General features: G+C 49.8%; 52 protein-coding genes and 5 pseudogenes (1 of these 57 cut by a window edge). 25 read left to right on the top strand and 32 right to left on the bottom strand.

Annotated elements, in window-relative coordinates; all coding sequences use genetic code 11:
* The first annotated feature begins 324 nt into the window (after positions 1-324).
* Complete coding sequence (locus tag P4D80_RS00830; RefSeq protein ID WP_421656966.1) at positions 325-546, top strand: hypothetical protein; 222 nt, start codon at positions 325-327, stop codon at positions 544-546.
* Between the two features lie 168 nt (positions 547-714).
* Positions 715-798 (top strand): annotated as a pseudogene (locus P4D80_RS00825) (WD40 repeat domain-containing protein); the annotation flags it as partial.
* A 677-nt stretch (positions 799-1,475) separates the two neighbouring features.
* Here P4D80_RS00825 and dxr read toward each other — a convergent pair.
* The 7 genes and pseudogenes from dxr to P4D80_RS00790 form a co-directional block, all read right to left on the bottom strand.
* Positions 1,476-2,663, bottom strand: a complete 1,188-nt coding sequence (gene dxr, locus P4D80_RS00820; protein WP_421656965.1) for a 1-deoxy-D-xylulose-5-phosphate reductoisomerase — start codon at positions 2,661-2,663, stop codon at positions 1,476-1,478.
* Between the two features lie 116 nt (positions 2,664-2,779).
* Positions 2,780-2,938 carry a hypothetical protein gene (locus tag P4D80_RS00815; protein ID WP_421656964.1) on the bottom strand — a complete coding sequence of 53 codons (159 nt, stop codon included), beginning with the start codon at positions 2,936-2,938 and terminating at the stop codon, positions 2,780-2,782.
* 8 nt (positions 2,939-2,946) lie between these two features.
* Entirely contained in the window at positions 2,947-3,069 is a 123-nt protein-coding gene (locus P4D80_RS00810; RefSeq protein ID WP_421656963.1) for a hypothetical protein, read from the bottom strand.
* A 440-nt stretch (positions 3,070-3,509) separates the two neighbouring features.
* Positions 3,510-3,923 (bottom strand): ATP synthase F1 subunit epsilon, encoded by a 414-nt coding sequence (gene atpC, locus P4D80_RS00805; RefSeq protein ID WP_421656962.1) that lies wholly within the window; start codon positions 3,921-3,923, stop codon positions 3,510-3,512.
* A gap of 71 nt (positions 3,924-3,994) precedes the next feature.
* Positions 3,995-5,451: pseudogene (gene atpD / locus P4D80_RS00800) on the bottom strand (F0F1 ATP synthase subunit beta).
* Between the two features lie 302 nt (positions 5,452-5,753).
* A complete protein-coding gene (locus P4D80_RS00795) occupies positions 5,754-8,825 on the bottom strand; it encodes a DUF4347 domain-containing protein (protein ID WP_421656961.1) in 3,072 nt (1,023 codons plus the stop codon).
* Between the two features lie 895 nt (positions 8,826-9,720).
* A complete protein-coding gene (locus P4D80_RS00790; RefSeq protein ID WP_421656960.1) occupies positions 9,721-10,011 on the bottom strand; it encodes a hypothetical protein in 291 nt (96 codons plus the stop codon).
* A 434-nt stretch (positions 10,012-10,445) separates the two neighbouring features.
* Between P4D80_RS00790 and P4D80_RS00785 the strand changes: the two genes are divergently transcribed.
* Complete coding sequence (locus P4D80_RS00785) at positions 10,446-10,628, top strand: hypothetical protein (RefSeq protein ID WP_421656959.1); 183 nt, start codon at positions 10,446-10,448, stop codon at positions 10,626-10,628.
* Here the strand turns inward: P4D80_RS00785 and P4D80_RS00780 are convergent.
* Positions 10,625-11,680, bottom strand: coding sequence for an adenylate/guanylate cyclase domain-containing protein (locus P4D80_RS00780; RefSeq protein WP_421656958.1), 1,056 nt, complete (start codon positions 11,678-11,680; stop codon positions 10,625-10,627). The genes P4D80_RS00785 and P4D80_RS00780 overlap by 4 nt on opposite strands.
* Positions 11,681-12,163: 483 nt before the next feature.
* Between P4D80_RS00780 and P4D80_RS00775 the strand changes: the two genes are divergently transcribed.
* The 4 genes and pseudogenes from P4D80_RS00775 (at position 12,164) to P4D80_RS00760 (ending at position 13,348) form a co-directional block, all read left to right on the top strand.
* Positions 12,164-12,436, top strand: coding sequence for a site-specific integrase (locus P4D80_RS00775; protein WP_421659605.1), 273 nt, complete (start codon positions 12,164-12,166; stop codon positions 12,434-12,436).
* A 127-nt stretch (positions 12,437-12,563) separates the two neighbouring features.
* Positions 12,564-12,775, top strand: a pseudogene (locus tag P4D80_RS00770) (tyrosine-type recombinase/integrase); the annotation flags it as partial.
* 33 nt (positions 12,776-12,808) lie between these two features.
* Entirely contained in the window at positions 12,809-12,955 is a 147-nt protein-coding gene (locus P4D80_RS00765; protein WP_421656957.1) for a hypothetical protein, read from the top strand.
* A gap of 15 nt (positions 12,956-12,970) precedes the next feature.
* Positions 12,971-13,348 (top strand): transposase, encoded by a 378-nt coding sequence (locus P4D80_RS00760; protein ID WP_421656956.1) that lies wholly within the window; start codon positions 12,971-12,973, stop codon positions 13,346-13,348.
* A gap of 452 nt (positions 13,349-13,800) precedes the next feature.
* On the opposite strand, the gene P4D80_RS00755 is transcribed toward P4D80_RS00760, so the two are convergent.
* The 5 genes and pseudogenes from P4D80_RS00755 to P4D80_RS00735 all read right to left on the bottom strand — a co-directional run bounded on the left by P4D80_RS00755 (position 13,801) and on the right by P4D80_RS00735 (position 20,903).
* Positions 13,801-15,900, bottom strand: a complete 2,100-nt coding sequence (locus P4D80_RS00755; protein WP_421656955.1) for a PEP-CTERM sorting domain-containing protein — start codon at positions 15,898-15,900, stop codon at positions 13,801-13,803.
* A 663-nt stretch (positions 15,901-16,563) separates the two neighbouring features.
* Positions 16,564-16,752, bottom strand: a pseudogene (locus tag P4D80_RS00750) (MFS transporter); the annotation flags it as partial.
* A gap of 107 nt (positions 16,753-16,859) precedes the next feature.
* Positions 16,860-17,543, bottom strand: a complete 684-nt coding sequence (gene rnhA / locus P4D80_RS00745) for a ribonuclease HI (RefSeq protein WP_421656954.1) — start codon at positions 17,541-17,543, stop codon at positions 16,860-16,862.
* 597 nt (positions 17,544-18,140) lie between these two features.
* Entirely contained in the window at positions 18,141-19,967 is a 1,827-nt protein-coding gene (proS, locus tag P4D80_RS00740; RefSeq protein WP_421656953.1) for a proline--tRNA ligase, read from the bottom strand.
* A gap of 81 nt (positions 19,968-20,048) precedes the next feature.
* Complete coding sequence (locus P4D80_RS00735) at positions 20,049-20,903, bottom strand: phosphate/phosphite/phosphonate ABC transporter substrate-binding protein (RefSeq protein ID WP_421656952.1); 855 nt, start codon at positions 20,901-20,903, stop codon at positions 20,049-20,051.
* An 84-nt stretch (positions 20,904-20,987) separates the two neighbouring features.
* On the opposite strand from P4D80_RS00735, the gene P4D80_RS00730 reads away from it, so the two are divergent.
* Entirely contained in the window at positions 20,988-21,887 is a 900-nt protein-coding gene (locus tag P4D80_RS00730; RefSeq protein WP_421656951.1) for a c-type heme family protein, read from the top strand.
* Here P4D80_RS00730 and P4D80_RS00725 read toward each other — a convergent pair.
* The 5 genes from P4D80_RS00725 to rpmI all read right to left on the bottom strand — a co-directional run bounded on the left by P4D80_RS00725 (position 21,870) and on the right by rpmI (position 25,277).
* Complete coding sequence (locus P4D80_RS00725; protein WP_421656950.1) at positions 21,870-23,006, bottom strand: adenylate/guanylate cyclase domain-containing protein; 1,137 nt, start codon at positions 23,004-23,006, stop codon at positions 21,870-21,872. The two genes, P4D80_RS00730 and P4D80_RS00725, sit on opposite strands and share 18 nt — an antisense overlap.
* 151 nt (positions 23,007-23,157) lie before the next feature.
* On the bottom strand, positions 23,158-23,685 hold the full coding sequence (locus tag P4D80_RS00720) for a tetratricopeptide repeat protein (RefSeq protein ID WP_421656949.1): 528 nt from the start codon (positions 23,683-23,685) through the stop codon (positions 23,158-23,160).
* A gap of 90 nt (positions 23,686-23,775) precedes the next feature.
* Positions 23,776-24,564: a transporter substrate-binding domain-containing protein gene (locus tag P4D80_RS00715; RefSeq protein WP_421656948.1), complete on the bottom strand. Its 789-nt coding sequence runs from the start codon at positions 24,562-24,564 to the stop codon at positions 23,776-23,778.
* Between the two features lie 22 nt (positions 24,565-24,586).
* Complete coding sequence (rplT, locus tag P4D80_RS00710; protein ID WP_421656947.1) at positions 24,587-24,952, bottom strand: 50S ribosomal protein L20; 366 nt, start codon at positions 24,950-24,952, stop codon at positions 24,587-24,589.
* A gap of 127 nt (positions 24,953-25,079) precedes the next feature.
* On the bottom strand, positions 25,080-25,277 hold the full coding sequence (rpmI, locus tag P4D80_RS00705; RefSeq protein ID WP_421656946.1) for a 50S ribosomal protein L35: 198 nt from the start codon (positions 25,275-25,277) through the stop codon (positions 25,080-25,082).
* Between the two features lie 267 nt (positions 25,278-25,544).
* On the opposite strand from rpmI, the gene rimP reads away from it, so the two are divergent.
* The 4 genes from rimP (at position 25,545) to infB (ending at position 31,643) form a co-directional block, all read left to right on the top strand.
* The gene (gene rimP / locus P4D80_RS00700) at positions 25,545-26,006 is read left to right on the top strand and encodes a ribosome maturation factor RimP (RefSeq protein ID WP_421656945.1); all 462 of its coding nucleotides are present in this window, start codon (positions 25,545-25,547) and stop codon (positions 26,004-26,006) included.
* A gap of 201 nt (positions 26,007-26,207) precedes the next feature.
* Entirely contained in the window at positions 26,208-27,563 is a 1,356-nt protein-coding gene (gene nusA / locus P4D80_RS00695; protein ID WP_421656944.1) for a transcription termination factor NusA, read from the top strand.
* A gap of 101 nt (positions 27,564-27,664) precedes the next feature.
* Entirely contained in the window at positions 27,665-28,006 is a 342-nt protein-coding gene (locus tag P4D80_RS00690) for a YlxR family protein (RefSeq protein ID WP_421656943.1), read from the top strand.
* 541 nt (positions 28,007-28,547) lie between these two features.
* Entirely contained in the window at positions 28,548-31,643 is a 3,096-nt protein-coding gene (gene infB / locus P4D80_RS00685; RefSeq protein WP_421656942.1) for a translation initiation factor IF-2, read from the top strand.
* A 238-nt stretch (positions 31,644-31,881) separates the two neighbouring features.
* On the opposite strand, the gene P4D80_RS00680 is transcribed toward infB, so the two are convergent.
* A complete protein-coding gene (locus tag P4D80_RS00680; protein WP_421656941.1) occupies positions 31,882-32,082 on the bottom strand; it encodes a hypothetical protein in 201 nt (66 codons plus the stop codon).
* A 203-nt stretch (positions 32,083-32,285) separates the two neighbouring features.
* On the opposite strand from P4D80_RS00680, the gene P4D80_RS00675 reads away from it, so the two are divergent.
* Complete coding sequence (locus tag P4D80_RS00675; RefSeq protein ID WP_421656940.1) at positions 32,286-33,137, top strand: alpha/beta fold hydrolase; 852 nt, start codon at positions 32,286-32,288, stop codon at positions 33,135-33,137.
* Positions 33,138-33,335: 198 nt separating this feature from the next.
* Positions 33,336-34,499, top strand: a complete 1,164-nt coding sequence (locus tag P4D80_RS00670) for a serine/threonine protein kinase (RefSeq protein WP_421656939.1) — start codon at positions 33,336-33,338, stop codon at positions 34,497-34,499.
* A gap of 94 nt (positions 34,500-34,593) precedes the next feature.
* On the opposite strand, the gene P4D80_RS00665 is transcribed toward P4D80_RS00670, so the two are convergent.
* Positions 34,594-34,944, bottom strand: coding sequence for a hypothetical protein (locus tag P4D80_RS00665; protein WP_421656938.1), 351 nt, complete (start codon positions 34,942-34,944; stop codon positions 34,594-34,596).
* Between the two features lie 19 nt (positions 34,945-34,963).
* The gene (locus tag P4D80_RS00660; RefSeq protein ID WP_421656937.1) at positions 34,964-35,161 is read right to left on the bottom strand and encodes a hypothetical protein; all 198 of its coding nucleotides are present in this window, start codon (positions 35,159-35,161) and stop codon (positions 34,964-34,966) included.
* Positions 35,162-35,280: 119 nt separating this feature from the next.
* On the opposite strand from P4D80_RS00660, the gene P4D80_RS00655 reads away from it, so the two are divergent.
* Both P4D80_RS00655 and P4D80_RS00650 read left to right on the top strand, forming a co-directional pair.
* Positions 35,281-36,486, top strand: coding sequence for a ferrochelatase (locus tag P4D80_RS00655; RefSeq protein ID WP_421656936.1), 1,206 nt, complete (start codon positions 35,281-35,283; stop codon positions 36,484-36,486).
* A gap of 67 nt (positions 36,487-36,553) precedes the next feature.
* Complete coding sequence (locus P4D80_RS00650) at positions 36,554-36,736, top strand: hypothetical protein (RefSeq protein ID WP_421656935.1); 183 nt, start codon at positions 36,554-36,556, stop codon at positions 36,734-36,736.
* Here the strand turns inward: P4D80_RS00650 and P4D80_RS00645 are convergent.
* Entirely contained in the window at positions 36,708-38,954 is a 2,247-nt protein-coding gene (locus P4D80_RS00645) for an AAA family ATPase (protein WP_421656934.1), read from the bottom strand. The genes P4D80_RS00650 and P4D80_RS00645 overlap by 29 nt on opposite strands.
* Positions 38,955-39,433: 479 nt before the next feature.
* Between P4D80_RS00645 and P4D80_RS00640 the strand changes: the two genes are divergently transcribed.
* Complete coding sequence (locus tag P4D80_RS00640; protein WP_421656933.1) at positions 39,434-40,726, top strand: BMP family lipoprotein; 1,293 nt, start codon at positions 39,434-39,436, stop codon at positions 40,724-40,726.
* Positions 40,727-41,074: 348 nt separating this feature from the next.
* Here P4D80_RS00640 and P4D80_RS00635 read toward each other — a convergent pair whose 3' ends face one another.
* On the bottom strand, positions 41,075-41,302 hold the full coding sequence (locus P4D80_RS00635) for a hypothetical protein (protein ID WP_421656932.1): 228 nt from the start codon (positions 41,300-41,302) through the stop codon (positions 41,075-41,077).
* Between the two features lie 216 nt (positions 41,303-41,518).
* The gene (locus P4D80_RS00630; protein ID WP_421656931.1) at positions 41,519-41,887 is read right to left on the bottom strand and encodes a hypothetical protein; all 369 of its coding nucleotides are present in this window, start codon (positions 41,885-41,887) and stop codon (positions 41,519-41,521) included.
* 462 nt (positions 41,888-42,349) lie between these two features.
* Between P4D80_RS00630 and crtA the strand changes: the two genes are divergently transcribed.
* The 4 genes from crtA to P4D80_RS00610 all read left to right on the top strand — a co-directional run bounded on the left by crtA (position 42,350) and on the right by P4D80_RS00610 (position 45,339).
* A complete protein-coding gene (crtA, locus tag P4D80_RS00625; protein ID WP_421656930.1) occupies positions 42,350-43,210 on the top strand; it encodes a cyanoexosortase A in 861 nt (286 codons plus the stop codon).
* Positions 43,203-43,886 carry a cyanoexosortase A system-associated protein gene (locus P4D80_RS00620; RefSeq protein ID WP_421656929.1) on the top strand — a complete coding sequence of 228 codons (684 nt, stop codon included), beginning with the start codon at positions 43,203-43,205 and terminating at the stop codon, positions 43,884-43,886. The genes crtA and P4D80_RS00620 overlap by 8 nt, the downstream gene beginning before the upstream one ends.
* Before the next feature lie 126 nt (positions 43,887-44,012).
* Positions 44,013-44,732, top strand: coding sequence for an HpsJ family protein (locus tag P4D80_RS00615; protein ID WP_421656928.1), 720 nt, complete (start codon positions 44,013-44,015; stop codon positions 44,730-44,732).
* Between the two features lie 187 nt (positions 44,733-44,919).
* The gene (locus P4D80_RS00610) at positions 44,920-45,339 is read left to right on the top strand and encodes an OmpP1/FadL family transporter (protein WP_421659604.1); all 420 of its coding nucleotides are present in this window, start codon (positions 44,920-44,922) and stop codon (positions 45,337-45,339) included.
* Positions 45,340-45,350: 11 nt separating this feature from the next.
* On the opposite strand, the gene P4D80_RS00605 is transcribed toward P4D80_RS00610, so the two are convergent.
* The 5 genes from P4D80_RS00605 to P4D80_RS00585 all read right to left on the bottom strand — a co-directional run bounded on the left by P4D80_RS00605 (position 45,351) and on the right by P4D80_RS00585 (position 48,134).
* A complete protein-coding gene (locus P4D80_RS00605) occupies positions 45,351-46,580 on the bottom strand; it encodes a beta-ketoacyl-ACP synthase (protein WP_421656927.1) in 1,230 nt (409 codons plus the stop codon).
* Between the two features lie 82 nt (positions 46,581-46,662).
* Positions 46,663-47,229: a peptidylprolyl isomerase gene (locus P4D80_RS00600; protein WP_421656926.1), complete on the bottom strand. Its 567-nt coding sequence runs from the start codon at positions 47,227-47,229 to the stop codon at positions 46,663-46,665.
* A 20-nt stretch (positions 47,230-47,249) separates the two neighbouring features.
* On the bottom strand, positions 47,250-47,435 hold the full coding sequence (locus P4D80_RS00595; RefSeq protein ID WP_421656925.1) for a hypothetical protein: 186 nt from the start codon (positions 47,433-47,435) through the stop codon (positions 47,250-47,252).
* Positions 47,436-47,566: 131 nt separating this feature from the next.
* Positions 47,567-47,770: a photosystem I assembly protein Ycf4 gene (locus P4D80_RS00590; protein WP_421656924.1), complete on the bottom strand. Its 204-nt coding sequence runs from the start codon at positions 47,768-47,770 to the stop codon at positions 47,567-47,569.
* 1 nt (position 47,771) lies between these two features.
* Positions 47,772-48,134, bottom strand: a complete 363-nt coding sequence (locus P4D80_RS00585; RefSeq protein WP_421656923.1) for a photosystem I assembly protein Ycf4 — start codon at positions 48,132-48,134, stop codon at positions 47,772-47,774.
* Between the two features lie 508 nt (positions 48,135-48,642).
* Here P4D80_RS00585 and psbD point away from each other — a divergent pair.
* The 3 genes and pseudogenes from psbD (at position 48,643) to P4D80_RS00570 (ending at position 52,682) form a co-directional block, all read left to right on the top strand.
* Complete coding sequence (gene psbD / locus P4D80_RS00580) at positions 48,643-49,701, top strand: photosystem II D2 protein (photosystem q(a) protein) (RefSeq protein ID WP_421655477.1); 1,059 nt, start codon at positions 48,643-48,645, stop codon at positions 49,699-49,701.
* Positions 49,685-51,073, top strand: a complete 1,389-nt coding sequence (gene psbC / locus P4D80_RS00575; protein WP_421656922.1) for a photosystem II reaction center protein CP43 — start codon at positions 49,685-49,687, stop codon at positions 51,071-51,073. Before psbD ends, psbC begins: the two co-directional genes overlap by 17 nt.
* Positions 51,074-51,974: 901 nt before the next feature.
* Positions 51,975-52,682: pseudogene (locus P4D80_RS00570) on the top strand (IS1 family transposase).
* 26 nt (positions 52,683-52,708) lie between these two features.
* On the opposite strand, the gene P4D80_RS00565 reads toward P4D80_RS00570, so the two are convergent.
* Positions 52,709-55,153 carry an FG-GAP-like repeat-containing protein gene (locus P4D80_RS00565; RefSeq protein ID WP_421656921.1) on the bottom strand — a complete coding sequence of 815 codons (2,445 nt, stop codon included), beginning with the start codon at positions 55,151-55,153 and terminating at the stop codon, positions 52,709-52,711.
* A 340-nt stretch (positions 55,154-55,493) separates the two neighbouring features.
* Here P4D80_RS00565 and P4D80_RS00560 point away from each other — a divergent pair, with 340 nt between their 5' ends.
* On the top strand, positions 55,494-56,096 hold the full coding sequence (locus P4D80_RS00560) for a TIGR02466 family protein (protein ID WP_421656920.1): 603 nt from the start codon (positions 55,494-55,496) through the stop codon (positions 56,094-56,096).
* Between the two features lie 407 nt (positions 56,097-56,503).
* Here P4D80_RS00560 and P4D80_RS00555 read toward each other — a convergent pair whose 3' ends face one another.
* On the bottom strand, positions 56,504-56,983 hold the full coding sequence (locus P4D80_RS00555; RefSeq protein ID WP_421656919.1) for a peroxiredoxin: 480 nt from the start codon (positions 56,981-56,983) through the stop codon (positions 56,504-56,506).
* A gap of 246 nt (positions 56,984-57,229) precedes the next feature.
* Positions 57,230-57,671 carry the 3' end of a DnaJ C-terminal domain-containing protein gene (locus tag P4D80_RS00550; protein ID WP_421656918.1) on the bottom strand. 557 nt of this gene lie beyond the right edge of the window, so only the last 442 of its 999 coding nucleotides appear in the window; the start codon falls outside the window, past its right edge; it ends in the stop codon at positions 57,230-57,232.

Raw genomic sequence — 57,671 nt, 5'->3', positions numbered from 1 at the left:
TCCTTTCTGAAGAAAAATCTCCTTTGTGAAGAACGCCTGAGCAAACTTCGGATTCCAATTTTCTGGGATATCTGGAACAAACTGTCCTATCAAGCGATCGCCCACAATTCAGTCTACGAACTGGGCTACATCAAGCAAATAGGCTCTCAGTTATGGCAACCTCCTTCGAACTGGCCTAGTCAGCTTTTACCGAAACTTTCAGCTAGATTTTGGATGTTTCCTTCAGCCCGGATAGTCAGATGCTGACAGCGAGCCATATCAGCTACAAAGTTCACATCTGGCGGGTGGTGGATGGTAAGAAATTGCTGGACTGCCAGTCTAGTGATGACTGAGTCTAGTTCTGCCTTTAGTCCTGATGGCAAGACCCTAATCAGTAGAGGACAGGATCGGTTGGTGCGTCTGTGGGATATCTCTGGAGTCGGAAGAGTGAGGAATCGGGGGGCACCTGGACAGGAAAGACCTGCGATCGCCAATGCTTCCTCTACTACTTTAAGCGGGAATGATAGCTGGATCTGGTCGGTTGCCTATAGTACCCAGGGGGAGTAGGGGGGGATGGAATGTCCTTAGGGATACTTGCCAGGGGCAGCGAAGACGGCACTATTCACCTGTGGAACATTCCCTCTGTTAACTCTCAGCCCGCATGACAGAAACAGTAGTGCCCCCCGCCCTTAATGCCATAGCTATGCTGTCTGGTCGGTTGCCTTTAGTCCAGACGGGCACATCCTGGCCAGCGGCAGTCTGGATGGCACACTGCGACTGTGGAATCCCCCCTCCAGCCTATCCGTCGCGGTTGCATAAACAAATCAAAAATGTCGGCTTCTCGGTCGCCCACATGCGCGATACACACGGACTGATCCACCCCACCTTCGGCTGCCACTAACATGTCGAGCCAACGTTGACTTTCTTTGTCACAGATGGCTTTTTTGCGGCGTTCTCCCCGCTTGCCCTGGCGCTCTGCTCGACTCCAGGTGTGCTGATGCAATAGACCCAACGGTTCGCCACCACCACTGACGGCAAAGCAGCTATGCACTTTGATGCCCTGCTGCTGGCTCTGGTTGATATAACCCAATCCGCTGATTTGCTTCAAACTGCTGAAGTCTAAATCTGTCGTGTCCTGAATGGCCAGCACACGGATTGCTCATTAACTCGCCTCACCACACTATCTCGATGACTCGCTATTATCTGCTCTAGCTTTACCTGAGTTCGACGAAGTTTGTCATTTTCAAAGAAACTTGAAAATTACATTGGTGCGATTTGGAACTTCATCCATCACTACAATCAGAAGATTCAGGAGAAATTGCAACGAGAGCAGAGGGCTGACTTTTCTCTATCCTTTACCTAATGGCACTAACCCCCTCTGCTTTTGGACTGAAAAGAGATCTGGATGGCTCTGGATAGCAACGCCAAAGATTTGGTTGAGCTGTTCCAGGGTAAAGTTGTTGTATGCCATGACTTAAACAGCAATCCACTTACTCCTATCCTACCGAGATGACTGAGGGATGTTCGTGACAGGTGGCCAGTACTTCCTTTCGGGCCCACTGATCGGCACTGACAATATCATCCAGAGTGGGATGGGAACAGTTGTGAATCTGGTAGCGATCGCACACCTGCTCAATCAACCGAGGAATATCCAAAAACCGAATCCGCTCCTCCAGAAAAAGGGCAACGGCCTGTTCGTTCGCGGCATTCAATACCGCTGGCATACACCCTCCTGCCCGACCTGCTGCATAGGCCAGCTTCATACAGGGATACTTTTGGTGATCGGGTTCGCGGAAGGTCAGGCTACCCACCTTCACTAGATCCAGCGGTTCCCAATTAGTATCAATTCGTTCCGGGTAGGAGAGGGCATAGAGCAGGGGAAGCCGCATATCGGCCCAGCCCAGTTGCGCCAGAACGGAAGTATCCTGCAACTCGATCATTGAGTGAATGATGCTTTGCGGATGGATAACGATCTCAATCTGGTCGTAGTCCATCCCAAACAGAAAGTGAGCTTCAATGACTTCCAGTCCTTTGTTCATCAATGTCGCGGAGTCGATGGTAATCTTGCGCCCCATTGACCAGTTAGGATGTTTCAAAGCATCGGCAACTGTCACCTGTTCTAACTTTTCAACGGGTAAGTCCCGGAATGCCCCTCCAGAAGCCGTCAGCAGGATGCGACGCAGCCCCCTCTCAGGCACTCCCTGCAGACACTGGAAGATGGCAGAATGCTCCGAATCGGCGGGCAGCAATTTGACTCCATGCTTCTGCACCAACGGCAGCACAACGGGACCCCCTGCAATCAACGTTTCTTTATTGGCCAGGGCAATGTCTTTTCCAGCTTCGATCGCCGCGATCGTGGGCAACAACCCGGCACAACCCACAATTCCAGTAACAACGACATCCGCTTCACTATAGCGAGCCACCTCAATCACTCCTTCCTCTCCTGCCAAAAGGAGGGGTTGGGGAGAAAGGTCAGCCAGGGTCGCTTTCAAGTCAGGTAGTTTTTTACCTTCGCAAATGGCTGCGATCGCAGGCTGAAACTGACGAATCTGCTGTGCCAGCATTTCCACATTGCTTCCAGCGGCCAGTCCCACAATCCGAAACTGATCGGGATGATGGGTCACAATGTCCAGAGTCTGGGTACCAATCGACCCGGTGGAGCCAAGGAGAGAGATTGCTTTCACGGTTCAGTGGTTAAGTTACACCTCCCCTATCTTACGCCTGTTGGCACCCAATCCTTAAGCAATTCTTGAGTTGAAGCTTGGGAGGCGATCGCTTAGCGGAAAGGAAACAATTACAGTTACTTTTGCTGCCCCTGATCACGCCGAACCAGGTAATCAAACAATTGATCCATCCGCTCAATCGCAGCACAAATATCGCGGATCGCTTCGTTGGTTCGAACTTGAGAATCCTGTAGAACAGAAAGTTCATCACTATGATGACGACTGATTTCTAGCATGTGGCGGCTCACCTCTTGTGGCGGCTCACCTCTATAAGTTGAGCAATGTTAGCTGAATTTTTGTCAGTCGCTTGTAAGAGGGCACTGGCCGCGAGGCGAAGATCAATGATGTTGTCTTCGGCACGGCTCATGCGGGAAGGGAGGTCATTGGACTGAGTTATGGGGCACTTGCACTTGAACACCCAAATTCTAAGCGATCTCGATCTTCCAAAAAGAATTATTATAGCTCTACGCGGGTGCGTTAGGACGTTGGAATTAGAGAGGGAGTGGGGGCTTCGCCCCCAGCCAGGGGTTACACCCCTGCACCCCATCCTAACCACAATGACTACCGCTATATGCCTTTGCAGTCGCCCTTTCCAAAGGAAAAAAGCGATCGCTTCCCTTTCGTGGAGCGATCGCAACGGTTCTCTCGATTTGCTGATGAAAGAGTAGTTTACGCTACTCTTTCATTTCAAACAAAATCTCCGGAACATTGATTTTATTTTCATGATAGACAATACCCATCACCAAACTTTCAGGAGAACCTCACAACGGTATTAATGAATAGATGACTTATGAGTGGTTTAACCAGTCAGGAAACCATCCCACCAGCTGCCTGAAAGCGGGCGCGAGCGCGTTTGTATGCCTGAGTCGCTTGAATTCGCTTCTGGCGATCGTCACCAGACTGCGCCTGATTTAACTTTGCTTCCGCCTCTGCAAAAGCAACACGGGCTTCCTCCTTATTGATTGTGTCACCCCGTTCAGCCGCATTCACCAGAATAGTGACCTCGTTATTCTCAACCTCAGCAAAACCACCCATCAGCGCAATAGGCACCCAGTTTTTATCCGCACGTACCCGCATCACCCCTGTATCTAAAGCAGTGAGCAAGGGAGCATGACCGGTTAAAATACCTAATTGCCCTGTGGTGCTGGGAAGAATCACCTCTTCTGCTTCTGAATCCCAGACAGTCTTGTCTGGAGCAATCACACGAACAGTCAGTGCCATAAATTTATCTCCTAAGTTTTGAGTTTTGAGCCAGAAAGAATACTCAAAACTCAAAACTGTGAACTCATAACTTACTTAGCTTCTGCCTTGAGTTTTTCGCCTTTGGCGATCGCTTCTTCAATGTCACCCACCATGTAAAAGGCTTGTTCGGGTAGTTCATCCAGTTCACCCGAAAGGATGCGCTTGAAGCCTTCAATGGTCTTCTCCAGGGGCACGTACTTGCCAGGAGAACCCGTAAACACCTCTGCCACAAAGAATGGTTGAGACAGAAAACGTTCAATCTTACGGGCACGAGCTACGGTCAAACGGTCATCTTCAGACAACTCATCCAGACCCAGGATGGCGATAATGTCTTGCAGTTCCTTATACCGTTGTAGAGTAGACTGCACAGCACGGGCAGTGTTGTAGTGATCATCGCCCACAATGTTGGGCTGAAGCATCGTGGAGGTAGAACCCAGGGGATCCACAGCAGGATAAATCCCTTTCGCAGCCAGACCACGGGACAACACAGTGGTTCCATCCAGGTGAGCAAAGGTGGTAGCAGGAGCAGGGTCGGTCAGGTCGTCCGCAGGCACATACACAGCCTGAATGGAAGTAATGGAACCTTCCAGGGTCGAAGTGATGCGCTCTTGCAGGTCGCCCACGTCTGTACCCAGGGTTGGCTGGTATCCCACCGCAGAAGGCATCCGGCCCAACAGGGCGGATACTTCAGAACCAGCCTGCACAAAGCGGAAGATGTTGTCGATGAACAGCAGTACGTCTTGCTTATTCACATCGCGGAAGTATTCAGCCATAGTGAGAGCAGACAACCCAACCCGCATTCGGGCACCGGGGGGGTTCATTCATCTGCCCATATACCAGTGCAATCTTGGAGTTACTGGGATTGTCTTTGTCAATCACTCCCGATTCAATCATTTCGTTGTAGAGGTCGTTCCCCTCGCGGGTGCGTTCGCCCACTCCACCAAACACCGACACTCCGCCGTGCTGGGTTGCAATGTTGTTGATCAACTCCATCATGATCACAGTTTTGCCAACCCCGGCTCCGCCGAACAGTCCAATTTTTCCACCCCGACGGTAGGGAGTCAGCAGGTCTACCACTTTAATACCAGTTTCAAATACGGAAGGTTTGGTTTCCAGTTCCGTTAGTTTGGGGGGCAGGACGGTGAATGGGCATGGTCTTAGACATGTCCACGGGTCCTTTGTTGTCTACAGGCTCACCCAGCACATTAAAGATGCGACCGAGGGTAGCAGTACCAACGGGAACGCTAATGGGTGCGCCAGTGCTAATCACTTCCATGCCCCGAATGAGTCCGTCGGTGGAACTCATAGCTACGGCTCGCACCTGGCGATCGCCGAGCAATTGCTGCACTTCGCAAGTTACACCAACCTGTTGTCCAGCTGGATTAGTGCCTTCAATTCGGAGTGCATCATAGATTTCAGGCAATTTACCCGTTGGAAACTTAATGTCAACGACGGGACCAATAATCTGCGTAATATAACCAGTACTTGTCTTCTCTGCGGTGACCATGCTCACGCCCTACTCTGTGTTTAGCTATGGTGATTTGCCACTGATTAGCTTATCACTGAATGGGTTACAAATGATTAAGATTGATCCCCAAGGATTTCCTTTTCCAAGCTTTTGAGCTGTTCTTGCTGCTTGGGAGCCAGAGTCATCAAGGAAACGAGAGTTAATGCTATAGCTCTACGCGGGTGCGTTAGGACATTGGAATTAGAGAGGGAGTGGGGGCGAAGCCCCCAGCTAGGGGTTCCATGCCTGCCTAAGGGCGGAGCCCCCGAACCCCCATGTTGCAAAATTTAGTATTTGCAACACTAATCATCTAGAAGTGGCTGCCATCCTGGCACAGCAGCCAGCAGTTCCTCAGCCCCTGCAATATTGGTATCATTCATCCGCCAGATGACATTTTGACCCGTGTTGTAGTTACGCCAGAAGAACTCTAATGCACCATCTCGCTCCAGATCGAGGATGCTGATACCCGTCCAGGTGAGGGCGGGAGCCAGGGTTACCGTCGATGCGATCGTGGTGCCCTGCATCACCCAAACCACAGTTTCACCCGTACTGGTGTCGTTCCAAAGGATATCCAGATCCCCATCGCCATCCAGATCTGCAGTGTCGATGACTTGGAAGGTTGGTTGGGCGATCGCCGAAATGTTGAAGGTGCCAAAGGACGCGTTATTTAATAACCAGAAAGACGTTTCTCCAGTGGTGTAGTTTCTCCACAACAGATCCAGGTCCCCATCGCCGTCAAAATCACCCACGTCTGCGATGGTATAAGTTGGCAGCGCAGGGGTCAAAACTGAAATTGCGCTAATCGAAGTACCATCCATCAACCAGATCGCGTTTTCTCCTGTGATAGTACTACGCCATAGAATATCGATCCTATTGTCTCCATCGAAATCACCAATGTCAGCGACTTCATAGTCTGCACTGATCGGCAGCAGGTTGGTGAACGTTCCAAAGGCAGGCCCGTTTATTACCCAGATCACCGTTTCCAGAGTATTCTTGTTGTGCCAGAGGATATCATCGACACCATCATCATTGAAGTCACCATAGCCTTCCAGACTCCACTCGGCAGCAGCCAGTGGCAAGACAGTAAAGTCAGCAAAGGTAGCGCCGTTCATGAGCCAGATCTGGTTTTCATTCGTCGCTTCCCTGCGCCAGAAGATGTCTACATTGCCATCCAGGTTAAAGTCAGGACCATTGCCATCGTCATCACCAATGATGCCTGTGCCAACTCCATTGGTGATGGTGGTACCCCCACCAATGGGATTGGACAGGGTTACAGTAAAGCGCTCGGTGCCTTCTAAAATCTGATCCCCAACCACAGTGACATTAATAGTCTGGCTGGTGACACCGGGGGTAAAGGTGAGGGTGCCACTCACTGGGATGTAATCGTTGTCTGCAACCGTAGCTGTGCCATCAACAGTTGTGTAGCTGACGCTGACCGTTTCACTTAAAGCTTGAGACAGCATCACAGTAAAGGGATAAACCTTATTGCCACGGGTTCCTTCACTACGGCTGGCGTTGTTGACAATGCTAAAGGAGGGAGTGATGGATCCACTACCGTCAACAATGGTGGCCGTAAAGACCGTATCCTCTGGATTTAGATCCGCGTTTGTGGGGGTTCCTAACGTAACAATGACGGTTTCATTCCCTTCAGGAATGAGGTCATTAATGGCTGTCAGAGTGATAGTCCCTGTGGTTTGTCCGGGGGCGATCGTAATGGAAGTGGGAATGGTATAGTCTGCTCCATTGGTCGCTGTTCCTGAGAGAGTCAGCGGAACAGTTACTGTGTTACTGGTTGGTAGATCGAGACTAACAGTCAGATCAAGGGTTCCACCCTCATTGACGGTTCCGCTGGTTGGGGCAAACCGCACCAGTGGAATGTAAGGAGCTCCACCAAAGGTTTCGGTTCTAAAGTTATTGATCTCATGGAAGTTAGTCGAACCGCCGGTTGATGCTGACCATCCAAACTTAAAGGTTTGCGGTAGTGGCGCACTATATCCAGTTTGGGAAGTGACATCAAAGCTTGAAACTAGTAGTTCACTTGTTTCAAAAATATTGTTATCGTTCAGGTCCAGCTGAACAGACACCAATCCCGCAGGTGTAATATCAATCTGGACGCGACGTCTGGAGTTTGCACGGGTTGCCGTTCCACCTGGGTTGTCAATACTGCTTGGGGCAGCGGCTACTACTCGCAAGAGACGGTAATCAGATGCTTCGTTACCCCTGATGGCAACAGAGTCTGGTGTAGGACTTCCATTACCATTACTGCCATGAAACGTGGTAGAGAAGTTACCAAATTCATCAAAGCCAATTCCTAAGTAGCCTCCAACAATACCCGGTCCAGCTTCACCAGGGCGGGTATTTGAGGAGTACCCTAAAGAACCGCCGGTACCCCCAGCCGTGGTAGGGTTGGCACTGCCATCAATCAAGAAAAAGCTGATGCCATCGGCTCCGGTTCCACCATAGGCATAAAGGTCGAAGGTAATCGTCAATCCGCTGGCCCGGTTGATGGGCCGGTCGTAAATGACAAAAGACCCCTGATTCGAGACATTATTGGTGAACCTCAAAGCTCCATTAGAGGGTGTATCCGTACCACCGCCAGGTAGCCCACCTGGTTGGGAAGGGGCAACAGTAGAACGGGCAGTAAGGAATGGATCAGCCGCTCCGGTACGGCTGACACCATAAATCCAGTTAAACTGGTTGACATCAGCACCTCTAAAGGTTTCTTCGACAATGATGTCTAGCGTGGAGGCGTAAGTTGCAAGGGTAGCGGAGCGAAATGCCAGGGACGACTCGATAGAACCCGTTGCATATTCCAGATTCCAGTTGCCGCCCAAAACTGCGCTCCCAGTCAAGTCAATGGAGGCAGCGATATCGGCTCCGGTCAGCTTTTCTAGCTGCTGTACAAACGTTTGCCCCTGGGTGCCTGCTGCCACATAACAGCCGTAAAGCAAAATATCAGCCGTGGGAGTCAGGGCAGTTGCCCAGGATTGCAGCGCAGTGCTGTAGGTAGCCAGGGTTCCCAGCCCTAACTGGGTAGAGCCAAAGTTCAAAACACCCGCTTCGCCGTGGGAAACGATATGGAGACTGGAAATGCCGGTACGCCCTGCCAGAACCTGGGTAATCTGGGCGATCGCATCCTGTGCAGAATTGAGGACATGTACTTCTGTTCCGGCTGAGGCTCCACTAACCAGGCTTTGATAGTCTTCAACCGTGGAGTCGATAAAAACAAGTGAGGAACTCAGAGGGCGAGGAATTGGGCGATCAATTAGGGAATTTCCTTCAATGAACGACCTGGAAGGACTGAAGGGAGAACCAGAGGAAGAAAGTTGAGAGACTGCTAAAGAATCAGCAAATAAAGAATCAGTAAAGCTCATAACAAATCACATCATCGAAGAACACGCCTGTAAAGACTGAGGGATTTCTGAATCCCATCGATTCATAAATCCCATCGATTCATAACCAGAGACAACTCAAACTGGACTGGTAGATGCCAAAGTTAAAACCCTGTAGATGCCAGTAACCCCATTAAAGAAATGCCTGATAACTGTCTAAGAAGCCCTTAAAATGCAGTTTTACCAGGGGCTGAACTACTGCCCTACACTAAAGCAAGAAAAACACTAAAACAAGAAAATAGGAAAGCAGTAAGAAAAGCTTTGAAGGCTAGCTTTTGTTTCTAAATCCTTCAATTAAACTGGCTTTCCGCTGATTAAGAAGTCATAGCATAGCAAAAAGCCTCTGTACGTAGGAGATTCAAATGCAGAAAGGTCATCAAACCAGGGGCAGTCTCAGGAAACCATCTCAGAGATTTCATAGATAAAGTTCGTGACAGTTAGGAAAACCTCTTGTTGAAGAGGGATTAATTCGAAACATTATTTTCCAGAGAATTTCTTCTTACGTCAATCGAAGATTAATCCTACCTCAGTTTTCTGACTTTACTGGTTTGAAAAGAATATTTTAGGAATTGTTCAAGTACTAGAGGCAGAGCTCTGTTTGCTTGATACATTCGTGGCAAACCCCTGAATTTTCGTACTCCTCACATCTCATGACTGCCTTAGATCCAGGCTTTCAAACTATTTAATCGAGTTTTGGCTCTGACCAAAGTTACTGGTTCTGACCGACAGGACAACGACAGAATGAAACTTTGAGGAACTTGTGTCATTTAGCTAGGGTAGAGCCTCCGGATTTGCCATTCCAAGACATAACTACCATTCCAGACATAACTATAGTCAACCAGGCTTAGGACGGGGTGCAGGTTGCCCTTATTTTGAATCACGTCGGTGTAATACTGGCAACACTGGAATGCTTGCCATCGTTGGTATTAGTACCGTTTCCTTGACTTTGCGGTGCAGAAATGGTCTCATTTCCAGGATTTATAGCGGTATCTGCCGCTCCAGTTTCGGTTCCAGTAATTGGGCTTTGGGAGTCACCAACTGTGGGACTGATAACGGGAAGTGAGGAATAGCAGGTGAGAAGTGAAGTGAAAGGTGAAGGATGAGGGCAGAGAGGGATCTTAGTAGAACGAGGTAAGAAACACAGGTTGGTAAAGTAAACAAATCCCATAGATAGGCAGCTCCAATGGAAGTCAATGGATAAAACAGTAATGATGGGCTATGGCAAACAAATCAGTTGTCGCTAAGCGTGCGGCTTAGAAGGTGAGAGGTAATCTCAATAACCCTTGCACCTGCTATGAATAAAATTTTCAACCTGCGACCTATGAACTCATTTCGATAGAATGCAACAGGTCTTTGTACCCACCATGTAATTACATAAATCAGTTTAGCTCAGTCATCTAAGTTTATGTAATAAAAGGTACATAAGTTTTAAGGGTATTCAAAATGATACGTAGATTTTAATGGGCAGATGAAGCCTGAAACAAACAATTTGTAGTAGCAAAAATCACTTTTCCGAGTTTATGACAGGGAAAGCTAATAGAATTAATTCCTACTCACGTATGTTGGCATACTGAGAGCTGTGATGATTCGATTATTTGAGCTATGAGCTACAGCCGCCAGACTAAGGATGGAGTACAGGCGTGGACCCCCTGGCTGGGAGCGCAGCCTCCCCACTCCCTTAAAACCAATGTCCTGAGCAACCTGGCGACAACTATGGATCCAACCTCTCCACTCTTCACCTCTTCACTCTTTTACCAGATGGCTGTTTCTGCTCGCCTGCTCTAGCTCTTTCCCTTCAGTAAAAAGGTGCGCATTTTGCCTTTGCCTTTAACTGGAATTGTACCGCGTTCTTCAAATAAGTACTTATCCTGGAGGCATTTGTAAGTGCTGTCCGTAACTTGAATCTCACCAGGAATGCCGTGGGACTCCATGCGGCTGGCGGTATTGACTGTGTCGCCCCAGAGGTCATAGATAAACTTCTTGGTACCAATGACCCCAGCCACAACTGGACCCGTACTGATGCCGATGCGAATGCTGAAAGATTCACCCGTTTCGCCGTTGAATTTCGCGATCGCTCCCTGCATGTCCATGGCCATTTCCGCGATCGCCTCTACATGATCAGCTCGGTGAGTCGGAATGCCTCCCACCACCATGTAGGCATCCCCAATCGTCTTGATCTTTTCTAGTTGATACTGCTCGGCGAGGTTGTCAAAGGCTGAAAAAATACGATTCAGCAAATTCACCATTTCAATCGGCGATCGATGGGTTGAAATGTCCGTAAAGTTTACAATATCAGCAAATAAAACGGTAGCTTCAGCAAAGCTTTCGGCGATCGTGCTCTGGGTTTGCTTAAGTTGCTCCGCAACGGGCCCAGGCAAAATACTTAACAACAATCGCTCTGACTTTTCCTGCTCTGCCTGGAGTTGCTTCAGGTAGGCTTGCTCCTGATCACGCAGACGTTTTTTCTCCAGGCATGCATTAATCCTAGCCTTCAACAGCGTGGGATTAAACGGCTTGAATAGATAATCTTCAGCCCCCATTTCAATGCAACGCACCACACTGTCAATATCATCCAGAGCCGAAATCATGATCACCGGAATATGGCGCAGAGCCGGATCCGCTTTAACATGCTCCAACACCTGATAGCCGTTAATCTCTGGCATCATAATGTCGCAAAGCACCAGGTCAAATGGTTGTTTTTTCAGCAGATCGATCGCCTGCCGTCCGTTTTCAGCTACAGCCACTGTATGCCCCTGACGTTGAAGTCGCCGTGAGAGTAAATCACGGTTTGCCTCAATATCATCCACTACCAGTATTGAGCCTTGTTCGGCGTTCATCAGTTACCTCATTGATCCAGACACCTGAAAAACTCCTGCCAGGGAATTTTAGCGGTTGGCTTAAAGGAATTCCTTCATCCTTATCATCCAGATGGTTACCAGGTCGCAAAGATGTTCATACTCCCCCCTTAAAGCCTACCTAAAACCTAAATCTGGTGAGAATTGTGGTGGGAATTGCTTACCAGAAGACAGATTAAAAAGGGGTAACAGGTGTTTTGTCCAATTTTTCCCTCTATTAATTAAAATATCTCATATCGACTTGCTATTGGTTGTGTCATTGAATGAGCATTTTTGAACGTTGGAGCCTCTTCCAAAGAATATCCCTTTCAGGATTTTGTACCTGGTACCAATTTGTAGCTATAGCCACCAGGCTTAGGATGGGGTGCAAGGGTGGAACCCTTGGCTGGGGGGCCTTAAAATCAATGTCCTGAGCAACCTGGCAACGGCTATAACTCTGGGCAGTATGGCGGCTGAAATAGCAAAATCACATTCTCTAGACAATCCGCCTACCGCACGGAAGAAACCTACATGCAGTGGATTCGTCGTTACATCCTGTTTCACAATAAGTGCCATTCGAAAACGATGGGCAACGCTGAAATCGAAGCATTTCTCACCCATCTAGCCGTCGAGGAGAAGGTTTCAGCTTCAACCCAGAATCAAGCTCTCAGTGTCTTGCTGTTTCTTTATCGGGAAGTACTCAAACTTGCTATGGCAGACTTTGATGCCGTTCGAGCAAAACGACCTCAGTATGTATAGCTCTACGCGGGAGCGTTAGGACACTGGAATTAGAGAGGGAGTGGAGGCTTTGCCCCCAGCCAGGGGTTCCACCCCTGCACCCCGTCCTAACCACAATGACTACCGCTATATTAAGCGGATTGGCTGTCACACTTTCCGGCACAGCTTTGCCACTCATTGGTTAGAGAGCGGTTATGACATCCGCACGATTCAAGAGTTACTTGAGCATAAGGACGTTAAGACAACAATGATTTGCATTCATGTTTTCAATCGAGGGGGCGTGGAGTACAAAGCCCACTCGATTCCTGCACCTCTTCACCTCGGTGTATTGTTACAACAATTCACTCGGGCTGCTTATAGAGAAGAAAGTAGAGAGGAAAGAGAAAGTGACGCATGTCTATCTCTCAAGAACGGCGGGATGAAGCAGAACGGCAAGCCTTCTTAGAGCCATTGCAGGCGTATCTGCCAGAGCAACTGGTCTACGTAGACGAAGCTGACATGGATGACACCGAAGCCTATGCCTACGGGTGGTGTGAGTAATCTAGCCGATTTGAGGTGTTGAAGTCAGGGCACCGAACGGAGTGCATCAGCATGATTGCAGGCTGGTGTGACTATCCAGTGATAGCTCCAATCACCTTCAAGGGGTACTGCGATAGTGCGTTGGTGGAAACGTGGGTGCAGCAGGTTTTTGTGAAGGAGTTGAAGCTAGGACAGGTCGTAGTGATAGACAATGCGAGGTTCCACAGATCAATGAGGATTCGAGAATTGATTGCTCAGGCCGGGTGTAGCGTTCTGTTTTTGCCGCCGTATTTTCCTGATTTAAATAAGATTGAGACGTTTTGGGCTCGTTTCAAGCAGTACATCCGAAAGAGCCTCAAGCAGTTCCCAAATCTTTGGGATGCAGTCGATAATGCCTTCCTAAAATTATCCTAACCTATCCCTCGACTGCTATATTAAACAGAATAGCTATATTAGACAGAATAAATGAGTGGTTAGTCGTTTCCGCCTGACTTTCAAAGCTATCCGTTGCCGGGTAAGTCGCCGGATCGATATGACTATAATCTAGCACATAGGATATATTACTCTTGAATTGAAGATAAATCCGGGGGGTGGAGGGGGTAGAACCATTTGCCAGAGGTTCTACCCCATTCCTTTTTTCTTCTTGTCAATTAGTTGGGCGGAGCTACTTAGTGGTCTGTCAAGACTGTTTCGATGGGTTGAAAACCCTCAAAACACTTGAGAATTGATTTTGTAAATTTGAGTTATCCCTCAAATCTACCCTGATGGACTACTAGTACAGTACGGCGGGAATACGGATACCATTCTGGCTCTCTCCTACTCCCCACTCCCCAACCTAATGGTTACTGGATTTATGCCGTCGTCTACTAGCTCCTTCTCTCCTTCCGCTTTGCCTGACGGCGCTTCATATACCCCAATCCCAAACCTGCCGTTAACACACCCAGCATAGTTGTAGGTTCAGGGATGGCTTCCGTATTGTCTCCGGGAGCAACGATAACCTGTCCTCCAGTCGCGGGTCCAACTAAGGAGGTCACATCCCGCACTCGAATTCCTTCCCCATTGGGAATGTCGGCGGCATCAATAGTGCCCTGGAGATCCTGACGGATGTATTGCTCTAGCGCAGCCTGGTAGGTCAAACCAGCGATGGTAAATTTACGAGTCTCAGGAATGTTTGCCAGGGTTGCGAAGTTGTCACCTCCACGAGCGGTGAAGTCAATCGTTGCCAGGTCAAACAATGGTTGGGTGGGATCGACCAGAAAACCGCCCTGGGCAACATCGAACAGAAATTGCCCAGTGCGATCGTTGTCCGGGTCAAGCAAAATGCTGAGGATACGGGAGCCCGCCGCTGTAATTTCACCGGCTGCGGTGACAAACTGTGCTGGTTGGGTTACGTCATAAACGACTTCCAGACCGGACAGTTGCAGGAATTGGCCACCCCCGCCCCTGTCAGGTGCGGTTTGGGAAGCTACAGAACGCTCCAGGATTTCCAATAGTTCGCCCGCAGTAATGTCGGTGACGACTGAGACAAAGTTAGAGAAGGGCAGAACGTCGAAGGTATCGAACTCGTTAATGGTATCACCGGGGTTAAAGCGGCGATCATTGCGGATGCCTCCGCCATTTTGAATCCCCACCAGAATGTTGGCAGGATCCAACCCCACACTGGGAGCTCCATCCTGTGCTGCATTTCGAATGGCGTCAGCAATCAAACTTCCAGCCAGGGTGCTTCTGGATCGGACATTGGTGCGAACGCTATCGAGCGGTACGTTGGTCACTCCGACAACTGTTTGTCTCAAGTTATCGACAAATGCACTCACTGGGTTCTGTACTTCACTCACCAGATCGGAACGGGGAACCAGTCCATCCAGGTCAGTGTTGCGCTTGGGACCGCTGCCTGGTTCCAGAATGCTGACAACTCTGCCGTTGTCAAACTCCACTTGCAAGTTACCGAGGTACTTGTACTCACCATCGGTAGAAACAATCAACACGGGATCAACCCCTGCGGGTAAGTCAGCCAGACTGTTGACCCGTTGACCCGTTTGCGGGTTGTAAATCTGAGGATAGGTAGGAACTGCCGTCTCGCCAGTCAGCGGTAATAAAGGATCTTCGGGATTTGCCAGACGGGTGTCGCTACCCGCTGCCACGATAATATCAACACCATGCAGTCTGCCTGCCAGAACTTGCTCTTCGCTGATACTTTGCAGGTGAGAAACCAGAACAACTTTATCAACCCCCTGGCTGGTCAGTTTATTCACCTCTGTTTGAACGACATTCACCAGGTCGTTGAAACCAGGGGTGTTTGATGCATCTCCAATGGTTCCAATATTTCCGGGGCTGGAGATGCTGCGCAGCAGCGGAGTTGTCACACCAACAACCCCAACTCGTTCTTCAACTCCGTTGACCGTTTTGGTAATGACGGTGCTGGGTTGAATCAGCCCTCTCAGGGGACTGCTGTCTGGAATAACCAGGTTAGAAGAAACAAAGGGACGGAAGCCAACACCGTTGCCATCTGGGTCAATGAAACGAGCCAGGACATCGGGACCAAAGTCAAATTCATGGTTGCCAATGCCACCCACGTCAATATTGAACAGTTCCAGTGCCCGTGCATCATAAAAGGGCTGACCAACGGGCAATTGCAGGCTGGCTTCAAACTGAGGTCCCGCAAGAAAGTTGTCGCCCGCTGTTACCAGTAGGTCAAAATCGGTGTTGCTGGCGTTGCGTTGGCGATCAATGAGGTCTGCGAACAAACCGACCCCACTGTACTGGAAGGCGGGAGTTGTTGGTGTTGCAGGGGCTGTGCGAGTGAGAAGGGAAGACTCACCATCGCTGAAGTGGATTAGGTTGAGGGTAAAGGCTTTAGCTGGATTGGGGACCAGCACTCCTGCCAGGGTGAGGCTTGAAGCCAACAGCAGGTGAGGAAAACGGAGTAAAGGTTTAATCCCAGAGAGCTTTTGAGACAACATTGGCATTGCTTAGGTATAAGTGAACGGATATATAGCTGTCGTCAGGTTGCTTAGGACATTGGTTTAAAAGTGGGGTGGGGGTTGTGCCCCCAGCCAGAGGTTTCACCTTTGCACCCCATTCCTAAGCTTAGTGGCTATAGCTATAGCTTGAATGGAACTTGAAGCGGAGCAGCAGAAGGAATCCAATTTGCACGATCGCACCCGTGAATCTACGGACATACTCCATAACCGTAGCGATCGCGGGTTAAGAGAAGGCCAATAAAAGTTAAGCAATGGTCAATGAGTCCGGAACTTCAAGTAATCTTCATATCTGGCCCAGAACTACTTCACTATTTATTTATGTACTCTGGGAAAAAATCGGTTCTCTGCCCCCTGCCTTCTGATGCTGGGGACTCAACCAGCACCGCCTCTACAAAGCGTCCAGGTTCAGACAGATCTTGAAACAGCCTCCACCAGATGGCACCATCTCGTCTGGGATTACGACTGAAGGCTTGCATACTTCGGTGAATGCCGCAACATCGGCGGGATTGGTGCAGTATTAGTGTGAAATAGTACGTTGGCAAAAAATGTAGCTAACCGTGCGGATGAAAACCGTTTGCAGGGGCGGAGCATAGCGGGCATTAGCGAAAACAGCGCGATCGCCAGCATCCATCCCTGCGTAATCAGCAACATCTTGCGGCGATCCACCACATCGCCGATCGCGCCTGCTGGTAAAGCTAACAGAAAAAATGGCAAACTCGCTGCCACACTCATCATGGCGACCAGCAAGGGAGAAGGGGAGAGTGATGTCATCAGCCATGCTGCCGCCACATCATGTATCCATGTGCCAACGGTTGAGATTGCCGAAGCAATCCACAAAGCCCGAAATACTGGTTGCCGGAGAGGACTCTAGGTAGAGGCGGAGGTAAAGGCCGATGAGGTCATAGGGTGGGAGAAATGAGTAAGGAGTTTAGCAAACCTTACTGTTACCTGAGGATGGGTGTTCTGCCGAGGGAAAAGGCGCGAGCAATTTCATCACAGCGATCGTTGCCCTCGTCACCAGAATGACCCCGGACATAGCACCATTTCACCGCTGGAGAATTGAGCAAATCCAGCACTTGCCAGAGGTCCTGATTTTCTACAGGCTTCCCTTTTGAGTTTTTCCACCCTTTCCGTTTCCAGCCTTTAATCCATTCCGTCATCCCTTTCAAGACGTATTCACTATCGGTGTAAAGCTCAACGGGTTGGGTTTGCCCGGTTTCATTGAAAAATCGCAGAGCGGCGATCGCAGCTTCCATTTCCATCCGGTTGTTAGTGGTCATTGGGTCACTGCCGCCCATTTCACGCACCGAGCCATCTGCATAGTAGACCACCACTCCCCACCCGCCCGGACCTGGATTTCCAGAACAGGCACCATCGGTGTAAATGCGCTGAATCATTGATTTTGGTTGTTGGGGAAGCGGGCGATCGCCTTCTCCAATTGCCCCTAAATTAGAAGACGCTAAAAAATCGAGCGGAACATTAAGTTCCCGCAGTTTTGCCTCCATTGCATTGGCCCGTTGGCGCTCTTGCTCTAACTGTTCAAGTGCTTCTGAAAGATGTTTTTCAGCGCGTTCGGCACGTTCTTGTAAAGTCAGGGCTTCTTCAGATTGACCCGATTGTACGGACATAAGCATTTCTACGGCGAAGAGCGATCGAAGTTTCTCTACATCCTACACCCCACGTCTTTCTTTCGATTCATACTGCTTTTCAGCAATGCCCCTTCTCCAAACCCTCCACTGGCTGCTCTCATAGAAGTCAGAAGATAGAAGTCAGGAGTCAGAATAATTTGGTGTTGGGCTACTTTATATCCTGGTGGGAACTTAGCTTGAGGCTATCTGTTTCTCGGTCAAAATCGGGCAAATGTTTGCCAGGTTTATTCATCAAGTTTTCTAAATTGTGTCCGTAGCCATATTTTTTGCTTGCCAGAGTCTTCTCATCAACTGCCGCTAGTGGTTCACCAAACCTACACCTGGCAGGGGTAGGTTAAGAGGAGTCGGATTGGCACTGTTTTCAAATCCAATTGATATAGCTCTACGCTGATATAGCTCTACGCGGGTGCGTTAGGACATTGGAATTAGAGAGGGAGTGGGGGCTTCGCCCCCAGCCAGGGGTTCCACCCCTGCACCCCGTCCTAACCATAATGACTACCGCTATATAACGATAGTGGCTAGCACCACTCATTCTTACCTTATAGAGCCACTAAAGCTAGTACAAATGCGTAAAGGCTACTTCTCTATCCACTGCTTTAAGGTAGGTATAACTTCTACTAGTGGCAATTCCTGAGTTTCCTTACTGGCACGCTCCACAACCTCTACTTTGCCTTCCTTAAGCGCCTTTCCGGTCACAATCCGGTAGGGAATACCAATCAAATCTGCATCTTTGAACTTGACGCCTGCCCGTTCATCGCGATCGTCTAGCAAAGTTTCAATGCCTGCGTGATTAAGTTCGGTGTAGAGAGTTTCGGCAGCTTTTACCTGCTCTACATCGTTAATATTGGGGATGATCACGATCGCCTGATAAGGCGCGATCGCCACCGGCCAGATAATTCCATCCTTATCAAAGGACTGCTCAACCGCTGCCTGAGCCAGACGAGACACCCCCACCCCGTAGCAGCCCATCACCAGAGGCATTTCTTCACCCTGTTCATTGGTGTAGGTTGCTCCCATTGCCTTTGAGTACTTAGCTCCTAACTGAAAGATATGGCCAATTTCAATGCCACGAGCTGATTCCAGGATTTGGCTGGGGTCATGCAGGGCGCGATCGCCTACCTTTGCTTTGCGCACATCCACCACCAGTTCCGGTAAATCAAACTCCTTACCCCAATTTGCTCCAACAACGTGATAGCCCGCCTCGTTTGCCCCCGTTGCAAAGTTCTTCAAATCAACTGCTGTCTTGTCAACCATTCGTAGAAATTTAGGCGCAACCTGACTGATTGCTTTCGCTCCCAATGGCTGAGGTTGGGCTGGACGAATGTAGCTATCTGGCAAATTGGGCGCAATATAGCCTAACGGTAAAGGTTTCGCCGCCCACTTTTCCTGTTCGGTCGGATCGGGAACGACCAGAGATAGTATAGTTTTTGCTCCGTAGCGTTCTGCCAGTCGGGTCAACTCATTTTGTAACTTCACGTCGTTGACATCCTGGTCTCCCCGAATGCTGACCAGTACCAGCACAACCATGCCATTGTCATAGATTGCCTGATAAAGAACATTTTTGACCACACAGGTGGGCGAACACTTTAGAAAACTGCACATTTTCTCAATAGTTTCCGTGCCCGGAGTTTCCCGCTTTTCGTAGGTTTTGAAAGGGGAAGGCGAACTATCCGGGGGAAGGGAAACAGCTTTTTCGACATTCGCCGCATACTTGCCGTCATCGGTGTAAAGAATTTCGTCCTCTCCAGCATCGGCCAGCACCATGAATTCCTGGGAACCCGAACCCCCGATCGCACCCGAATCCGCATCCACAGCACGGAACTTCAATCCACAGCGACGCAGAATGTTGCTGTAAGCATGATGCATATCCTGGTAGGTTTGTTTCAGGCTCTCTTCATCCGGGTGAAACGAGTAGGCATCCTTCATGATGAACTCTCGCCCCCGCATCAAACCAAAGCGCGGGCGGATCTCATCCCGAAACTTGGTCTGAATCTGATAGAGGTTCAGCGGCAACTGGCGGTAAGAGCGAATCATGTCACGGGCGATCGCCGTAATCACTTCCTCATGGGTCGGTCCCAAACCCATCTCCCGCTCCTGGCGATCTACCAGGGAAAACATAATCCCTTCCGCTTTGGTGTAAGTATCCCATCGTCCCGATTCTCGCCACAGGTCAGCAGGCTGTAGCTGGGGCAAAAGGCACTCCATCGCCCCGGTTGCATTCATCTCCTCCCGCACAATCTTTGAAACCTTTTGCAACACTCGCCACATCAGCGGCAGGTAAGCATAAACCCCACTGGCAATGCGGCGAATATAACCTGCCCGCAGCAGCAGTTTATGGCTGGGAATTTCTGCTTCTGCTGGATCCTCTCGCAGGGTGACAAACAGCATTTGAGACAATCGCATTGCCAGTTTCCTTTTCAGTGTTTAGTCATCATCTCAGTCTAAATCATGGAAGGGCGAGAAGAACCCCACCCCATCACTCCCTTACTCATAAAGCGGCGCTGGTTTTTGATTGATCCGCGCCTCGATCAGTTTGACTTTTTCAATGAAGGTGATCAGGGTTTTGTAGTCCGGAGGAGAAGCATTGGGGATGTAGCCGACTTCCTGAGCGATCGCGGGAATGGCTTCATTCATAACCTGCTGGATCAGACGCTGCTGGTTGCGTTCAACCTCTGGGCTAACCAGCACCGAGCCGGAGGGGATGCGGCGGCTGGTTTTGAGAATGCGAAATTCAGTGGGGCTGAACTCGGAACGGTACCGATCCAGTTCATCCTTGGCCAGAGCTCCAACAGCGACTTCCCCTTTGGCAACCCATTCCAGAACGGTTTTAGGGGTGGGTGCAATTCTGACTTCTGAAGGGGTTGTACCGTATAGCTCGTAGAGTGGTACGTAATAGCCAGTTGCCGAACCTGGTTGCCCTAAAGCCACGATTTTTCCGGTCACTTCGGGGATAGTCTGAATTGGATTGCCCTTTAACACCACCAGGACAGCCGTCAGGTTATCAACTCCCTGTAGAGGATACAGGGGCAAATATTTGGCCTGGGCAATAGCGATCGCCGCCAGCCCTGGCGGTGCAAATACCAGTGACCATGCCTGACGCTGAATTTGCTCAACCGCCTTGACTTCGTTGTAAGCAGGCTCCACCTCAATTAACGTTTTAATTCTGGTTTCCAGATATTGAACGAAACGCTGGTATTGATCAAGAGAACGCGCCCCCTCTCCATAGGCGACGGCTCCAATTACCAGCTTTCCCAGTTTCTCGGAGTTGTTGGACTGAGAAGCCACACAACTCGCCAGCAAAAATAGACTCTGAAACAGCAAGAAACGGCGGGAAATCATAGTGGACGGTCCGAGGCAAAAGTGTTTTATTTGTCATCGAGGATATAGAGCGTATTATCTACGAAGAGGTTTCTATAAACGGCAATGCTCAAAAACCTTAAACTCAATCAAAAATTTACTATTCTACTGCTTGCAGTTTTTTTAGGCGCGGTTATTTTAAGTGGTATTGCATTCTCGGCCCTCTTGAACCACAATGCCGAACGTGAAGTGACCGCAAAAGCGAATTTGCTACTGCAAACTATGCTCTCGGTACGGCAATATACGTTGACCCAGGTCAACCCGGAACTGGCACCCAGGCTGGAAACTGAGCAGCAGTTTTTGCCGCAAACAGTTCCTGGCTATTCCGCACGGGAGGTGATGGAGGATCTGCGTAAAAATGCAGACTATTCAGATTTCTTTTACAAAGAAGCCACACTAAACCCTACCAACCTGCGAGACAAGGCCGATCCGTTTGAATCGCAGCTGGTTGAAAAGTTTCGTCAGGAGGCAAAACTCAAGGAACTAACGGGTTACCGCACCTCTCCTGCAGGGGATCTATTCTACATTGCCCGCCCTATCAAAATTGAAAAGGAAAGCTGCTTACGTTGCCACAGCACTCCAGAAGCTGCGCCCAAGAGCCAGTTAGCCAGTTATGGCAGAGACAACGGCTTTGGTTGGAAGTTGAATGAAATTGTTGGGGCACAAATTATCTCGGTTCCCGCCAGTGGCATCATCAACAATGCCCGTAGGGCCATTCTGCTATTTATGGGAATTCTGACGATCGCCTTTGCGTTGGCCATGCTGGTGATCAACTGGTTACTGCGGCAGACGGTAATTCGTCCGCTAAACAAAATGGCAAAAGCAGCCAATGAAGTCAGTATGGGCAATATGGATGCCAGCTTTGAACAGACCTCAAGCGATGAGATTGGTAACCTGTCTGAAGCATTCAACCGGATGAAAACCAGTCTGGTAATGGCGATGAAAATGCTAGGACGGGGTGAGTAAATCGCGACGAAAGGATTCACTCATTCTGGGGTTTGGCAGATGACTGCTCAGTGCCTCAACCAGTTGATGGCGGGAAAGCCCCGGTTGCTGAGACAGGGTTCTTTGGATAATCAGGGGGGCAATTGGCCCAATTGCTTTAGTTAACTCCAGCTCACAGCGTTTAACGAAGGCAAGGTCGATCGCTCCCCTACTTGCCGCTGGTTGAGCTTCCTCCTTGATTGCAGGCGGAGGCGGAGATCGGGGTGGGGGATTTTCACCGAGCTCTTTCAGTAAATCGTCGGCGCGCGATCGAAAAGAATTCCGCAAATGGTCAGGCAATTGGGCCACTAAACGCTCTATCAAATCCTGGCGACTATCTGTCTGGTTCAAAGTCTGCTGGAACAGAACGGACGCGATTGGACCAACTGCCTCTACTAATAGGCGCTCCAGCGCTTTTTTAACGTCGTCGGCTAGAAGCGGTAAATCCATGCTCAGCGGGTTGAGGTCTTGCTTTATACTGTCATCAACCTCCACTCCTGCCGATTCAGTTAGAGTTCTTTCTAACTCGCTCTTCAGGTTTGTGGTCTTTGATTGAGCTGCCAGCACGATTTGATAGATGGGAATGGATTCCTGAATATGCTTGAGTTCTCGCGGTCCCAGATAAGTTGCCTGTAATGCCAGACGCTTTTTAACCACGTCATAAACAATTTGAGACAGGCAGATGCCGCCCGGTTCCGCCTCTGACTGCAAACGAGCGGCGATATTGACCCCATCTCCCATCACATCCGTTGGGCTGACAAATACATCCCCTAAGTGAATGCCAATGCGGTGTTGCAAGCGATCGCTCTCGGGCAGGTTGGCGGCGATTGCTGCAATGGTCTTCTGAACTTCCAGGGCACAGGCAACCGCCTGAACCGCACTGGTGAAGTACATCAACAGCCCATCTCCAGTAAATTTAAGCACCCGCCCCTCATACTGTTCGCAGAAGCGGGTCATCAGTTCCAGGTCTCGCTGCACTAACTTAAGTGTATGCTCCTCGTTATGGGACATCCTACCGCTGTAATTAACCACGTCCGAAAAGACAATGGCAGCCAGTGTTCGGTGCCCCTGAAGAGGCTGGTGTTCCTGCTCTGTTCCCATGAGTGTTACTTAGTCCCCATGAGCTATATCCAGAGCATATCTCATCATTCCCGGAAACACCGATGGAATTTGCAACAAATTTGCCTACCCTTTATGGAAGTGGATGGGTGGATGAGGGGAGGGATTTACCCTTCCCCTCGCACCTCACTCCTCATGCTGAAGTCACCAGTCGCTTTCGAAGGGAGTCTGCACGCCTTTTGGCAGTAGCATTTTTGGGATCAAGTTCCAGTACCTGTTCGTAGGCTTCGAGGGCCTGAGCGGTTAGCTGTTTGCGCTCGTACGCATGCCCAATATTGTTTAGGGCTGTGACGTAGTTCGGTTCAATTTTGAGGGCTTCTTTATATTGACGAATCGCCAAATCATACTGCTCCTGGGCAAAGTAAGCAAAGCCTAACGCGTTGTAAACAAGGGCACTGTCTGGCTCGACCAAATCTTCTGCTTTCAGAGCTTTTTGAAAGAGGGTGATTGCCTGAGCGTACACTTTTTTATCCAGGTAAATGCTGCCCAGCTCGTAATACTCTTGAGCAGTTCCTTTCTCCCTAGATAGTTTTGACTGGAGCCGGTTGAGTGAGCTTTCTACCTGGCGGGTTTTCAAAATTTGACGAAATACAACCCAGGCTGCGATCAACAACAGTGCCAGCAACAAAGAAATATAAACAACTGGAAATGTATCTTGCATATGTACCGCCAGCTTATCCAAACAAAGGTCAAAACAGGCTACCAACCCAAGCTACAACAATTTGGGTTGTCTGGGTGAGCAAATTTCCCCTCAGGGCAATCCCCAGTAATCTGCTCGCTGCTCTAACCAGCCTTCTGCTTTCCAGCGGGTCAAGATTATATTGATCTGTCGTCGCAGTTCGTCGTACTGCGATCCCTTTGGTAGTACGATGCAGAGGGGTTCTACTGACAGATTAGGGGTTAGTAGGCGATACTGGGGGTTTTCCTGCACCCAACCACTTAAGACACTGGCGTCGGCTGCAAAGGCGATCGCTTCGCCGCGCTCCAAAAGCTCCAGGGCTGCTTTGTAGGAGGTTACACCCACTAATTTGGCCTGCGGCAGACGATGACGAATAACTGCAATTGTGTCGGAGTTGTCTAAGACCGCAATGGTCTGGTTGGTAAGGTCGAGAGAGCTTTGCAGGGTGGGATCTTTCGTGACCAGGGCAGTGCCATCATCATAGTAAGGAATACTGAAAGCAACGACTCGCGATCGCACAGAAGTCATAGTCACTCGGGCGATCGCCATATCCGCCTGGCCATCCAGCACTACTGCAAGGCGATCCTGATTTAGCACAGGCTTCAACACCAGTCCGTCGGTCCGCCCCAGCAAATCCTGCGCCAGCCGTTGAGCAATTTCGATCTCCAATCCCTGGAGTTGCCCATCCGCTCCCCGAAAACCCAGAGGACGCAGATTATCTTTTACAGCAACGGTCAACCGTCCCTGCTCCCGCAGGGTTTTCAATTCTTTAGCAATAGCTAATGGGGATGCCAGCACTGACACCCCCACCAGGCAAAAGCTCAAAACTCGACTCGTCAGCCATAATAGCTTCCTGGACATGCCGGAATGCCTACCGACCCCGTTAAGCCGATTGCTTGACCGATTGGCTGACCAATTCTACTACCCGAGCAAAACCTGCCGGATCGAGAATTGCCATCTGCGCCAGCATCTTACGGTTGATCTGGATGTTGGCTTTCTTCAGCCCCCCCATCAACTGGCTATAGCTCATTCCATGCAGGCGAGCGGCTGCGTTGATGCGAGTAATCCAGAGGCGGCGAAAGTCACGCTTGCGCTTGCGGCGATCGGCATAGGCATAGCGAAGCGCTTTCATCACCTGCTGATTGGCTGTCCGGAAGAGACGGTGGTGCGAACCCCGAAATCCCTTTGCTAGCTTCAAAATTTTCTTGCGGCGCTTACGAGCGACATTACCGCGCTTTACCCGTGCCATGATTCCTGATTCCTCTGCATTCCAAAATAGTTAAGAGTAATTAAGTTTTGAATTTTGAGTTCGAGGCGAAGGACAAAGAAGCCTGGAGCCAGGAATAACTCAAAATTTAGAACTTAAAACTAAAGACTTATAGATAAGGGAGCATCAAGCGGACGTTAGCTTCATCCCGCTCATTAACAACCGCCATTCCTGCGAGACGACGCTTGCGAGAAGCACTTTTGTGTTCTAACAGGTGACTTCTGAAAGTCTTACGGCGCATTATTTTTCCGCTTCCACTGGCTCTCAGACGCTTGGCAGCGGCTTTACGAGTTCTTAGTTTAGGCATAGTCTTTTCATTAGACACAGTTTTCTATACTACTATCTCTCCTCTAGAGAAAGCAAGCATTTACTTAGATGCAATTTGAGAAGTCGCCCCATTATTCTTTGAGAAGTCGCCTTAGTTATAAGGTATAAACGTTCGTCACTTCTGGCGAAGTTGAGCTAGACTAAATGTCGTAAAGTCCAGGTACTCCTGCGACGCTTCCAGATTCATGAAAGTTTTCGTTTCATGGGAAGTGGGTATTCAGCCCACTTTTTTTATTTCAAGTTGCGCATGACTCATCCACTCATTCCTCAAATTATCGATCTGGCTACCCCAGTAGCAAATTCTTTGGGATTAGAGGTCGTTGGGGCAGTTTTTCATACAAACCAACACCCTCCTATCCTGCGGGTGGATATTCGGAACCTTGAACAGGACACCAGCTTGGACGATTGTGAGCGGATGAGTCGAGCTCTGGAGCAAACTCTGGATGAAACTGGTGTGATTCCTGATGCCTACGTGTTGGAAATTTCCAGCCCTGGCATCTCCCGCGTGTTGACGACAGACCGTGAGTTTCAATCCTTCAAGGGGTTTATGGTTGTTGTCACCACATCTGCTCCCTATGCTGGGCAGCAGGAGTGGCTCGGTCAACTTATCCGCCGAGATGAAGCTGCAGTACATCTGAGCCAGAAAGGTCGGGCGATCGCTATCCCCCGTGACCTCGTCGCTAAAGTCCAGCTATCCGAAAAACGCTAGTTTTAGGAAGCCAGGAATCAGAAGCCAGAAGGGAGTGGGAGGGTGGAGGAGTAATGGAGTAACGAAGTAATAACGAAGTAATAGAGTAAAATCCCCCCTCCACCCCATCTCTTCCTCACCCATAAATTCATCTACCCGTCACCCCACCCCCAACTCTTTCCCCCAAGTCCTCTCACACAGAACGATACGGAGTTTCCCCCTATGTCCATGGTTACCCTTCCCGGACTTAGAGACATGATTGAAAACATCAGCCGAGAGCGGAATCTGCCTAAGCTGGCAGTTCAGGCGGCGTTACGAGAAGCCCTGCTAAAGGGGTACGAACGCTACCGTCGCACCCAGCGAATGGAGAACCCTAACTTCGATGATGAATACTTTTCCAACTTTGAAGTGGAGCTAGATGTCGAAGAGGAAGGGTTTCGGGTGTTGGCGACAAAAACCATTGTGGAAGAAGTAAGTAACCCCGACCATGAGATTTCACTTCAGGAAGTGCGAGAAGTAGCGGAAGAAGCCCAACCAGGTCAGGAAGTGGTTTTAGATGTCACTCCCGACCAGGGCGAATTTGGACGCATGGCCGCTATTCAAACGAAGCAAGTTCTGGCTCAGAAGTTACGGGATCAGCAGCGCAAGCTGGTTCAGGAAGAGTTTCAGGACCTGGAGGGAACTGTGCTTCAGGCGCGGGTACTTCGGTTTGAGCGCCAATCGGTCATCATGGCTGTCAGCAGTGGCTTTGGTCAACCAGAGGTGGAAGCCGAACTCCTGAAGCGCGATCAACTTCCCAATGACAACTACCGGGCAAACGCGACTTTCAAGGTGCTTCTGAAAAAGGTTTCTGAAGGTTCCCATCGCGGACCGCAACTGCTAGTTTCTAGAGCCGATGCAGGACTGGTAGTGTATCTGTTTGCGAATGAGGTACCCGAAATTGAGGATGAAATTGTCCGGATTGTTGCTGTCGCGCGGGAAGCCAATCCACCGTCCCGGTTTGTGGGACCTCGCACCAAAATTGCCGTTGACACTTTAGAACGAGATGTAGACCCGGTTGGGGCTTGCATTGGGGCGAGGGGCTCCCGAATTCAGGTTGTGGTAAATGAGTTACGTGGCGAAAAAATTGATGTCATCCGCTGGTCTCCTGACCCTGCGACTTATATTGCCAATGCCCTCAGTCCAGCACGGGTTGACGAAGTTCGTCTGGTCGATCCAGAAGGAAGGCAGGCACATGTTTTGGTGGCAGAAGATCAGCTCAGTTTGGCGATCGGCAAAGAGGGGCAAAACGTTCGTTTGGCTGCTCGCTTAACTGGCTGGAAGATTGACATTAAGGACTCTGCCAAGTACGACTATGAGGCAGAAAACAGCAAGATTGCGGCGGCTTTAGAAGAACGTCGCCAGGCACAGCAAAACGCTCAGGCAGAAGCGACTGATGAGGAAATTGAAGAGGAAGAGCTAGATTTAGATTTGGAGGAGGACACAGACGAGTCCTTGATTGAAGAAGAGGTTCCGTCTTCTGGGGCAGCGGCAGATGGTTCTGGCACTGAATCGGATGCTGCACTAAAGCGCCCCTGACAGCTTGTTAAGAATGATTGGGCAGGCTTTATCTACACGATCCTCTCTTCCGCCTATCTTCAGGTTCACAAACCCAACACTGACAAATTCCTGTGTTTTGAATGGAACCGAACTACCGACGATGCCTGAGCTGTCGCAAGATCGCCCATAAAAGTGAATTATGGCGGATTGTCAGGGTTCATCCGACTGGAACTGTTGAACTGGATCAGGGGATGGGGCGATCGGCTTATCTTTGCCCCCAGGCCAGTTGTTTAAAGACTGCACAGCGTAAAGACCGACTGGGGCGGGCCTTAAAGGCATCTGTACCAGAATCTATCTATCAAGAGTTGTGGAACCGTTTAGCTCAAGGTGAGGAAAACCTGGTAAAACTAGAGATGAGTTCAGTTGCCAGTCACCAATCAAAGCAGGAGAACGCCTCTTTTGATGATCAACAGGCCAGATGAACAGGCCAGTTGTTAGAGAATCGCATAATCAACTGCCGGCATAACTGACTACTGACTTTATTGCATTAAATTAGGTAGACTGAGGAAAGGTTCCAAGTAGAGAGGGCAACTGCACATCTTGATTGTTAGAGAGCTAGTTACGCTGAATCAGCCAGATGCTTCCGAACTCATTGGCTTTCTGTCCAAGTTACTTGTCCATCTCAAGCAAGGGCTGTTGGTCGTTTCGATGAGGGTTGGTTCAGTGTGAAAGTAGGACTTGACTGCCCTGCAACAAGAACTCAGTAGAGCCTTTAACTGTAACTAGCCTCAGTACTGAGAAATTTTGTGCAAAATTGAAGAGGGTAACTGTTCACGAATTAGGAGCAGTCATTTAATATTGAGTCTGCTCCCGGTGAGCAAATGACCTAAGCTTCCGTTGTAGGAATAGCAGAAATTTGCTTCTCTTACGATATATGGAGCAGTTTTAAGTCGAGTCCAATGTAGTTTAGTTATGACAGCAGGCAACTATGTGAAAACTGGATAGGTAGCGAGGGACTGGTGGATGAACAGCGGCAAAGTCAGAATTTACGAACTATCAAAGGAATTGAATTTGGATAATAAGGATTTATTAGCAGTTTGCGAACAGCTAAATATCTCAGTGAAGAGTCACAGCAGCACAATTACTGACTCTGAGGCTGAGCGGATTCGTGCTGCTGCTCAGAAACAAGCTTCTAGCCGCCCATCTTCTCCAAAGCCTGCTCCGCGCCATGTGTCTCATTCCCAGACATCTGAACCAAGGCCAAAACCTCCCGCTCCGGTTCAAAAGAGGCAGCAAATTCTGGAGATTCGCAAACAGTCGGTTCCCCCCTCTGCCCAGGTACCTGAACCGCCTGTTCCACCGAACTACAGCCCCCCTCAACCAGCAGTCAGTCAATCGATCGCTCCTCCAGCGAAACCTGCCGCCCCTAACCGTCCTACTCGACCTACCGCCAGTGTTCCGGCGGAAAGTGAACCCATTGAGCCATCGATACTGGTAGCTGGACCTCAGGAAGAAGTGGTGCTGAGTCCCATTCAGGTTCCCGAAACAGTTGAAGAAGAGGTGACTGAGCGAGAAATAACACCGCAACTAGAACTGGCAGGCCCACCTACAAGACCCAGTACGCCCGCTCCTAAACCCACTGTGGCAACTAATCGTCCTGTGCTCAAGCGATCGCAACCCGAACCTGCAGTTCAGAAAGCGGCAGCGGGAGGTGGAGGAGCCGGGGCTGAGCGAGCACCCAGACCGGGGGGTCGGGGTACCACATCGGGGGGGAATCAACCAGGAACCAGACCTCCAGTTGAGCGTCCAACACCTCGCCCTCAAACTATTGTTGAACTGAAGCGCCCTCGTCCAATTCCTTCCGACGATAATGCACGAGAAGAGAAAATGGTGGGGCGTGCCGGAGATACAGGGGGGAGGGCCGAGCCTGTATTACGAGCTAACCGACCCAGTCTCACGGCGACTGAGGCGGCAGCCGTAGCAACCAAAACAGAAGAAGTTCAGCTTCATCGGCCAACACCGCCCCGCTCAGCGAAGAAGGGCAAAAGTTGGCAGGAAGAGGAAGAAGAGCGCGAATTTGAAAGAGCGAAGGTTGCGACCAAGGGTAAGCGCCGTACTCAACCTGAACTAGACGAGGACGAGGACGAAGAGTTGGAAAGTATCCTCGATCGAAATGAGGATGCTCCCATGCAAGTCAGTCTATCGCTGGTTCGCCCCACCAAACCTAAGGCAGCGCGCCAACCTCAAGCCAAACCTCCAGCGGCGGCCCCTAAAGCGAAGAAGCAGTCTACTCCCCGCGATCGCCGCGAGCGTCGCGAAGAAACTAAAGTCGAAAAACCTACCCGCATTGTTTTGACTGGCAGCCTCACTGTACAGGAATTAGCAGCCTTGCTGGTTGTGCCTGAAACCGAAATCATCCGTGCCCTGTTCATGAAAGGGATTGCAGCAACGGTTACTCAGACCCTTGATATCCCGACCGCCACTATGGTGGCTGAAGAGCTAGGGGTGGAAGTTGAGACGGGTGAGAAGGAAGCGGAAGCCCGTAAAGTGACTGAAATGTTGGATGCAGATGATCTGGAAAATCTCCAGCGTCGTCCTCCAGTTGTCACCATTATGGGACACGTAGACCACGGTAAAACGACCCTGCTGGACTCCATCCGCAAAACCAAAGTGGCTCAGGGAGAAGCAGGCGGCATCACCCAACACATCGGTGCCTACCACGTCGATGTGGAACATGATGGACAGATACAGCAGGTCGTTTTTCTGGATACTCCTGGTCACGAAGCCTTTACGGCTATGCGAGCACGGGGAGCGCGGGTGACCGATATCGCTATCCTGGTTGTGGCCGCCGATGACGGAGTGCGTCCCCAGACGATTGAGGCCATCAGCCATGCGAAGGCGGCTGAAGTTCCAATTGTTGTTGCCATCAACAAGATTGATAAGGAGGAAGCTCAACCCGATCGCGTTAAGCAAGAGCTCACTGAGTATGGCCTGGTGCCAGAAGAGTGGGGTGGTGAAACGATTATGGTTCCTGTCAGTGCACTGTCGGGTGAGAATCTGGATACTTTGCTGGAAATGATTCTCCTGGTTGCAGAGGTCGAAGATCTCTATGCAAATCCTGATCGCCCCGCCAAGGGAACCGTCATCGAAGCTCACCTGGATAAGGCGAAGGGACCTGTAGCTACTCTACTGATTCAAAACGGCACACTCCGGGTTGGGGATGTTCTGGTGGCAGGTTCCTCCTTTGGTAAAGTCCGGGCAATGGTAGATGACCGGGGTGACCGGGTTAAACAGGCTGGTCCTTCCTTTGCTGTGGAAGTGTTGGGGTTGAGTGATGTTCCAGCAGCAGGAGATGAATTTGAAGTCTTCCAGGATGAGAAAGATGCTCGCGCTCTGGCAACAGCCAAATTGCAAGAGCAGCGTCAATCTCGCTTGATGCGGGCAATGGCCTCTCGCCCGGTCAGCCTTAATGCCATCTCTGCTCGTGCCCAGGAAGGTGAACTGAAGGAACTGAATCTGGTGCTTAAGGCAGATGTTCAGGGTTCGGTAGAAGCCATTCTAGCTGCACTCAAGCAACTTCCTCAGAAAGAAGTTCAGGTGCGGGTATTGCACGCAGCCCCTGGTGAAATCAGTGAGACGGATGTAGATCTGGCAGCGGCCAGTAGTGCGGTAATCATTGGGTTTAATACCACTCTGGCAACAGGTGCCCGTCAGGCAGCCGATCGCGCTGGGGTGGATGTCCGCGAATACACCATCATTTACACGCTACTGGATGACATTCAGGCCGCGATGGAAGGGCTGCTGGAACCCGAATTAGTTGAGGAAGCACTGGGGCAAGCTGAAGTCCGGGCGGTCTTCCCAGTTGGGCGCGGCACCGTAGCAGGTTGTTACGTTCAAACGGGCAAAGTCGTCCGTAACGCTAAGATTCGTGTTCACCGGAATGGAGCGGTGATTTTTGAAGGGAACCTGGATTCGCTGAAACGGATGAAGGAAGATGCTCGAGAAGTGAACACCGGCTACGAATGCGGCATTGGAGTTGACAACTTCAATGGTTGGGCAGAGGGTGACATCATCGAGTGCTACCGCATGATCAGTAAGCGACGCACCCTGACTAAGTAGGGGCCTGCTCTGGGCGTCTGTCAAGACTGTCTTTGTAGGTTACAAGCCCCCAAAAAGGCCACCTAAGAAAGCACTCTGCCAGTAGCAGGGCGCTTTTTTGTAGCAACAGAATTGTATAACAGCAAGTGTTTGGATTGTGATGGAGTGCAGGGGTGAAACCCTGGTGTGGGGCACTACCCCCACACCCTTTTGTCCTAACCAGAATGCGTAAGGCTATATCAAGAGAATGAGATCGCGATTAGCTTAACCCTACTTTCGAGCGATCGTAGTTCATTGCAAAAGTGGGGTGGGGTTTACCCTGAATGTGATTCCAGAAGTGAGCAGTCTCAGCAGGCATTCCAATTTCCGATGCAGCGCGACTCAACATGCACTGCTCACGGTTCTTGATCATGTGGTGGTGACGGAGCGTCAGAGCACGAATTTGCGATTCAGTAGACATGATGTTTCTCCCGATTACACTGTTGTTTGCCTTCCGATAGTAATATAGCAATTAAATTCTGTAGTTAAAATTACAAAATTGCTTATTTTCACAAAATGTAACTAATTCCTCAGAATTCCCCCATCCCCCCATCCCCTCTCCATCCACTTGCCCCCAGATCCCTAGAGCGGTAAGCTCAAACAACAATTAAAAAGCTTAGAGCTATGCCATCTGCTACTGAGAATTGGACAGAGGTGGGAGCGTTACGCTGGTTTTATCGGGAAGCTGTACCAATTGGTGCAACTGATCGCCTCCCGGTTGTGTTGCTGCATGGAATTCCTTCTCAAAGCTACGGTTGGCGGGAAGTTCTGCCCGAACTGGCGAAACATGGCTTTCGCGCGATCGCCCCAGACTGGCTCGGTTTCGGTTTTTCTGACAAACCTGATCGGCGAGATTTTGCCTACACCCCCGATGCCTTCCTGCAAGCTCTAACTGATTTCCTCAAAGTCCTGGAAATTGAGCGCTTCTCCCTTGTCGTCCAGGGTTTTTTGGGAGCAGTGGGGCTTCAGTATGCTTTGCGGCATTCAGAGCAGATTGATCGGCTGGCGATTCTAAATGCGCCAATCACAACAACAGCCAGGCTACCCTGGAAAATTCAGCAACTGGGGCTCCCCTTCCTTGGCGATATGATGACCCAGGATCCATTGCTGATTGACCGGACTCTGGAAGGGGGCGGTGGTTATCGAGTAGAAGACAAAGATCTGGATGTTTACCGCCGCCCGTTCCTGAAAAGCTCCGATGCCGGACGATCGCTCCTGGCAACGATTCAGAACCTGCAACTGAAGCAGGTCACTGCCGAAATTGAGTCTGGCTTGCAGCAATGGAGTCGCCCCCTGTTAATTGCTTGGGGCGATCGCGACCCCTGGTTGCCCCTGGCGGCGGTAGAGCCCTTTGCCCATTCCCTCCCTAATGCTGAATTTGTAAAGCTAGAAGAAGTTGGGCACTACCCTCAGGAAGATTGGCATGAAAAAGTCAATGATGCTCTCCTGCGCTTTTTGCGTCAGCGGTCGTTTTAGTAACAGCTTCCGTCGAGATAAGTAGCTGGGCGCAATTAAATTAAGGATAATTTCGGGGGTGGAGGGGGTGAAACCCCCTGTCTGGGCGCATAGCCCCACTCCCCCTCTTAAAATTAATTGTGGCTACCTACTTAACGGTTGCTGTTCTTAAAGAACCAGAGTTATAAAGACCTGTATGTATACGCTGGGGACAAGCCAATGTCAGGTCAAATACTGGGCGATCGCTACGAAGTCGAGCGGCAGCTTGGCAAGCAAACGGGGCGGTGGACTCTCCTCGCCCGTGACCTTCAGACCCAGGAACAAGTGGTGATTAAGCTCCTGTTTCTGGACGAACAGTTAGAGTGGGACGATCTGAAGCTGTTTGAACGAGAGGTAGAAATTCTCAAGGCACTTTCCCATCCCTCCATCCCTCGCTATCTGGGCTATTTTGAGCACCAATTGCCGAATGACAAAGCATTGGCCTTGATTCAAACCTACGTAGAGGGAAAGTCTCTGGAACAGTGCATGCAGCAGGGACGGATTTTCACTGAAGCTGAAACGAAGCAGCTTGCTAAAGCTTTGTTAAATATTCTGGTTTACCTCCACGGTCGGCAGCCTCCCATTATTCACCGCGACATCAAACCCAGTAATATTCTGCTGGCAAACCGCCAGGCATACCTGGTTGATTTTGGTTCTGTTAAAGCGCTCAAAAACATAAGCGAGACCAGCGCCTTTACTGTCGTTGGTACCTATGGTTATATGCCACCCGAACAGTTCAGTGGACGAGCTGTGCCCGCTTCAGACCTTTACAGCCTAGGTGCAACCCTGATTGCCCTCCTAACGGGAACGCATCCCTCCAGCTTGCCGCGGCGAGGCGTCAAAATTGATTTTAGCAGCGCTGCCACCGTCAGCCCTGAATTTGCAGATTGGTTGGAATGGATGACCGAACCCAACCTGGAACAACGCACCAAGTCTGCTCAAGAGGCCCTGCAAACCCTGGAACAGGGACGGCACCCAACCCCCCCCGCCCCAGTTGTAAAACCGGCTGATAGCAAAATTTCCTTAACAAAGGACAACTGTAGTTTAGAGATTCTGATTCCATCCCTGCTGGGGCAAACCCGACTCCAGATTGACCTCCAGCAGATTTCTATGACTACTAAGCGGTTGGGCTTTCAGACCGGACGGGCCCAGGTTTCTCCCAGGCACAGAATCAACAAGTTGGAGTACCATCGGGAGATCGCATCCGGAGATGCCGAGCCTCAGCTAACCATCTGGGCGGGCAGTGAAAGATATGAGCTGAGTAGCCATCTACCCCTGACAGTACGAGAGCTAGACTGGTTGGCCTACGAACTCTCGACCTGGTTAAAGTTGCCATTGAATTAACTAAAGTAAGTAGGTAGTCATAATTAATTGTCAAAGGGGGAGTGGGGGTAGAGACACACTATCATTTCATCTACCTCTCCACCCCTTGATCCATCTACTCCCCACATTGCACGAAGGTCATTATAAAGCGGGCGGCGGTGGTTCGGATAGGGGAATGAGAGGAGCCAGCGGTTAGGTGCCAACCAGATGCTGTGTGGGGCGATCGCCACAGGTCTAAGTGTTCCACCCCAGGTTCGGCATAAAAGCTATCTTCTCCTGCCCCCAGCAGGGCCGAACTCCAGTGGGTGAAGTAGTCGTGGCTGACCCGGTGAATGGGAAAATTCCCTACCAGGGGGACACCCCAACCATCCAGGGCAATCAAAGCTTTGACCTTTCCTCCCCACCACTGCCAGCCCCAGGCGGCTCCGATCGCTCCCGCCACGCCCGCACTGAAGCCGATGAACACCAGTGGCGGGGTGAGAAAATCATCCGGGGTTTTCCACCCGAAGCTGGCGATCGAGAAATTGGAGGATATAGGGTGCTGAATAGGCAGGATAGTCCTGGGTTGGAAACACCAGCGGCGGCGGAATGGTCTGGCACTGGGACCACTCGCTTAAGAGCGATTCCACAAAACTGGTCGTCAATGCAGGGTCATGAACTCCAGGGCAAATGATTAAGCGCATCAGTACTTGGGTTGTATCCCCCCTATGGGGATGTTAGCCTATACAACAGTAGTGAATTTTCTGAAAAGAATTCTAATCCTCTGGACAGTTATCAGAATCTCACTACTTCAGCAAATTAATTGAAAGGCACTTTTAGCGAGAAATTAGACGTGGTTGCTATCTCCGAAAATCTCCAACACCCTACAGACGCATCTACCTCCCAGGAACGGGTTGCTGTTCTGTTGATGGGCTATGGCGAAGTCGAAAGTTATGACGATTTTGCAAACTACAATGAGCAGGCGTTGAACTTACTGACAGCGAAGTTTGCGCCAGTGCCAACCTGGGTTTACCCGCCACTGGCAAAGTTGTTAGCCATCTTTGATTTACATGAATGGAGCCACCGGCACCACCATTTCATTTCTCCCCATAATGCAATTTTTGAACGTCAGCGAGCCGGAATTGAAAAGGCTTTGCAGGAACGGTGGGGCGATCGCATCAAAGTGTTCAAAGCGTTTAACTTCTGTAAGCCTTTTTTGCCAGAGCAGGTTCTGGAAGAAATCAAAGCAAGTGGATTCAGCAAATTGCTGATTTACCCTCTGCTGGTAGTCGATTCCATCTTTACCAGCGGGATTGCGGTGGAGCAGGTGAATAAATCCCTGGCCAAACTAACGGACGCGACGGAGCAGTGGGTTAAGGGAATTCGCTATATTCCTTCGTTCTACAACGAGCCTGACTACATTAACCTGATGGCGCAGTTGGTTGAGGAAAAAATTCAGAAAGAACTGGCAGCCGCCCATCTTCCTTCCCAGACCGGAATTGTGCTGATGAATCATGGTTGCCCTCACAAAGCCAAGGGATTTACCTCTGGAATAGATGAAAGTCAGGCTTTGTATGAGCGGGTACGGGAAAAGCTGATTCACCGTTATCCTCTGATCTCGGTCGGCTGGCTGAATCATCAGACACCATTAATTGAATGGACGCAACCGAACGCAGAACTGGCAGCAAAAAATCTGGTGGAGCTGGGGGCAACGGCGATCGTCTTTATGCCGATTGGCTTTGCCACTGAGAACCATGAAACACTGCTGGATGTGGATCACATTATTCATGAACTGCACAAAAAGCGCCCGGATGTGACCTATGTGCAGATGGAATGCGTCAATGACCATCCGGCATTCCTCAAGATGGCAGCGGAGTGGGCAAATCCACAAATTGAAGCGTTGCTGTCAGAGGAGGCTTTGGTAGTGAACCCCAGTCTGGCTCATAGTCACTCCCATCATTCTCACGGACATTCTCATAGGCATGGGCATCATCACCATAATGGACATGGGCATCACCATCATCATTGAAGGAATGTGAAACAATCGCCCCCCATTCTGGTATGACAATACACAGACTATTTGACAAGTTAGAGCCATGTCTGAAGAAAATGCCCAGGTTTGTCCAATCTGCAAAGTCAAAATCATCAAGATGGTGGGGGGCGATCGCGTTCTGTTTTCGATGGGGCCCCCAGGAACCAGAGCAACCCTGTGGGCAAAAGTCTGTCGCTTTACCGATAAACCGGGCTGTATTAATCGGGATGCTGGGGTTGGTGGATAAGGCGTCGATGGGCTTGAATGAAGGCGATCGCGCCTTTCCATTTCACGGTTTGATTGCATAATCGCTCAAATGCTTTGTGGACCTGTTTCTGCTCAGCCTCTGAAAGTGATTGGCTCAGGTAACTTGCATAGGTTGGTTGAGTATCTGGAGGTATTGAGAACCACCGATTTAGCAACGCTGGAGTCACCAGTAAATCAGTGATTGAGTAATCAAGTTCAATATCGGTAGTCAATCCTGTTGCTATAAATAAACGCTGCCAGTCGTCAATGTCCCAATTGACCACAGTGTCGGCTTTTTGTGAGTAAATAGCGTCTTCTGTTTGCACCAGTTTTTTATATAGTTTAGAATTCAGCCAGGCAGGATCGAGTAGCTGGTAAAGCCGCTGGGAACGGTGGGGCACCGCTTCTGCCAGAGCAATAACTCCATTCGGATGAAGCCATTCCCGCAGCGATCGCAGGATTCTGGCTTTATCGGGTTCTTTCATGAATGCATTTCGCCCGATGATGCAATCAAATCGAATGTCCGGTGCCTGTGTTTGCAACAGGGCCGGGAGGTTTGCCAGATCCGTTTGTAGAATGATGGGACGGGCAACTTCGGGCAGTGTCATAGACTGCTCGGCTAAAGCGGTGGCATCGGTAGCAGTGTGAACACAGGCAAAAACGCTGCCTTCTGGAACGTGGCGAATCGCTTCCCAGGTGAGTAACCCACTCCCGGCATTGAGGTCAAGAATGACGTGATGACGTTGAGGCTGAGCGATCGCAAACAGGCGATCGCGCACGGCTGCCAGGCGTTCTCCCACCTGCCCCAGAGTGCGTTGCAACCAGCGTTTCTGGGCCAAATCGGGAGCGCTAAAGGTCAAAATTTCGGGAGTTGTCATGCCAATGCCCTCCACCAATGCTGCAAGCTGGGCTTCCCGTTTACGAGTCACCTGGTGCTGAATTTCAGCTTCGTAGCCCTGATGGGAAGGTTGATAAAATACCTGTCCTTGCAGGCTGGAAGGCAAATACTGCTGAGCTACCCAGTGATCGCGATAGGCATGGGGGTAGAGGTAGCCTGCACCATGACCGAAGCCTTTCTTGTCCCGGTTGGCGTCCTTCAGTGGGTTAGGAACGTCTGCCTCCCGCTCTTGCTCCACAGTGGAGAGGGCATCGAAAAAACCCATCACACTGTTTGATTTGGGGGCCGTGGCCAGGTAAAGCGTGGCCTGGGCCAGGGGATAGCGGCCTTCCGGCATTCCAATCCGATCAAAAGCCTGGGCACAGGCGTTGACGATGGCGATCGCGTTGGGGTCTGCCATGCCCACATCTTCGCCAGCCAGAATCAGCAGACGCCGAAAAATAAAGCGGGGGTCCTCACCCGCATAAACCATCCGCGCCAGCCAGTAAAGAGCGGCATCGGGGTCGGAACCCCGCACACTTTTAATGAAAGCGCTAATGGTATCAAAGTGGGCATCCCCTTCTTTGTCATAAAGAACCGCCCGCTGCTGAATCGATTCTTCTGCCACTGATAAATCGATATGAATGGTTCCCGTCGCGTCTGGAGGAGTGGTTTCAACCGCCAGCTCCAGTGCATTTAACAATGCCCGCGCATCGCCATTGGCAACATTCACCAAGTGATCTAACGCATCCGAATCAAGCTGCACCTTGAGTTTGCCATAGCCCCGTTCCTCATCCGTTAACGCCTGTTGCACCACCTGGCGCAAGTCCGCCTCATCCAGTTGTTTCAGTTGAAAGATGCGCGATCGCGAAACCAGAGCCTTATTCACCTCAAAATAGGGATTTTCAGTGGTTGCTCCAATTAGAATGACCGTACCGTTTTCAACCCAGGGTAATAGCGCATCCTGCTGCGCTTTATTGAACCGATGCACTTCATCCACGAACAGAATGGTGCGCTGGTTATACATGCCACGCTTTTCCTGGGCTGTGGCGATCGCCTCTCGAATTTCTTTCACCCCGGCCAGCACCGCATTGATTGAAATGAAATGAGCCTTAGTAGTATTGGCAATCACCCGGGCCAGCGTTGTTTTTCCCGTCCCCGGTGGTCCATAAAAAATGAGGGATGATAGTTGATCCGCCTGAATCGCACGCCGCAGCAATCGCCCCGGTCCCACGATGGCATCCTGCCCAACAAACTCATCCAGCGTGCGAGGACGCATCCGTGCCGCCAGGGGTGCCTCTGCCTCTGTCATTGCTAACCGATGCTGGTCGAACAAATCCATTGCACTTCAGACGTCCTTCCGACTAATTTATCAACTTCCTCAAGAAATTGAGCCAGAAAATATAGGAAGGTAAAGAACTCAATGCCTGACGGCGTCAGAGGTTTGGAACAATTAGGAACCAAGGGCTGCTCACCTGCTATGCTCAATGCCTTACGACATAACAGGTTGGGGCAAACGACAAATTCAACAATGTGTTTGAAGCCATCTATTTTGAAGCTATCCATGCTCCAGGGGCTGGGGCGTCGGTTATGCAGATGCTGAAAGTAGAGACAATATTTTTGTTTGGCTCAACTGCTAAACGGTAGAAAAGGGGCGGTTTCCGTTTAATGTTATAATGGATACTTTTCTCATAGGGGCGATCGCCATTAATGGAAAAGCAAAGAATTTGGTAGATTGTCAGCTTAGTATTGGGTGATTTCCTCCCAAACTTAATCCCCAGCCCCTAACCCCTAATTCTGTGTGGTAATGAGAAGTGAACCATGAACATCCATCTCTCGAATTCCGACACACTCATGAGCAATCCTGTTCTACCCAAGAAAACCCCCTTCAACCATCCCTGGTGTTTAATCAAGCGCTTCTGGCCGATTGCAATCCTGGGAGTTTGCATCAGCTCATGCAGTAAACCCACCCCCACAGTTTCCCCTACAGCTGCTTCACCCCAGGCAGGCAGTAGTGATTTTACCGTCGGCATGGTCATTGCAGGTCCCAGAAATGATGGGGGCTGGAACCAGGCTCACTACGAAAGTATGCAACAGGTGGCAGAAGACCTCAAAATTAAGTTTGAGTATGTTGATAAAGTAAACCCAGCTGATCGCCCCAACATCACAGGCGTTCAGGTTGCGGATGATCTGATTGCCAAAGGTGCAAAAATGGTCATCTTCAACTCTGATGAGTTGAAAGACGATGCCCTGGAAACAGCTAAAAAGCATCCCAAAATTCCCATCATCCACGCATCGGGTGACTATGCCTGGAAAGAAGGCAAGAATTACAAAAATCAACCCAACCTGGGCAATATCATGGGGCGTATGGAGTACGGCAAGATGATTGCTGGATGCGCCGCGGCCTTAGGTACAGAGACTGGCAAAATTGGCTACCTTGGTCCCCTAATCAATGATGAAACCCGCCGCTATGCCTCTGCGGCCTACCTGGGAGCCAAATACTGTTGGGAAAACTACGTCAAGAAAGATTCAAAAGACTTAAATTTTAAGGTGACCTGGATTGGTTTTTGGTTCAACATTCCTGGTAAAACCCTCGACCCCACCAAAGTCGCTGATGATTATTACAACAGTGGTTATGATGTAGTGATGTCAGGAATTGACACTCCCGAAGCAGCGGTGCAGGGCAAGAAAGCAGCAGAAGCAGGTAAAAAGGTGAAATACGTTCACTATGACCTGAAGACGGGCTGTGAACTAGCTCCTGACATTTGTTTGGGTGTTCCCTACTACAACTGGGCATTGCCTTATACCAATGCGGTCAAGAAAGCAATGGACGGAAAAATGCCTAACGAATTTGTCTGGTTGGGACCCAACTGGAAGGACATCAACGCCCCCGATTCAATGATTGGATTTCTCCCTGGCAACGCCCTGGGTGACAAGAAGAAATTTATTGACAAGTTTATTAAGGGCATGGGCGACGGTAGCATCAACCTTTACAGGGGTCCCATTAATTTCCAGGATGGCACCGTCTATGTGAAGAAGGGGGAAGTTGCCACCGAGCAACAGATCTGGTATCTGCCTCAACTGCTAGCAGGCATGGAAGGACCGAGCAAATAGTGTTTTGGAGAGGCTTTAGAGGGGATCTTGGTAGAGGTGGCTTTAGAAGTCCTAATGCTTGTGGCAAGATGCTTGGATCCCCTCAAATTCTCCTCAAAAAATTATTGTGTAAACCCATCTCGGCTTTGTTCGAGACTGGCTCTCGGGGGACTTACCCTTGCTACGCGACATGCGGTTAGATCTGGGGGACAACATTAGTTTTGGTACTGGTACTGCGCTTAGCATGTTTGGCAACTGAGGGATGGAGTTTGAGTTGACGGATTACTTCTGGTTGAATTTCGAGCACAGGGTTAGGCGGCGACTTGCTGGCCCTTGTCCTCCCAGCACATCCAACAACTCGTCGTTGGGTCAAAGCGAATCCACAACAGTTGTCCTCTCCAGTGCTGATGTAAGAGGTGTAATTGTGATTGGACAAAGAGAGGCGACCGGGGCATCCACCGGACGCCGCCAGCAGCCCTGTGCTAAATAAGCCTGGACGCGCACGATTAACCATAGCTGGTCTTCACTGGCCGCCTCATAGGACGCCCACCTCGGCCCAATTGGGGATAGCGATCGCAACGAGTGAATCCCTTCCACACCACCTCAATGCCCACCCCCACCCGCCACAATTCAAACAAACTGGTCAGGTCATTCCCGCCCGCCTTCCAAGGTTGGCCGTGGTCAAACTGCAACTGCTGCGGTCACCCCCATTGCTCAAACCAGTGCCGTAATGCTTGTTGCACCGTCGGGGCAGGTACAGCCTCAAACGCGGCAGAGGGGGAAGCACTGCACGCTAACAGTGCACCGGAGGCTTCATCGGTTGCACTCCGCCAACTCACCTCCTGCCCATCGGCTACCGCCTGATGCGACCTGGCATCGACTTGCCAATAGATGCACCTGGGGTGAGTGTGCTCGGCGAGGAGAAGCCACTGGCTGGACTGGACTACTCATCCCGGCGGCCCTAAACCACCGTTGGATCGCCCGCTCACAAGGAATTGCATGCTCCAGCCAGCGTTGCTGCAAGAGGACTCGAATCATCCCAACGCCCCAATCGCAATGCCTGCACTTCAGATCAATTGCACTGGCCAAATCAAGCGTTCGAATCGCCCCCCCCGATGGCCAAACTCCCCGGTGCAGCATCAGCGTCTGCTCCCGGTAGGACCGAGCACAAATGCGCTGCACTCTGTGACGCAATTGCTGTAACTGTTGGGCAGTGGCCTGGTAACTCCTACCCTAAGTTTGTAAAAGTTTGTAAGTCTACCATCTGCTGCCCATGGAAATGGCAATTGCGGCTGGCATAGTTACCTTCCTTGATGTCCACAGTCTCTAATTCAGGTGTAGCCCAATGGACTCATGAGATGGCTCAACTTTTGTGTCCTCCCATCGTTCTAACGTCGTGTCGCGTAACACCCCCGACCCTCAACCTCCCTTTACAATTAATTATGGTTAACTAATTATGGTTAACTACTTAAAATTAAGTATGGCTAACTACTTAAAAGCTGGACTTTGCAATTTCAAGATTAATAGTTCAGTAAAGGTCTGTTCTCAGGATCGGTGCTGGACTTAGCAACAGCTAAACTTTTAGACGTCTTGGCATTTTGATCTCTTTCATCCAGCGCACCTGTTGAATCGGGGAAAGATTCTATGGACTCCTTAAAACGCTTGCAAGAACCGGAATTTTGGCTGCTTTGTGCCCTTGCTGCCTTTGCCGCTTTACATCTAGCGTTGCTAAACCGCCTGGATGATTCAGAATTATTTGCGACCAGCCTTTTGTTCTGGGTTGCGGTGGGTTCCTTAATCTGGGAAAAACGTTACTTACTGAACCTGGAAAGTGGCTTTGTTTCTAGTTTGATAGGGATTCTTATCTTAGGACTATTGCTGCTGCGGTGTAACACCTTGCCTGATTCAACTTCCATGCTGCGATCTCTCCCCTTCGTTTCCATGCTGGGTTTGGGGCTGCTAGCGTCGGGTTTTAGCGGACTTTTGCAGTACTGGAGGGAATTGATTATTTTTGGGCTGCTAGCGTTGTATCGGGTTCTGGAAGTTCTACTCCAATCCATTGACTTACCATTACTGACTGCAAAGGCGGCCATGTTTATGCTCTGGTATTCAGGGTTTCAGGTGCAGCAAAATGGAGTATTTTTGAACCTGCCAACGGGTAGGGTTGAGGTCTATGGAGCCTGTTCTGGCATCCATACCATCCTGCTCATGTTAAGCATCGCGGTTTTATTTTTGCTGATGTTTCCGGTTTATTCGGATGTCAAAAAAATAGTCTGCCTGATTGCGGCAACTCTAATTGGTTTTTTAGTGAATTCGGCACGAGTTGCATTGATGGCGATTCTGGTTGCCTTTTCTAATGATGGAGCCTTTGAATACTGGCATAGTGGAAACGGTTCGCTTATCTTCTCGATGATCTCGGTGGGGTTATTTGGGCTGTTCTGCTGGCTGGCCTTCCTGCGCATCCCACCCGAGACACCAGAGACAGGAGCCTCCGCAAATGATTAAGGACCTTTGGAAACCGGCTCGCTTGGCGTTGCTGGTGGGCGTATGTATTGGCACAGCATGGGTGCTAGGTCGGGCGATCGCCGCTCCCAAAGCTGAAAAAGCCCAGGAGCAAACCTATCCTTTACCAGAGAAAGTGCCTCTTAATGGGTGGGAACTGCAAGCAAGCTCACCGCTAGATAAAATTGAAGAACTTCCTCCCGGCCGAGAATATCAATATCGCCAGCGGGCAAACTCTCTCACTGTTCAAACTCGCATTATGCTCAGCGATGGAAACATTAGCCGCCTGCTATTTGTGTATACTCCCATCAAGTCGGCAAATGCCAATCTGCAAATCAAGCATCATCCAGGTGTTGGCTACTATGGCGTTCTTGTGCATAAAGGGCGCGCATATCTGAGCGCCTGCGTTAATTCCCGTGGAGAAAGCACTGTGAATGAGCCGCAATTTATGCAAAACCGCTATAAGTACGATTTACAGATCACTCGTGTATTACCCTGGATCCTGGGTCAGGAGCCTCTACTGGATCAACGTTGTCTGTGGACGCTCATGTTTACACCCTTGCCCGCCAATGCAAAGGCTGACTCAACCACTACTGAAGAGACTCTGAAGACCCTGGAAACTGCATGGTTTTCCTGGCATCGATGGTGGGAGTTGCACTTTCCACCCGTTAAATTATAGTAGTCAAATTTAATTTAATCTAACGGCTATAAGGTTTATCGAAGAAGGTTTTACAGGGGGTTCATTCTCCAAACCCTTTGGCAAAGCATAGAGGTTACCTCATTATTCGCAGAAGGAGCCAGCATCATGGCTGAATCAGCACGGGAAAATCAGTCGATCTATCGGTTTCGTTGGATTGGCTATGGTTTTTTGTTATTTGCATTGATTGATAGCGCTCTGACAATTATTCCGCCTAATTTCGCAGCCCCTTCCTGGAAACTGCAAGTCATGGGAAAATTGGTCGAAACGGTTGCCGTTCCACTGCTTGGGTTTGGACTCATCTTTTTTGGTGAATTTTACGATCGCAAAGCCTTTGAGAAAGTCCTGCTGAAGATTTTGTCCTGGCTCTGTCTGGTGCTGGCGATCGCATTTTTGTTGCTTATCCCGATGGGAATCATCGGCGCGTTTCAAGTCGATTCCGAAGCTGCAAAGGTAGATCCAAATGCCATTCAACAACAGGTGCTCAGGCAGGCTGCCCCAACCCTGACTCAAATCAAGCAGCTTGAAGACCAACTGAACAAAAGCGGCCCCGAAGACATCAAAAAACTAGGGTCTCAGCTTGGCAGCCTTGGCATCACCTTTGATACCCAAGATCCCGAAAAGGCCAAAGCAGACCTTTTAAATCGAGTCAGCCAGCTCAAAGCGCAGGCACAGGGACAGATTCAGAGGCAGGTGCAAGAGCAGGTTCAAACCGCCGAAAAGCAACGGTTAGAAATCCGCAAAAATGCCTTGAAGTGGAACTTAGGTGCACTCATTGCTGCTACCTTGTTTTTCGTTCTCTGGAAGAGTACGCGTTGGGCAAGGTAAAGCAGTTGTCAGTTGTTAGTGAGGTGAGGGGTGAGGAGTGAAGGGTGAGGGGAGTTCTGTAGAGGCAGTGCATCTGTGCCCGCCCAGGGCGAAAGGGAGAAGGTAAATCGGTCGTCGGGCAGCAGGTTAGTGGATAATGATCTAATCTTTCAAGGTTGATTTTGACAATCCAGCCCAGCCTCCCACCATTCAACCTGAGAACTGGCGCGATACGTTTCGGGTGGGTTTGGGAGTAACCTATGCAGCTAGGGACACATTGACACTGAGAGCGGGGGTTGCCTACGATAAGAGCCCAGTCAAAGATAAATTTCGCACCGTTCGCGTTCCTGATAGCGATCGCGTCTGGCTAGCTGTAGGGGCCGGGTACCGTCTTTCAGAATCCCTTAGCGTAGATATTGGTTATGCTCACCTATTTGTGAGCGATGCCCCGATCAACATCGGCAGTGCAACCGAAGGTTTCGTGAGAGGAGAGTTCAATAACCGCGTAGATATCAACCGCGTAGATATCTTAAGGGGTCCAATTGACCTGGAATTTTCGATGAGAGAATGGGGGATAAGGGGAAGGGTAGATGAGTGGATGAGTGGGAGTGATAGCGTGGTGGAGTAGGGAAATACCTATCACCCCTCTTTAAGAGTTCCTATCATCCATTCCCTTGGTCGTTCCAGAGCGATCGCACCATTTTGTCCACCAAACCCGAAGCTGAGACACAGGGCAGAATGGATGCGAGCAGAGTAGGCATGGGTCACATAATTTAGATCGAATGCTGGTTGTCTTAAACCAATACAGGGGGGAAGGATCTGGTGCTTAAGTGCCATTAGGCAAAAGGCAACCCCTAAAGCCCCAGATGCTCCCATCGTATGCCCGGTTGCTCCCTTAGTAGAGCTAACGGCTACTCCACCTGGAAACAGATATTGAAGCAGATTGGCTTCATTCTGATCGTTCAAGTGGGTTGCAGTCCCGTGGGCATGAATATAATCAATCTGATCTGGAGAAAGCTGGCTACGCTCCAGGCAGTGCTTGATGGCAGCGATCGCCCCCCAACTTCCCGGTTCTGGAGCACTGACGTGGTAGCCATCTGCCGTCAGCCCAAATCCCAAAATACGGCCATAAACCTTTGCCCCCCGACTCTCTGCCAATTCTTCGGCTTCCAGCACCAGTATAGCCCCCCCCTCCCCCAGAACCAAACCTTCCCGGTTTTGGTCAAAGGGATAAGCCCCTGTCTGTGCTAAGGCACCCATTCTCTGAAATCCAGTCAAGGTTAGGGGTGTAATGGGGGCTTCAACAGCTCCAGCAAGAACCCGTTGGCATTGTCCCATCCGAATCAGCTCGTATCCCTGAGCGATCGCCCATAGTCCAGTTGCACAGGCGGCCATTGGAGCCAGTACAGGGGCAGTAGTCTGGATGTAACGAGCAGTGGCGATCGCCGCAGCGTGGGGCAATGTACCTAACCAATCAGAGAGAACAATTCTAGATGGCAGTGCACAAAATATATGGCGAGTATTCTCCCCCACTCCCCTGTTCTCCTGATCTGCCCCAGTCTCCTGTAACATTTCTCTTGCCAATTTCTCCCACTGCCCCTGATTTCCTCGACTAGAGCCAATAACGACACCACAGTCGGGTAACGGGGGAGATAATCTAGCATCTTTCAATGCGGCTGTAACCACTCGATGAGTTAATTCAACTGAGGCTATGGGAACATCTTGAATTAGCGCCAGTGGAAGCGGCTCCAGCTCGGAAAAAGGTCGGTGAACCTTGATTCCACACCCGCCTGCTAACAAATGATTCCACGTATCTTCAAGCTCACCCAAAACGGAAACCAATCCAATCCCCGTGACAACCACACTCATACCAACCACTCGTAACTATTTGTCACCTCCTGCAAGATAAAAAGGAAAGATAAAAAGGGGATGGAGTGTGAAGAAAGCTGAATCACGACTTCCTTTCCGTCTTCAGGTTATCGATGCCTTTTACGACTTTCATAGACTCGATGCGATCGCCCTGCTGGATCTTGTCCACAATTTCCATGCCTTCAGTCACGTAACCAAATACGGCATAACTGCCATCCAGAAAATTAACATCTGCCAGCGTGATGTAAAACTGCGAAGATGCCGAATCTGGAGAAGCTGAACGCGCCATCGCTACAGCCCCACGCCGGTGCTTTAACTTTGGTGGAGCCGTGACCCCAGCAGTGTCAAGTGTTTGATGATAAATTGGAACCTTTGCTCCGTCCGGCAAAATTTCTAAAGGAATATAGCGAGCCTGACGAGTTGCCGGGTCAACAAAACTGCCTGTACCCAGTTGTTCTGGGGGAAAATTGGGATTCTTACTTTGTGGATCTCCTCCCTGTACAACAAAAGGTTGCGGTTCCCGCACTACCCGGTGAAATACCAACCCATTGTAAACTCCCCGCTGTACCAGATCGATAAAGTTGCCTGCTGTAATTGGAGCACTTGCCCCATCAATCTCCATCACAACGGTACGTCCTTTGACCGTCATTGCTACGGTTGCATTGCCTTCTAAACGAGGTAATGCGGTTGTTTGAGGTCCGCCCCCCCCTGATCTGTTGGAGAGGAAATCGTCTGAGTTGGCGATGGACTGGCAGAAGACTGCTGACCAGCAAAGTCATTAGAAAAACACCCCCCTATCAGTAACGTGCCTGTTATCACAACCAGCACCAACCAATGCCGAAGAGTTTTCTGCATAATCTTCACCTCAAAAACCAAGCCATCTATTGTAGCAGTCGTAAATAATTCTTGGAATAAAAAACTCTTGTGAAAAAGGATTCCGCAGGAATTCCCTTTCACAATTCAGATAGGATCACTATGTATTGCAGCTACAGCCCCTCTAGAGGAACTCCCAGGAAACGTGCCAGTTCAGCTCCCTGGTTCTCTAGTGCAGAGAGCGCCATGGGCTGTCCTACCCGTGTCAAAGGAATATCCCGCATTCCTTTTACTCTCAAATAAAGGGCACGCTTGGGGTTTAGCCCTTCTTTTAGCTGGACCCTAACGGCCTGGACATCTTCTGTTTTGCAATTCACTTCAATCTTGCGGTTTTTTCCAGGAAACCCCCCATCGAAAAATCTTAACGGTTCCAGTTTCCTTATTGAATTCGTTGTAACCACCTCCCACATCCCAGAGAATCGTCAGCCAGAGGTATAGGCTAAACAAGATTCCTAATAACCCATAAAACCCCATCGCAATTCCTTGAGGAATGAAGACAAGTTTGGTTGGGTCAGAAAACGGAAGCAGGTTGACATGAAGGTAGCTAGAAATGGCTGCCAGTAGAAACCCCAACCCACCTAACAAAACAACGGTTGCCCACCAGTAATTGCTAAACCGACGGGAACCCAAAATATCTTGACGCAGCACTCGATTTTCTAAGGATGTCGTCTGGGCTGTCATAGTTTTTATGTCTATCGCTAGGAAATTAACTCAAATCTACCTATTCAATGGGAGAAGAATCGGTGCATTCATTAACGAAGCCCCATTCCCCAGCTTTGATCTTAGATGATGGGAGTCTTTCTCCAGCGGGAAAAAGCTCGCTGCCACCATTGAAAGAGCAGTTAAATTCTATTTATCAATATGTCAAAAAAGTACAGATTTTAATTATGAGCATCCTGTAGTGATAAGCATGATTACTTAATAAATGAGGTTTTGGTGGCAAATTTTGTTAAACCTGAAGTCCTGCGAAGCTGCTGATTTCAGCGAAGCCCTTTACCTGTGACAAGACTGCAAGTCCTTAGATGCGCTTTGTCAAGACCTAATATCTGGAAAAGTTGAAACCTCTTAGTTTCTGAGACTTTACGTATCGGTTTGTAAAATTTCTGATTTCTCCTATGATGTATAGACATATAAACCCTGTTCACTGTAGAGAACCTGCCATTTTAGTAAAGCTAGAGGATTTGATCCTATGACCATTGCAGTCGGACGCGCGCCTGCTGCTCGAGGATGGTTTGACGTTCTCGACGACTGGCTGAAGCGTGATCGCTTCGTCTTCATCGGCTGGTCTGGTCTGCTGCTGTTCCCCTGCGCCTACCTAGCGCTGGGCGGCTGGCTGACCGGTACCACCTTTGTTACCTCCTGGTACACCCATGGACTGGCTTCTTCCTACCTGGAGGGATGCAACTTCCTCACCGTGGCCGTCTCCACCCCAGCGGATAGCTTTGGGCACTCCCTGCTGTTTCTGTGGGGACCGGAAGCCCAAGGCGACTTCACTCGCTGGTGCCAGATTGGCGGCCTGTGGACCTTCATTGCTCTGCATGGGGCCTTCGGGTTGATTGGCTTTTGCCTCAGACAGATTGAAATTGCTCGCCTAGTGGGGGTTCGCCCCTACAACGCGATCGCCTTCACGGGGCCCATCGCGGTGTTTGTCAGCGTATTTTTGATGTACCCGTTGGGGCAATCGAGCTGGTTCTTTGCCCCCAGCTTTGGAGTGGCTGGAATCTTCCGGTTCATTCTGTTCGTGCAAGGCTTCCACAACTTCACCTTGAACCCGTTCCACATGATGGGCGTGGCAGGGATTCTGGGAGGCGCGTTGCTGTGCGCGATTCATGGAGCGACAGTGGAGAACACGTTGTTCCAGGACAGCGACCAGGCCAACACCTTCCGGGCTTTCACCCCGACCCAGTCAGAAGAGACCTACTCGATGGTAACGGCCAATCGATTCTGGTCTCAGATCTTCGGGATTGCCTTTTCCAACAAGCGGTGGCTCCACTTCTTCATGCTGTTCGTCCCGGTGACGGGGTTGTGGATGGCGAGTGTGGGGATTGTTGGGATTGCCCTGAACCTGCGGGCATACGACTTTGTTTCGCAGGAGTTGCGGGCGGCAGAGGACCCGGAATTTGAAACGTTCTACACCAAGAACATTCTGCTGAATGAGGGCATGCGGGCGTGGATGGCCCCGCAGGATCAGCCCCATGAACACTTTGTCTTCCCTGAGGAGGTTCTGCCCCGTGGTAACGCTCTCTAGTGGTTCATCCTTTGTTGCGGGCAACCGCGACCTTGAGTCGTCCGGGTTTGCCTGGTGGGCTGGTAACGCCCGTCTGATTAATCTTTCTGGTAAGTTGTTGGGCGCACACGTCGCTCATGCTGGCCTGATTGTTTTCTGGGCTGGAGCGATGACGTTATTTGAAGTCGCTCACTTCATTCCTAACAAGCCTATGTATGAGCAGGGCTGCATTCTGATTCCTCACCTGGCAACGTTGGGTTGGGGTGTTGGCCCTGGCGGTGAAGTGATTGATACCTTCCCATACTTCGTTGTAGGTGTTTTACACCTGATTTCGTCCGCTGTTCTGGGGATTGGCGGAATTTACCACGCAGTTCGTGGGCCTGAGACGCTGGAAGAGTATTCCAGTTTCTTCGGTTATGACTGGCGTGATAAAAACCAGATGACTAACATCATCGGCTATCACCTGATCCTTCTGGGTTGTGGCGCACTACTGCTAGTTGCCAAGGCAATGGCGTTTGGTGGTCTGTATGACACCTGGGCACCCGGTGGTGGTGACGTTCGCGTGATTACCAATCCAACCCTTAACCCCGCTGTTATCTTCGGCTATTTACTGCGCTCTCCCTTTGGGGGCGAGGGCTGGATCATCGGTGTTGATAACCTGGAAGATGTGGTTGGCGGTCATATCTGGATTGGCTTGATCTGCATTGCTGGCGGTGTCTGGCACATCCTGACCAAGCCCTTTGGCTGGGCAAGACGTGCGCTCATCTGGTCAGGTGAGGCTTACCTCTCCTACAGCCTTGGCGCTCTGTCTCTCATGGGTTTAATTGCTTCCTGCTATGTTTGGTTCAACAACACGGTTTATCCCAGTGAGTTCTATGGGCCAACCAATGCTGAAGCATCTCAGGCTCAGTCATTTATCTTCCTGGTCCGTGACCAGAAGTTAGGAGCAAATGTGGCTTCTGCTCAAGGTCCTACAGGGTTGGGTAAGTACTTAATGCGTTCTCCTACAGGTGAAATTATCTTCGGTGGTGAGACGATGCGTTTCTGGGATTTCAAAGGTCCCTGGTTGGAACCCCTGCGTGGCCCCAATGGTCTTGACTTGAACAAGATTAAGAATGATGTGCAGCCCTGGCAAATTCGGAGGGCAGCCGAGTATATGACCCATGCACCCAACGGATCAATCAATTCGGTGGGTGGGGTTATTACGGAGCCTAACTCCTTCAACTATGTCAACCCGCGGGCCTGGTTAGCAGGTGCTCACTTTATTCTTGGTTTCTTCTTCCTGGTTGGCCACCTCTGGCATGCTGGCCGTGCTCGTGCGGCGGTAGCAGGCTTTGAGAAGGGCATTGATCGCGAAGATGAACCCGTTCTGTCCATGCCAAGTCTTGACTAGTGCTGCAAACACTAAATTTGGTACCAGAGGGTTAAGTGAGGGCTCTGCCCCTAAACAAGGGTGGAAATGCCAAAACCTTAACAAAATCCTTGGTTTACTATACCAGTGGGTCACTTGCTAAGTTTGTGGCCATTATGTTGTCTGCCGAAGTTCAACTTCTCACTAGTTAGTCATCTCGAAAATGGCTATGTTCATGCTAAGTGACCCATTACCCGTTAGTGGTTTGTCAGTTTTAATTTCGTGCCCCCGAATCGAGTAAGAATAGCTATTTTATGAGTTTTCAACTCACAAAATAGGTTCTGGTGGCAGACTATTAGTTTTCCAGTCAACTCAAGTCAAGTAATTTTTGGGCTTCTGCTTTGAGGCAGAAGCCTTTTTAATTTCCTAGCTCCTGGTTTTTGATGCCAATCCCGAAAATCAGACTACAAAGGGCTATGTCCCCAGCCGGAGGGAGCCTTTGCACCCCGTCCTAAACCTAAACCTAGAGATTTCTGCCAAATCCCTTTTCACAATCCAGATAGCTCGCTGTAGCAATCCTGAATCATTTATAGGCATTGCTGAAAAACAATATGAATCGAAACGAGGTTTCGAGCATACAACACCTTCGAACATACAGCACCTATTTCATACCCAAATTCAGCAAAGCCTCATTTGTAAAAATGATAGTTGTATAGCTCTATGCGGGTGCGTTAGGACATTGGAATTAGAGAGGGAGTGGGGGCTTCGCCCCCAGCCAGGGGTTTCCACCCCTGCACCCCGTCCTAACCATAATGACTACCGCTATAACAGGCTTTCCCATTTAGAAAAGCCTGTCACACTATGTAGGACATATATAGAACTGCTGTGGGTAGTGCTCAAGATGTAATGATAAGGAGGTAGAGCTTCCGCCTGATGACCTACCATGTCTACCTGCCCAACTGGTGCATCGGCCCACACGGTTAAGAACGGTCGCATCCATAACGGCAAACGACGGTTCAAGTGTCGCGACTGTGGACGACAGTTCATTGAGCAACCCACGAAAAAAGTGGTTGACCAAAGCACACGGGACCTAGTTGACCGATTACTTCTGGAACGAATTTCATTGGCTGGAATTGCTCGTGCTGTCCAGGTTTCAGGGTAATGCTTGCAAAGCTACGTCAATGAGAAATACGCTGGGGTGCCTTGCTAAGTTCAGGTGACACCCAAAAACAGGGGCGCTTAACAATGCAGTGTGACGAACTCGGGTCATTCGTAGCCAACAAGGGGAATAAACAGTGGGTTTGGTTAGCCCTCGATGCCGACACTCGTGAGATGGTCGGGGTGTACATCGGCGCACGAGATGAGGCTGCCGCAGTGCAATTGTGGGCATTACTACCACCGGTCTATCGTCAGTGTGCCGTTGCCTATAGCGATTTCTGGGCAGCCTATGGAGCAGTGTTTCCCAGCAAGCGCCATCAAGCGGTCGGCCAAGAAACCGGGTTGACCCTACGTTGAACAATTCAACAACACCTTGTGCCAGAGGTTTGCTCGATTAGTGCGGAAAACCTTGTCGTTTTCCAAGTCACTGGAGAATCACATTGACGCAATTTGGTACTTTATCCATCATTACAATGCATCATTACTTCTGTAGTACTACCCTGCTGTGAACTCCCACCTTTATAGACCAGTGATGTCAATAAAGTTGTAGTCGATATAGGAACCAATCAGCCTCCCGTAGTTGGAGTTGTTTTCCTTACCACCGGAGCCCTCTTGAACAACACTAAAGATATCGATCTGCATCGCGACGTAATAGCGCCCATTGCCAATCCATCCATCCCATTGCTGTACGGTTGGTAACTTGGGAGTCAAGGTAAAGTAGGCAGGAGTATTCGTGTTTGTGATGTTGCTATCAAAAGTAATGGTGTCGCCTGTGGTTCCCCTCTTGTTCAATGGGGCGATGCTTGCTAGGGCAATGACGTAATCGCTACCATCAATGATATCGTCGCTGGAGAAGTAATAACGAACCAGGATACGATTCGAACCTGTGGCAACGTTGCCAATATTTTTGATGGAACCTGTGAGTCGGATTGCCTGACCAGGAGTGGCAGTTGTCTGGGTTACACTCAATCCATTGCCTAGAACATCCGGTCTAAGGGTATCTTTAATCCCGATCGCCGCCGCTACCGCATTGTTAATTTCATTGGATTCAGAAACCTGGCTGGCTGAGTCGATAATCATACCAATGTAGTAGGTCTGGTCACCTCCCCACCAGAGGTCAGTGGCAGGAAGCATTGGAATATCTTTAAATCCGGTGAAAGTCTGGTTGGGTGCCAGGTTACTGATGACTACATCTAGATCGCTGAAGCCAGTGTTGGGGTCAATGTTACCCAACAGGCGATCGCTAGTTGTAATCACATTATCCCGCGACAGATAGAAGGATACCCGAAACTCCTGGGGTGTATAGCTGATGCTGGTATTTCTGACTGAGTAGTTGACCCGGATTGTAGACAGGTAGTTCGGATCACCAGACTTGAGGCTGACCTGAGTAGGTAAAGCCTGTCCATTGGTTTTTCTAACACTGAAGCTGTTTGCAGGAGGAGCCAGATCGACTTGCTGGGCAGGAACACCACCAATATTCAGAGCATACTCCGTAGGTTGAGTCGATGAGGAAAAGATGCGGATGAAATAGGTGCCAGCGGTCAGGGACAGATTGGTGAATTGTTCATCAGCAGTATCTGCATTGGCTGAAACCGCAACAATTTCTGCCTGGCTATCTAAAATGCCGTTGTTGTTCAGATCTCGAATGAGTTGAATGTCAGCATTGGCGGTTAAACCTGTGAGGGATAGATTAAAGGTGGTGAGACCATTAATAGTGAATCGGTAGTAGTCATTTTTGTCAGCATTGCCGCCCACAGTGTCACTATAGAAGCCAGTTGCATTGCCGACTGTGCCAATATTGAAGGCAGAAGACATGGTGTTGCCAGCCAGATCCACTTTGGATGATGTTGTTACTACACTGGCAATTCGCCAATTCAAATCACCGACTGGAGCGAGGTTTGTAAACCCGGCCAGTGCTGTTCCGTTCATGTACCAGAGAATGTTTTCTCCAGTTCCATAGTTCCGCCAGACGATGTCGGGTTTGTCGTCTCCGTTAAAATCTCCGGCACCAGCAATGCTGAGGGCAGGATAGGCCAGCGGAAGGGAAGCTGAGGATTGAAAGCTTGTTCCATTCATCAACCAGATGACATTTTCACCAGTGTTGGTGTTGCGCCAAACAACGTCTGGTTTGTTATCGGCATTGAAGTCCGCGATGGTTCCAACCTGCATGTAGGAACCAAACACAGGAATGAACGAGACGGCACCCTGGAACGTGGTGCCATTCATGAGCCAGACGACGTTTTCAAAAGTGGAGTAGCTGCGCCACAGGATGTCAGGGCTGCTGTCTCCATTGAAATCCGCAACTCCCGCAATCTTTAGATTAGGGTCACCTACAGGGATGAGGTACTGGGCAGAGCGGAGAGCGCCGTTGCCATCCATGAGCCAGACCACATTTTCACCAGTGGCGTAGTTTCTCCAGATGTAATCGGGGATGCTGTCCCCATCCATGTCTGCAGTAGCTTCCAGTTTCCAGTTGAGGTCACCAACGGGAGCGTTGTATTGTACTCCTCCAATATTGGCACCATTCATCTGCCAGACCACATTTTCACCAGTGGCGTAATTGCGCCACAACAGGTCTGAGCGAGATTTGCTGACGGTGCTGACACTAAGGGTGTAGTTAGTGCTGACGCTGGTGTCGGGTAGAAAAACTCGAATGTAGTAGTCGCCTGCATCGAGTGGTTCAGTGGTGAGGGCGTCTGCTATGGTGCCTGCGTTGTATGAACCAACAAGTGTGCCGCCGCTGTCTAACACCTCCAGATCGGCGTTAGCTGTCATATTATTGAGCGTCAGGATTACGCTACTGCGCTGACTAAGCCTAAGGCGAAAGAAATCCTGGGCGTCGCTGGGGTCGAGTGAGTAGCTGGAATCGGTTGCGCTGTTAGAAAAAACTTGAGTAGTAAAGCTTGAGTTAATAGTTCGAGTAGTTGAAAGACTGTTATCAGGAAATTGAGAATTATCAGCCATTACTTTGCCTCCGCGATCGCAAAGCTAGCTTTCCCCAGGGCTATTTGTAAATCAGCATTCAAACAGCAAATTCACGAAATTTTCTCAAAAAAATGGAGGTTTTGAATGAATTTCTGTACTTCCACGGAGGGCTTTTTCATTTTGATTTCTACTATTGAAAATTGCTGGTGAATTTACGGATATTCCCGCAATTTGGGCAATTCAGCCAGAAAGTTGAAGAGATAGGCTTGCCTCTAATTTTGAATACAACCTTAAAAACTTCTGATAATTTCTGGATAAGTAAGTGAAAACAGCTAGGATTCAAAAAACATTTAAAAAAATCGTTTAAACTGATAGAGAAATGACTGATTCAGACCAGTGGACTGTTTCCTATCACAATTTATTTCCAACAGCGTTATTTGTGTTTAGCTTGAAGGAGCACGACAAGCTTAACCAACAACTTCTAGCGTTAATTTATCGTCTGAAGCAGTCAGATCCTGGCCAAACAGCTTCTAATGTATTGGGCTGGCACAGCAAGGTAAATTTGTTCGAACTGAGCGAAATCCAACCGTTTAAGCAGTTGGTTGATGGGGCGATCGCACAAGTTGCTCAGGCAGTAGGTTATGGAAATGTCAGAATTGTGGCAGCTAACTGTTGGGCCAATGTAAATCCCAAATATGCTAGTAACAAAATTCACGACCACGCCAATTCTTTGTTTAGCGGCGTTTACTACGTTAAAACCCCAAAAGACTGTGGTAACTTGATGTTTTACGACCCCCGCAGTGCCAGGACGTTCTATAAACCAAATGTCCAGGGCTATACTGCCTATACAGCAGATGCAGTCGCCCATGTGGCTGAAGCGGGATTATTGTTAATTTTTCCAAGCTGGTTAAAACATGGGGTAGAACCCAATTTAAGTGATGAGGACCGGATCAGCATCAGCTTTAACTATGTGTTTGCCTGATTTGAAAATAGAACTTGGAAGCCAGGAGTCAGAAGCCAGAAGAGGGAAGGATTTTGGCTTCCTCCGTTATCGCTGTCGCCAGGTTGCTTAGGACATTAGCTTTAGAGGGGATGTGGGGGCTTTGCCCCCAGCCAGGGGTTCCACCCCTGCACCCCGTCCTAACCATAATGAAATGACTACTGCTATATCATCGCATTCTTTGAGTGAACTGACCTCTCTCCCTTCCCCGCTCCGACTCGGAGCGGGGTGCCAAAAGCGGGGTGAGTTTTTTGGAGTAATTTAACTCTCATTCCTAAGCTGGGATGAGATCCTCGACTTCTTGACCCAAGTGGTTCGACTCACTCGAGGATCTGCTAGAAATTGAGGATCTCGGTTCAGGAGCATTTTAGAGGCTGAATGCGGTTTGATCAGGCACCAATGTCAGCCAGAATGTCGGTGGCGTGAGTGTCGGCTTTAACAGTGGAGTACACGTGGCTGATCTTGCCGTTGCCATCAATGATGTAGGTAACCCGCTTGGCATAACGCATCCCGTTCATTTCTCCCTCAACATCATAGGCTTTGGTAATAGCGCCATCTGTATCGGTCAGCAAGGGAAAAGGGAGATTGAATTTTGCAGTAAATGCCTTGTGAGAGGCTTCGTCATCCATGCTAACTCCAAGGACGGTGATACCTTTGTTGAGGTATTCACTGTAATTGTCTCGAAAACTACATGCTTCTTTCGTGCATCCGGGGGTATCGTCTTTGGGATAGAAGTAGAGTACAACCGTCTTGCCTGCAAAGTCAGATAGGGAGACGGTGTTTCCGTTTGTGTCTTTAGTTGTGAAGTTTGGGGCAGCATCACCAACAGATAGGGGCATAGTTTTGATTTCCTTCGGACGTGAAAACATTACGAATTGTATTACTGTTTGAGATCGCTTGATTCACCAACCTTCCAAACTCTAGGTTGTAGCTATCACCAGGCTTAGGACAGGCTTGGTGACGGCTATAAAAATGCAAATGAAATTGGAGGTATGGATAGGTGTTGCTAAATAGCCATTACTAAATGGCCATTAACGGATCACCAGCTGCATGAACCAATTTTACAGATGTAAATCCTTCAAAATTTGCAGGGTTGGGGAGTGGGGTGGCTCGCTTCAAAGCCTCATACCCTTCAAGCTGCTGCGAGGATCATAGCTACGGACAGAGCGAAGTTTTTCGTAAAGTTCGCGCTCGCTGGGGGTGAGGGTTTTGGGTGGGGTAATGACAATGCGAACGATCTGGTCGGTACGATCGCCCTTTGGATTGCGCCAACCCTTTCCTCGGAGACGCAGAGATTGCCCTGAACGGATGCCAGGAGGTACGTTCATGGTTACAGGGCCATCTGGTGTGGGAACTTCCACCTGTGCCCCCAAAACCGCTTCATCTGGAGAAATGGGCACTTCGCAGGTCAGATTTTCCCCATCGAATTGGAAGAACGGATGGGGCGTAATTTCAACTGTCAGGTACAGATCGCCCCGCTGACTGGTGTAATAGGGGCTGTACTGCCCTTTGCCCTTAACGCGAATTCGGCTTTTGGGTTTGGCTCCCGGAGGGATG

Origin of the sequence: Leptothermofonsia sp. ETS-13 (assembly GCF_049200465.1) — a bacterium.
Taxonomy (GTDB): domain Bacteria; phylum Cyanobacteriota; class Cyanobacteriia; order Leptolyngbyales; family Leptolyngbyaceae; genus Leptothermofonsia.
Note: the sequence above shows the minus strand (reverse complement) of the source record. Positions and strands in the feature narration are given on the sequence as shown.

Coding starts and splice junctions, on each gene's coding strand:
- rplT (WP_421656947.1), bottom strand. CDS start 24,952: ATGGCACGGGTAAAGCGCGGTAATGTCGCTCGTAAGCGCCGCAAGAAA.
- P4D80_RS00755 (WP_421656955.1), bottom strand. CDS start 15,900: ATGCCAATGTTGTCTCAAAAGCTCTCTGGGATTAAACCTTTACTCCGT.
- P4D80_RS00830 (WP_421656966.1), top strand. CDS start 325: ATGACTGAGTCTAGTTCTGCCTTTAGTCCTGATGGCAAGACCCTAATC.
- atpC (WP_421656962.1), bottom strand. CDS start 3,923: ATGGCACTGACTGTTCGTGTGATTGCTCCAGACAAGACTGTCTGGGAT.
- P4D80_RS00735 (WP_421656952.1), bottom strand. CDS start 20,903: ATGATTTCCCGCCGTTTCTTGCTGTTTCAGAGTCTATTTTTGCTGGCG.
- proS (WP_421656953.1), bottom strand. CDS start 19,967: ATGCGATTGTCTCAAATGCTGTTTGTCACCCTGCGAGAGGATCCAGCA.
- P4D80_RS00765 (WP_421656957.1), top strand. CDS start 12,809: ATGTCTATCTCTCAAGAACGGCGGGATGAAGCAGAACGGCAAGCCTTC.
- P4D80_RS00725 (WP_421656950.1), bottom strand. CDS start 23,006: ATGGGAACAGAGCAGGAACACCAGCCTCTTCAGGGGCACCGAACACTG.
- P4D80_RS00600 (WP_421656926.1), bottom strand. CDS start 47,229: ATGACGGTCAAAGGACGTACCGTTGTGATGGAGATTGATGGGGCAAGT.
- P4D80_RS00670 (WP_421656939.1), top strand. CDS start 33,336: ATGTCAGGTCAAATACTGGGCGATCGCTACGAAGTCGAGCGGCAGCTT.
- P4D80_RS00595 (WP_421656925.1), bottom strand. CDS start 47,435: ATGCAGAAAACTCTTCGGCATTGGTTGGTGCTGGTTGTGATAACAGGC.
- infB (WP_421656942.1), top strand. CDS start 28,548: ATGAACAGCGGCAAAGTCAGAATTTACGAACTATCAAAGGAATTGAAT.
- P4D80_RS00680 (WP_421656941.1), bottom strand. CDS start 32,082: ATGTCTACTGAATCGCAAATTCGTGCTCTGACGCTCCGTCACCACCAC.
- P4D80_RS00560 (WP_421656920.1), top strand. CDS start 55,494: ATGACTGATTCAGACCAGTGGACTGTTTCCTATCACAATTTATTTCCA.
- P4D80_RS00675 (WP_421656940.1), top strand. CDS start 32,286: ATGCCATCTGCTACTGAGAATTGGACAGAGGTGGGAGCGTTACGCTGG.
- P4D80_RS00565 (WP_421656921.1), bottom strand. CDS start 55,153: ATGGCTGATAATTCTCAATTTCCTGATAACAGTCTTTCAACTACTCGA.
- P4D80_RS00720 (WP_421656949.1), bottom strand. CDS start 23,685: ATGCAAGATACATTTCCAGTTGTTTATATTTCTTTGTTGCTGGCACTG.
- rimP (WP_421656945.1), top strand. CDS start 25,545: ATGACTCATCCACTCATTCCTCAAATTATCGATCTGGCTACCCCAGTA.
- P4D80_RS00650 (WP_421656935.1), top strand. CDS start 36,554: ATGTCTGAAGAAAATGCCCAGGTTTGTCCAATCTGCAAAGTCAAAATC.
- psbD (WP_421655477.1), top strand. CDS start 48,643: ATGACCATTGCAGTCGGACGCGCGCCTGCTGCTCGAGGATGGTTTGAC.
- P4D80_RS00620 (WP_421656929.1), top strand. CDS start 43,203: ATGATTAAGGACCTTTGGAAACCGGCTCGCTTGGCGTTGCTGGTGGGC.
- P4D80_RS00640 (WP_421656933.1), top strand. CDS start 39,434: ATGAACATCCATCTCTCGAATTCCGACACACTCATGAGCAATCCTGTT.
- P4D80_RS00585 (WP_421656923.1), bottom strand. CDS start 48,134: ATGACAGCCCAGACGACATCCTTAGAAAATCGAGTGCTGCGTCAAGAT.
- P4D80_RS00810 (WP_421656963.1), bottom strand. CDS start 3,069: ATGAGCCGTGCCGAAGACAACATCATTGATCTTCGCCTCGCGGCCAGT.
- P4D80_RS00815 (WP_421656964.1), bottom strand. CDS start 2,938: ATGCTAGAAATCAGTCGTCATCATAGTGATGAACTTTCTGTTCTACAG.
- P4D80_RS00795 (WP_421656961.1), bottom strand. CDS start 8,825: ATGAGCTTTACTGATTCTTTATTTGCTGATTCTTTAGCAGTCTCTCAA.
- P4D80_RS00715 (WP_421656948.1), bottom strand. CDS start 24,564: ATGTCCAGGAAGCTATTATGGCTGACGAGTCGAGTTTTGAGCTTTTGC.
- P4D80_RS00605 (WP_421656927.1), bottom strand. CDS start 46,580: ATGAGTGTGGTTGTCACGGGGATTGGATTGGTTTCCGTTTTGGGTGAG.
- P4D80_RS00645 (WP_421656934.1), bottom strand. CDS start 38,954: ATGGATTTGTTCGACCAGCATCGGTTAGCAATGACAGAGGCAGAGGCA.
- P4D80_RS00660 (WP_421656937.1), bottom strand. CDS start 35,161: ATGCGCTTAATCATTTGCCCTGGAGTTCATGACCCTGCATTGACGACC.
- rpmI (WP_421656946.1), bottom strand. CDS start 25,277: ATGCCTAAACTAAGAACTCGTAAAGCCGCTGCCAAGCGTCTGAGAGCC.
- P4D80_RS00790 (WP_421656960.1), bottom strand. CDS start 10,011: ATGGGATTTGTTTACTTTACCAACCTGTGTTTCTTACCTCGTTCTACT.
- nusA (WP_421656944.1), top strand. CDS start 26,208: ATGTCCATGGTTACCCTTCCCGGACTTAGAGACATGATTGAAAACATC.
- P4D80_RS00730 (WP_421656951.1), top strand. CDS start 20,988: ATGCTCAAAAACCTTAAACTCAATCAAAAATTTACTATTCTACTGCTT.
- P4D80_RS00555 (WP_421656919.1), bottom strand. CDS start 56,983: ATGTTTTCACGTCCGAAGGAAATCAAAACTATGCCCCTATCTGTTGGT.
- P4D80_RS00615 (WP_421656928.1), top strand. CDS start 44,013: ATGGCTGAATCAGCACGGGAAAATCAGTCGATCTATCGGTTTCGTTGG.
- P4D80_RS00690 (WP_421656943.1), top strand. CDS start 27,665: ATGGAACCGAACTACCGACGATGCCTGAGCTGTCGCAAGATCGCCCAT.
- rnhA (WP_421656954.1), bottom strand. CDS start 17,543: ATGTCCGTACAATCGGGTCAATCTGAAGAAGCCCTGACTTTACAAGAA.
- P4D80_RS00785 (WP_421656959.1), top strand. CDS start 10,446: ATGAGCTACAGCCGCCAGACTAAGGATGGAGTACAGGCGTGGACCCCC.
- P4D80_RS00780 (WP_421656958.1), bottom strand. CDS start 11,680: ATGAACGCCGAACAAGGCTCAATACTGGTAGTGGATGATATTGAGGCA.
- crtA (WP_421656930.1), top strand. CDS start 42,350: ATGGACTCCTTAAAACGCTTGCAAGAACCGGAATTTTGGCTGCTTTGT.